The organism is Bartonella sp. JB63 (assembly GCF_002022665.1).
In the GTDB taxonomy this organism is placed as follows: Bacteria; Pseudomonadota; Alphaproteobacteria; order Rhizobiales; family Rhizobiaceae; genus Bartonella.
The window spans coordinates 634,387-692,057 of the sequence record NZ_CP019788.1 but is presented as its reverse complement, the minus strand read 5'-3'; the positions used below and the strand labels follow the sequence as shown (position 1 = coordinate 692,057).

The following is a 57,671-nucleotide window of genomic DNA, read 5'->3' as shown; positions in this document are numbered from 1 at the left end:
TAATCATCTTGTACTCTTTTTAGATATCAGTCATAAAATAACAAAGATAGTATTTGAGAAAATAAATAAGAACTCTAAAATTTAGGATAGAAAAACCTTGAAACCTAACATTAAAATTAATAGGGATAGATTATATCCCAAAATAATAACAATATCGCAAGCAAAAGCTTTTTCTGTTCACTTGTTAACAGCCTCAGGCTCATTTTTGGCATTTCTTTCTTTAATATCTGCATCTGAAGAAGAATGGGTTTCTATGTTTTTTTGGCTCGGACTTGCTCTTTTTGTTGATGGAATTGATGGGCCAATTGCACGTAAATTGGATATAAAATATGTACTTCCGACATGGTCTGGTGAAATACTAGATAATATTATTGATTATGTAACTTATGTTTTAGTTCCAGCCTTTGCGTTTTATCAAAGCGGTTTTATGGATCCTAAGTTATCATTTATATTAAGCGCTATTATTGTCATTTCATCAACTATCTATTACGCGGATACTGGAATGAAAACTGAGGAAAATTTTTTTAAAGGATTTCCTGTAGTTTGGAATATGATGGTTTTTATGCTCTTTGTGGTAAGACCAGCGGAGTGGATTGCTTTTATTATTATTTCTCTATCAGCAATTATGTCTTTTTTACCCATTTATTTTATACATCCAATAAGAGTTGTTCGATTACGTATGCTCAATTTTTCAATCTTTCTTATATGGTGCTGTTTTGGTATAACTTCATTATTTTTTTATCAGCTAAATGTTCCAAATTGGATTAAAATTGGAATTTCAATTACTGGTTTTTACATTTATTGTATTGGTATTGTTATGCAATTTTTTCCAAAATTAGGGGCAAAAAATAATAAAAAGTAACAAAATTATTAAAAATTAAAATTTTCTATGCGAATGCTTTTTTAATATATTAAAAAGTTCCATAATATATATTATGCGATTATTATATGAAACATCTACACTTAGTTATCTAGCAATACATCTGTCTCAAAGATAAGTCCTTGATAAGCTGGTTCAACATGTGCTGGAACATAATTTACAACATTATTATAATCAAGTGAACTATCCATATGCGTTAATATAGCCCGTTTTGGCTTTAAATATTCTATCCAATACAATGCTTGATCAACTGAAAAATGACTTGGATGAGGTTTAAATTGAAGAGAATCAATAATTAAAACATCTAAATTCATAAGATCTGATAGTGTTTTTTCAGGAAATCCACTAACATCTGTGCAATAAGCAACATTGCCAATACGAAAACCTAAAGAACGAGTAGCACCATGTAACTGTAAATGTGTCTTAAAAGTAATAGCTCCACCCTGCCCTTCGACTTCAAACTTACTCTTCTCATCTATAAGATTTTTTTTTAAAATAGGTAAGTAATGTGATCCCTTTTGTATTTGAAAACAATAACCAAAAGCTTTATTAAGTTGTTTTAGTGTAAAAGAATCTGCATAAATATCTATTAAACATTTTTGTGCAAGAGCGTAGCTGCGTAAATCATTAATACCGTGAGTATGATCTGCATGAAAATGCGTGTAAATAGCAGCATTGAGGTGACTAACACCCGCATTAATCATTTGTGAACGAAAATCTGGACCGGTATCAATAATAACTGTCGTTTTCATTCCTGATTTATGAATTCGTTCAACTAATAAAGAAGTTCTATAGCGTCTATTTTTAGGATTATTTGGATCACAAACTCCCCAATCACCATTAGGACGAGGCACTCCTGGTGATGAACCACAACCCAGTATTGTAAAACGGTATCGATCAGACATTTTTTATTCTATTTCATTTTACTAAACAAACGAAAAGCATTCTGTGTTGTTATTTGTGCTATTTCTTCAGTGCTTAAATTGATAATTTTAGCAAGAGCAGTGGCTATATGACACAAAAAAGATGGTTCATTTGTTTTGCCACGATAAGGAACAGGCGCTAAAAACGGAGCATCTGTTTCAATCAATAAACGCTTATGAGGAATAGTCTTTGCTATTGCATGAATTTCATGAGTATTTTTGAAAGTGAGAATACCTGAAAAAGATATATGACCGCCAAGCTCAATACCTGCATGAGCAAGTTGCATGCCAGATGAATAACAATGAAGAATAAATGGAAAATATTTTTCTTTTATTTTCTCACGCAATATTTGTTCCATATCTAGATCAGCACTGCGTGAATGAATTACAAGAGGCAATTGTGTTTCTTGAGAAGCGATAATATGTTCTATAAAATTTTTCTTTTGCTCTTGAGGTGAAGAATAATTGTAATGATAATCAAGTCCGGATTCACCAAATGCAACGATTTTAGGGTGCCTTGATAAATGAATAAGATCGTCAGCTTTAACATTTTTTTCTTCATTTACATAATTAGGATGAGTTCCAACAGAACAAAAGACTTGATCATAAGTCTTTGTAATTTCTAAAAGCCTATCCAACTTATGAACATGCGTTGAAATTGTTATCATGCGTTCAACGTTAGCAGCTAGAGCTCGTTGAATAATTCCATTCAAATCTTGAAAATCCTCAAAATTAAGATGACAGTGTGTATCAATTAACATCATTAATATCAGCTTTCTTTAGGAATATAACGAGGAAAAATTGGTACTGGTGATGGAAGCTCTGTATCTTCTTTAATTTTTAAATCACTGATATGGTGTAACAATCGATTTTCTTCAGCAATTGCAAGACTATCAAGAAGTTTAGTTGCTGCTTGTGGAATGAAAGGTAGAAGCATGATTCCTATTCGCCGCAAAATCTCTAAAGTTATATAAAGAACCGTGAAAAATCTTTCTGGATTATTTTTACGCAAATTCCAAGGTTCTTCATTAGCAAAATAACGATTGGCCTCTGCTACAACTGAAAAAATAGCTGAAAGTGCTAAATGAGGAGCCTGACGTGACATAGTTTGGCGTGCAATTTCAAGTGCTTGAAGAGATTGCTTTAGTAGTTGTTCATCTTGAACTAGAAATACAGCTGGTGTGGGAATTTTTCCATTACAATTTTTTTCAATCATAGATAATGAACGTTGAGCTAAATTGCCAAGATCATTCGCAAGATCAGCGTTGATACGATTTACAAAACTATCATGATTATAATTACCATCCTGTCCAAATGGTACTTCACGAAGAAAAAAATAACGTACTTGGTCAAGACCATACCGATCAACCATTTCAAAAGGATCAACTACATTTCCAACAGACTTCGACATTTTAGCACCGCGGTTAAGCAAAAAACCATGTGCAAAAATACGTTTAGGTAACTCAATTCCAACAGACATTAAAAATGCTGGCCAATAAACTGTATGGAAACGAATAATATCTTTACCAATAACATGAATATCTACAGGCCAAAAATTACGTTTTTTTGAGGTTTTGTCAAAAAAATCAATTGCAGTAAGATAATTTGTAAGTGCATCGACCCAGACGTACATTACATGTTTTGGATTTCCTGGAACACGAACTCCCCAATCAAAGGTTGTTCGTGAAATGGAAAGGTCTTTCAGGCCTGATTTGATAAAACTTATAATTTCATTACGTCGTTCATTAGGCCCAATAGAATCAGGGAATTTTTCATAATGTTGAAGAAGTGCTTTTTCATAACGTGAAAGTCTAAAAAAATAACTTTCTTCTTCATTCCATTCAACCGGAGAGCCTAACTCTTTTTCACGACGGATTCCTTCTTCATCAATTTCGGTATCTTTCTCTTCATAATAAGCTTCTTGACGAAGTGAATACCAACCAGCATAACGGCCAAGGTAGATATCATCTTTGGCTTCCATTTTTTTCCAAAGCTCTTGACAAGCTTGATGATGTCTTTCTTCTGTTGTGCGGATAAAATCATTATTAGAACAATTAAGCATTTTCATCATTTTCTGAAAAACAGCACTGTTGCGATCTGCAAGTTGCTGAGGTGTTATGTTTAACATTTGCGCTGTTTGTTGCATTTTTAGACCATGTTCATCTGTACCAGATAGAAAAAATACATCCTTACCTTCGGCTCTTTGAAAACGAGCCAAAGCATCGCTTACAATTGCATTATAGGCATGTCCAATATGCGGAATACCATTAGGATAAAAAATTGGAGTTGTTATATAATATATATCGCGCATAATTATGCCCATTTTAAAATGTAATCAAGGATACGATGACATAACGTTTGTTCATAACATTGTCACGGAAAAAGCTTATTTTCATGAATAATCTTATGAGTTTTAAAAAGAAGATTAATAATAAATTGCTTTTTATCAAGATTAAATGATTGCACTTCTAGTATTTCGTGAAAAATATTTTGCCACGTTTGCGCATATTTTTTTGATAAAAGCAGAGCCCCTTCTTTTACCAACATGATAGCTCTTTTTTGAATTCTATCAAGAATTTCATCACAAAATTGTTGAAATTGTATATCCGCATCAGATGATGAAATTGCTTGAGCAAGATTATGCACAATAATCGGATCGCAAATAGATTGCTCCAAAAGTTTATTAATAGTTTGTACAATTTCAAGTCCGCCACGACAAAGAAGTAATGCTGCTTTTCGAAGACTACCTTGAGATTTTTGAATGATTGTTTCAATATTTTGCGGGTCAATTAATACCTGATTGGAAAAAACTTGTGAGATAGCTTTTTTCATTTCATCATCATTTAAAGGTCTTAGAGAGATTTTTTGGCAACGTGAACGAATTGTTGGAAGTAACTTTCCTAAAGAATGAGAAATAATAATGAATAAAGTTTTTGTTGGAGGCTCTTCAAGTGTTTTAAGAATTGCATTTGTAGCATTTCTATTCATATTATCTGCGGAATCAATAATAATAATGCGCCACAAGCCATCTTGAGATGTCTGATTTAAAAAATGCTTGATATCGCTGATATCATCAACTGTTATATTTGTTTTGAACTTTTTTGTTGTTGCATCAAAACGATTTGAGATATGCCTAATACTAGGGTGACTACCCTGTTTAATTTGACGCCATATAATTGAATTTTGTTTTGGTTGTAAAAATTCATATTTTTGAGAGTTTAAAATATTCCAAGCAAGGTGAAATGCTAGTGTTGCCTTTCCTATTCCACGTTCTCCTTCAAATAATAGTGCATGAGGTAATCGCTCTTTTCTAAGCATTTGCGTTAAAAAATAACGAGTTTCCTCGTGACCAATGAGGATATTATTCTGTGAAGGTGATAAAATGCCGTCAATATCATCATATTGACGTAAAGAATTTACATCATTCATGGAGAAGCCAATATTACCCGATTACAAATGTCTTTTATTTGATCTGCAATTACTTCGACTGCACATGTTCCATCAATAACTTGAAATCTATGTGGTTCATGTTTTGCTAATTCAAGAAAAGCTTGACGTCTCTGTTCCTGGATATCCAGATCATCTTTTTCAAAATAATCAATTTTCTTTAGGTTTTTTCTTCGTAAATTTACACGCTCTATCCCAAATTTTGCAGGTATATCTAATAAAAACGTTAGATCAGGTTTTACTCCTTTTGTGCCAATATATTCTAAAATAGAAAGAGTATGTGTATCGACTTTATTATTTAGTCCTTGATAAACACGTGTAGAATCAATAAATCTGTCACATAAAACAATCTTTCCAACTTGCAAAGAAGGCTTGATAATTTCAGCAACATGATCGGCTCGTGCTGCTGTAAATAAAACCGTTTCAGTAAGTGGCCCATATTGTGCTACGCTACCTGATAATAAAATATAGCGTATTGCTTCTCCACCTGCTGTTGCTCCAGGTTCTCGTGTTGTAATAACATCATAGCCTTTGCTACCTAAATGTTGGGCAAGCAAAGAGATTTGGGTTGTTTTTCCTGCACCTTCTCCTCCTTCAAATGTAATAAAATAGCCTGACATGTACGAACCTTTGTCTAAATCTTTTAATTCCTTATTTTTGTACACATTTGCATTATAGATATTTCCATAAATATTTTCGTAATCTTCCGATTGTTACTTCATAAAGTGCATCTTTTACTTTTACAAAAAAATTTCCTTCTTGAACGTTTGCTCCAGCCCAAATTGATTTTTCAACAAGAAATTGTTTATCTGCAAAAATTTGAATAATACCAATTTTTTGCCCTATAGTGACAGGAGCTTTTAATGGACCATGATATCGAATTATTACTTTAACATCATTAAGAGTTTTTTTATTTGAAAGCATAAAATTTATTGGTTCATTAACAACAAGTGGGACAGAATTTCTTTCTCCACCATAAACAGAAGCATAACCAACAATCTCTTCTTTTGTAAAAACTGTTTTAAGATCAAAGTTTGTTAAACTCCATTGAAGAATTTGTTTTAATTCTTTTGTACGCTCTTTGTTATTTTGCAAACCACTAACTGCAAGAAAAAGGCGTTGCTGATTTTTGTAAGCAGAAATAACAGCTGAAAAGCCTGTTTCTTCACTATAGCCGAAACCTAATCCCTCTATTTTTACATCAGTTACTTCAGAAATAAGAGGATTTTTATTATATTGAGTAATTTTATTCCAGGTAAAGAGAGGTTCACTATAAAGTGCATAATAATCAGGATATTCATGAGCAATATGGCGAGCTAATGTGATTATATCACGTAATGTTATAAATTGCCCTTCTTCAGGAAACCCTGTTGAATTGACAAAATTACTGTTTAATAATCCAAGCTTTTTAGCTCTTTTATTCATCAATTTTGCAAAATTAGCTTCATTACCAGCTATTCCTTCAGCTAAAGTAATAGCAGCATCATTTCCATTGACAATAACGAGTCCGCGCAAAAGATCAAAAACACTAATTTCTGTTTTTTCCTTTGTAAACATGGTTGTTGTACCAGAAGGTGCTCCCCCTTTTCGCCAAGCATTTTCACTGACTTTAAATTTTTGTTCTTTATTTAAAAATCCTTTTTTAAGTTGATGAAAGACTGTTTCAGCTGTCATCAATTTCGTTAATGAAGCAGGAAAAAAAACAACATCACTCTGTTTTTCAAAGAGTATTGTGCTTGTATTATCATCGAATATCAGTAATTGTGATGCAGATGTTTGAAAGTTTTTTGTTTGCCCCTGTTCATTGAATATCAATATCCAAATTAAGGAAAATAAGACTCTCAATAAATGATTCATGCTGATTTTCCCTCTCTTTAAGAATCAACATAGAGGGATTTATTATACAAGAAAAGATTTATTCTTTTTAATAAAAGGGTTTTAAATTATAAGATAGCTTAATGTCATTTGGCTTATTGGGCCTACTTTTAATAGAAGCCATTTGATAAAATGATGCAGGTTTCTCAATCAAAACTGGACCAATTTGCGGCAATTGTATCAAAGTAGTCTTATTTGGCTGTTTTTGATTATTCGTATTATAATTATTTGTATTAAGGGCGAAAAATGCATTGTCTTTTTTTACTTCTGTTGTATCTGATAATGCCATCATCATGGATGGACTATAATTTCCAGGTTTATAAGAAGCCATTAAATATTCGCCATCATAATTATTAATAGGCGCTTCAGCAACATATTCTACTTTAACATCTGCTATGCCTTGATTTAAATAACCAAGCATTGTTGCAGCTTGTTTTGATAAATCAATAATTCTATTATTTATATAAGGACCACGATCATTCACTCTAACAATAATAGAAGAACCATTTTTTAAATTGGTGACACGAGCATAACTAGGTAACGGCAAAGTAGGATGAGCTGCAGTTAAAAGATTCATATTATAGACTTCACCATTTGCAGTTAAACGTCCATGAAAATATGAACCGTACCACGATGCTTGTCCAATACGCTGATAGGTTGGATCAGCTTTTGGATAGTAACACTTTCCTTTTATTTGGTAAGGTTTACCGATAACAATTCGTTTTGCAACTCTGTTTTTTGATTTGTTCTGCTCATTTAAAATTCTTTCAGGTACAGAAACGGCTTTAGCTTTTACCACTCTTTTGAAGACCTTATCATTATCAACACTTGTTGTATCAAAATTTTTTACTGAAAATTGTGTTATTTGATTTGCGCAAGCTGTCAATAATTGAGTTGCAGCTATTATAAAAATAAATTGAGACGTTAATTTAGTAATAAAGGCAAACTTTTCTTTAATATCTAAAAGCATTGATTAACCCGCTTATTTCGATTTACATTGTATACACAAATAAAACTGTATTCCTACATATGATTAAAGGAATTAATGCTACTGAAATCCTTATCCATGAGGAAATATATGTATTATTAAAATTTACTTTTAATCAAGAGGTTAATAAAAAATTAAAGAATATTTTTTATATTATTATAAAAAATAAATCAAATTTAGTAAAATTAATACTTTAAAAATAAAAATTTACTAACTTTATTACAGTAGAATATTATAATATAATATGTATATATTTTATGTGAATAACTTATAAACAGCTCTTAATTAAAATAGTATGACAGACATATTTAACGAATCAACTCAGGGATTTTCCACTAATTTTATATATGGAGAACGTTGAAAATAATCACTGGTGAGCGCGCAGGGATTCGAACCCTGGACCTACTGATTAAAAGTCAGTTGCTCTACCGGCTGAGCTACGCGCTCTCAAATAAGCTAATCTTGCTTACGGAAAGTAAATGGAACATACGATTGACTTTTCATTTGGTCAACACTTTATTAAAAAAAATACTATTTTCCAATTTTATTTATTAAAATTTTATTTACTTCGCTTACTTAATTATGATTGCGCATTACAACGTTTTCTCATTCCTTTCGTGTGTAGAAGAGAAATTATAATCTTACATTAGAGAAGCATAAGTTTTTATACTATATAGATAGTGAAAATTTATCGATATTAAAAACAGAATAATTGTTTGATATTTTATGGTATTTTTTTGCACTTTATGTTATGTGTGCTAACAGAGTAATTATAAAAAAATCCAAATTACTTCGTAAAAACTCTATTGCATATGTAGTATGTATAAAGATAAAAGCATTCAGATATTTAATTTTCTTTTTTTCCTTAATTAGATCTTCATAAAAAATTTACAGGAATTATTATGGTAGTGCCTTGTATTAGTTTTGTTTCTCTCGGTTGCCCAAAAGCACTTGTAGATTCTGAGCGCATTATTACACACCTTCGTTCTGAAGGTTATGAGATCTCAAATAAACATCAAGGAGCTGATTTAGTTATTATTAATACTTGTGGTTTTCTTAATTCTGCTCGAAATGAATCATTAGCCAATATTGATGAGGCTCTCAAAAATAATGGAAAAGTTATTGTAACTGGATGTTTAGGTGCTGAGCCTAATGTTATTCTTCAAGCACATCCTAATGTATTAGCAATTACTGGGCCACAGGATTATGAAAGCGTTATAAAAGCCGTTCATGCAGCAGTGCCTCCAATTCATGATCCTTTTATAGATTTAGTTCCTCCGGAAGGTATTCGTTTAACACCTCGCCATTACGCTTATTTAAAAATTTCTGAAGGATGTTCCAATCGATGTAGCTTTTGTATCATCCCTACTCTGCGTGGTAATCTGATTTCACAGCCTATAGGCGATGTTCTTCGCGAAGCAGAAAAACTTGTACAAGCAGGTGTAAAAGAAATTTTGGTTATTTCACAAGATACCGCTGCATATGGGATCGATATTAAATACGCTGAAAGCATTTGGAAAAATCGTGTTATTAAAACAAAGTTTTTAGATCTTTGTCGCGAACTAGGAGAGATGGGAATTTGGGTGCGAATGCATTATGTATATCCCTATCCTCATATTGATGAAGCTATTGAGTTGATGGCTGCAGGAAAAATTCTTCCTTATCTAGATATTCCTTTTCAGCATGCATCACCAACAGTTTTACGTAATATGAAACGTCCTGCTCATATCGAGAAAACAAGCCGTAAAATTGAACAATGGAGAAAAATTTGTCCAGATCTTACTTTGCGTTCAACATTTATTGTTGGTTTTCCAGGAGAAACCAACGAAGATTTTAATATGCTTCTTGAATGGTTGGAAGAAGTAAAAATTGAACGCGCTGGCTGCTTTAAATATGAGGCAGTAAAAGGTGCTGTAGCAAATGAGCTTGGATTAGAAAATGTTCCAGAAGAAGTGAAAGAGAGACGCTGGCATCGCTTTATGACAAAACAACAAAAAATTTCTTCACATCTTTTAAAGAAAAAGATTGGAAAAAGACTTCAAATTCTTATTGATGAAACGCAAGGTAAAACCGCTAAAGGTCGTAGTAAATATGATTCTCCGGAAATAGATGGTGTTGTGCATATATCATCTCGGAAATTACTTCGTGTAGGTGAATTTGTTACCGTTAAAATTGAGCAATCAGATGCTTATGACCTTTATGGTACTGTAGTTTAAAAATATTAAAAAATTGAATTTATTTTATTACCTTATAATTATAGTAAATTCTTAAAAGAGAAAAGTTTTTTATCAAGCAAATGACTCGGACGGACATTTGTCAAGGCGCGAATCATAGTATCTTTACGTCCTGGCATTTTTCTTTCAATATCATTGAGCATTTTTTTCATTGCATTACGCTGTAGGCCATCTTGACTCCTACAAAGATTACAAGGAACGATAGGGAATTGCATTGCTTGAGAAAATTTTTCTATATCTTCTTCAGCAGCATAGATTAGAGGACGCAAAACGAACAGATCTCCCTCATCATTTATTAGTTTTCCAGGCATAGCTGCTAATCGGCCTCCATGGAACAGATTCATAAAAAATGTTTCTAAGACATCATCACGGTGATGTCCAAGCACCAAAGCAGAACACTCCTCTTCACGTGCAATACGGTATAGATGTCCACGTCGTAACCGAGAACAAAGTGAGCAATATGTTTGTGTTTGTGCTAATTTATCTGAAACAATTGAATAAGTATCTTGATACTCAATGCGGTATGGAATCTGATGATAATTTAAAAAATCAGGAAGAATATGCTTTGGAAAACCTGGCTGACCTTGATCGAGATTACAAGCTAAAATGTCGACAGGTAGAAAACCACGCCATTTTAAATCAAGCAGAAGTGCCAATAAGCCGTAAGAGTCTTTCCCACCTGATAAAGCAATAAGCCATTTTTTCCCCGAAGAGAGCATAGAAAAATCATCTAATGCTTGCCTTATATGGCGCAAAAGCCGTTTGCGTAATTTATTAAATTGTACATTTGAAGGAGCAAGCCGGAACATCGGATGACAATCATCAGTCTTTTTTTCCAAAGGATCGCTTGTATCCATATTCTTTTCCATTACGCAAAATTTGATTAAAATTTTATTTATAATATCATAACTTTTTATATTACAACGGCTTAATTCTGTACTAGTAAATCATAATGCAGTAGCAATAGGCATAACATAGCCTAAATCTATATTAATTAATTTGCACGTTTGAATTATATAAGCAAAAACCGCTAAAAAACTCATCGCTATAGAAAATAGCAATAGATACCTTTAACTTCATCATCAAAGGTATTGCTAATGTTAATAAATACAAAAATTATCTCTAATAAATAAGCGAAAATTAAAACAATGATTTGTGATTATGCCTAACGAGAGTAAAATTCAACAACTAAATTGGGTTCCATATGAACAGCATAAGGAACATCTGCAAAAGCAGGTATGCGGGTAAAGGTTGCTTTCATTGTATTATGATCTATATCAATATACTCAGGTACATCACGCTCAGCTAATTGTATAGACTCTAAAACCAAAACAAGTTGCTTTGATTTTTCACGGATCTCAATCACATCACCTGGTTTACAACGATATGATTGAATATTTGTCCGTCGACCATTTACATTAACGTGACCATGGTTAATAAATTGACGAGAAGCAAAAATAGTAGGCACAAACTTTGCACGATAAACAATGGCATCTAAACGCGATTCCAAAAGACCAATAAGATTTTCACCTGTATCGCCATGACGACGAGCAGCCTCTTCATAAGTTTTACGGAATTGCTTTTCTGAAATATCACCGTAAAATCCTTTTAGCTTTTGCTTAGCGCGCAATTGAACTCCGTAATCGGAGAGTTTTCCTTTGCGACGTTGACCGTGCTGCCCAGGACCATATTCACGACGATTAACTGGAGATTTTGGGCGACCCCAAATATTTTCCCCCATACGGCGGTCAATTTTGTGCTTTGTTGATTCACGTTTACTCATCGCATTTCCTTTAAATAAAAAAATAAAACCAAAAATCAAATCTTAAGGAAACGCGCCCTCCTCTGTTTTCAAAAAACTGACAGGACAATCTGCGCTAATTGCAAAATCACCCACGGGACACGTCAATTAATGATCTATCTTACAAAAAATCTGCTGTGACTTCTAATTATCTTAGAATTTAAAGTCAACTCCTTTCATTATATTTAACTGAAACTTTTGCAACAAATACTCAGTTGAAGAACTTATATTTTGTGAAGTAAACAATGTAAAATCTTTATGTTTTTTCATATTTTTGTTTTGTATTTTGATTGGTAATAAGGATCTTATGCGTTTAGCTACAGCTTTTGCCGGATCAATCCAATCAACTGGCCATAGAGCTTGTTCACGAAATAAATTGATCAAAAAAGGATAATGTGTGCAGGCTAAGACAATAATATCAGTTAATTTGCCATTTTTTTCAATAAAGCATGGCAAAATTTCGTGGCGTAATTCTTCGTGATTGATAGGATATCCACGTAAATAATTTTCAGCAAATTCTGCAAGCTTTTCACTTCCGACAAGTTGCACATGACATTGACCAGCAAAAGAATTGATTAATTCATGCGTGTATGTACGTTTAACTGTACCAGGAGTTGCTAATACTGAAATCATACCAGATTTTGTTTGTTCAGCTGCCAATTTGATTGCAGGTACAGTTCCTACAAAACGAATATTGGGAAATTTTTGTCGTAAATCTTCTATCATTAATGTAGAAGCTGTATTGCAAGCAATTACGCATAAAGCAGGATTATAAAGTTCTAGAAGATATGCAAAAATCTTTAAAATACGGTGTCTTAAAATTTCTTCTTCCCAGATGCCATAAGGAAATCCTGCATCATCAGCAACGTAGATAAATTGGTATTCCGGGACAAAACGGCGTACTTCTCTCAATACTGTTAGTCCGCCAATACCACTATCAAAAAAAAGAAGAGGTTGTTCACTCATTAGTTATTCACATTTTTTTTAATTTCTTGCGATTATCCCCTTTCGGGGCTCCACTACCTCTTGGAAATTTAGGCAAAAAATGATCTAGTGAAGATATAACTCCTCGTAGGAGCTGAATTTCAGATTCACTAAAATTTGCGCGCGTAAAAACAGAGCGTATATTTGTAACCATTACTTCTTTACGCTCTTGAGGTCTAAAATATCCACGAACATCCAGAGCATCTTCTAAATGCGATAAAAAACCATGGAGTGTCGCTTTATCAGCTGGTTTTAGCTTTACTGCACGAAAAGCTGTATCATTCAAATTTTCCAAACCTGATTTCATCCATTCGTAAGCTATCAACAAAACTGCTTGTGCTATATTAAGTGATGCGAAAGCAGGATTAACTGGAAAAGTAATAATTTCATTAGCAAGGCTAATTTCATCATTTTTCAATCCCCACTTTTCTCTTCCAAATAAAATACCTGTCTTATGACCAATATTCTCATAATAACGCAAAAAATTTGCTGCTTCTACAGCACTTTTAACAGTTTTAAAACCGCATCTCTCACGCGCTGTCGTAGCATAAACATAATTTAAATCTGAAATTGCATCACGTAATGTATCAAAAATTAGTGTATCATTAATGACATGATTTGCTTTGCTAGCAGTAGCCTTAACTTTTTCATTTGGAAATATTTCTCGTGGTTTTACAAGCCGAAGCTTTGATAAACCAAAGTTAGCCATCGCTCTTGCTACCATACCAATATTTTCTGATAATTGTGGTTCAACTAAAACAATAATTGGACCATTCGTTACATTTCGACACTTCCTATTTGTTCCAGCCATTCACTTCACCAATTTCTATAAATTATACCCTCATTTTTAATTTTTTGAATGCAATTTTAAAAGTAAGTATTTTATGAAATAACTTTGATTGAGGGTAGCTGTAACTAATTTATTTTTGCAATTGATTCTATTTTATTAATTGGATAATCTACATAAACTTTTGAAGGAAAATGACTTAAATTTATAACAATAATATTTTAATTACAAAGACGTTATAAAGTGCTGAGATAATATTATTATGATCTGAGTTGAATTATAATCTCATGCAATTTAATAAGATTGTATGTTCTTTGTTTCTAAACTTCATCCTGCAAAACTTATTTGCCGTTATAAACGCTTCCTTGCTGATGTCAAAAAGAATGATCAACACATCTTTACAGTTTCCGTTCATAATACTGGTTTGATGCTTGGATTAACAGCTTCTGATTCTAATGTTTGGCTTTCATATAATGATGATCCAAAACGGAAATATCCGTATCAATTAGAAATTGTTGAAGCAGATAACACTTTAGTTGGTATTAATACAACCTTAGCAAACAAACTCGCTTTAGAAGCAGTTCAAGATGGGATATTGCCGGAATTTAGTGAATATAAAACAATTTTGAGTGAGCAAAGCTATGGGCAATCACGTATTGATTTTCTCTTACGCAATAGTGATTTTTCTGAATGTTATTTAGAAGTAAAAAATGTCCATTTCGTTCGCCAAAAGGGATTAGCAGAATTTCTAGATACCATAACAAAACGTGGTGCACTTCATCTTGAAGAGATCATAAAAATTGTGCAACAAGGAAGACGAGCTGCAATGTTATACGTAATTCAACGAGAAGACTGTTTAGCTTTTACAATTTGCCATGACCTTGATCCCATTTATGGGTGTAAATTTGATCTAGCATTAAAATCAGGGGTAGAATTTTATGCTATAAAATGTCACGTAAGTGTCGAGGGTATTTTTCCGATTCACCAAGTAAAGGTAGAAAATAGCAAAAAAAATGGTTAGTTATATTGAATATAATAAAGCTCCCTTAAAATTTAATGGACAAATTCGTATTTTTGATGATTACGCTTTTTCTCAAATGCGTAAAGTGGGTCGTATTGCAGCAGAGTGTCTCGATGCACTTACCGACATTATTAAACCTGGTATTACAACACAAGAAATTGATAATTTTGTTTTTGTTTTTGGAGCTAAGCGAGGTGCTTTGCCAGCTGATCTGAATTATCATGGATATAGCCATTCATGCTGTACATCTATTAATCATGTTGTTTGTCATGGCATACCAAATGAAAGACCTTTGCAAGAAGGCGATATTGTCAATGTTGACGTAACATTTATTCTTAATGGTTGGCATGGAGATTCAAGTCGTATGTATCCCATTGGAAAAATTAAGCGTGCTGCAGAGCGTTTATTACAAATAACTCATGAAAGCCTCATGAGAGGAATTGCTGCAGTAAAACCCGGAGCAACTACAGGCGATATTGGCGCTGCTATTCAGCATTATGCAGAATCTGAACGCTGTTCAGTTGTAAGAGATTTTTGCGGACATGGAATTGGTCAGCTTTTTCATGATGCACCAAATATTTTACATTATGGAAAACCAGGCGAAGGCGAAGAACTTAAACAAGGTATGATGTTTACTATTGAGCCTATGATTAATCTTGGTAAACCACAAATTAAGATTTTATCTGATGGTTGGACTGCTGTTACTCGTGATCGTTCTCTTACAGCACAATACGAACATACAATTGGTGTAACAAATGAAGGATGCGAAATATTTACTCAATCTCCTAAAAACATTTTTTATACTTTAAATTCAAATGCTTAAATAAATGTAGAAATATTATGGCAAAAAAAACCAATAAAAATGGAAGCGCCAAAAACAGTCACTTTGAACTAACATCAAATGTTCCATCTCATCTAGCACCACAAATGCCACAAGCGAACAATAAAAAACTTAGTAAAAATTCAAAGGTAAATGAATATTATCAAGGACATCGTGAGCGTCTTCGTAAACGCTATTTAAAGACGAAAGGTAATGCTATTGAAGATTATGAGTATCTTGAATTATTGCTTTCTCGTACTATTCTTCGAGCAGATATAAAACCAATAGCTAAAAACTTATTAGCGAGTTTTGGTTCATTAGCTGATGTATTGAAAGCTGATATTCATCGGCTTCAAGAAATTGAAGGATGTGGTCCGGCTACTGCTATCGATCTGAAAATTATTTCAGATGTAGCAGGACGTCTTGCTCGTGCACAATTGTATAAACGTGATATTTTTTCATCATGGGATAAAGTATTAGCTTATTGCAAAGCTGTGATGGCTCATGAAACGCGTGAGCAATTTCGTGTGTTATTTCTCGATAAAAGAAACGGCTTGATTTCTGATGAAGTACAACAAACTGGAACTGTTGATCATACTCCTGTTTATCCTCGTGAAGTCATTTCTCGAGCTTTGGAATTATCTGCATCAGGATTGATCTTAATTCATAACCACCCTTCAGGTAATGCTTCACCTTCTAAAGCAGATATATCAATGACATATAGATTAAAAGATGCTGCAAACGCATTAGAAATCACTATTCATGATCACATTATTATTGCACGTAATAATTATACAAGTTTTAAAGAATTAAAGCTTATATAAAAATTCACTAAAGAGAAATTTCATTTAATTACAATCATGTGTCAGTTTTCTAAGTCGATACCTAATATAGCCATGGAAAAATTATAAGATATTTCATTCTCTTCTTCATCGCGATAAATAATGCCTAAAAACTCATCTCCGATATAAACTTCACAAGAATCATCTTTTTAGGTCGTGCCTTTATTTTTAAGGATGAATTTTGAAACTTTTTTTTAAAATAACTATCGAGTTTTTTTATTTCGTTAACATTCACTACGCTCTCCTGTATTTTAAGATGACCAGATAATAACCTATTGATCAATAAGCTGTTCTTAAGACCATTGTAAAGATAGAAGATTTAGTTTAAATTCTCAATCAATAATCCATATAATAAGAAAGATTACCTTTTATAAACTCCACTAAATGATATTTACACAAAATTTGTAATATTAAAACTTGTTCGACAAACACATAGCAGAAACACTTCATCAGATGCATAAATAAAAATTCGGTACTCATTATATCTTTCAGAGCTGTTATGATATACATATTATGTATTTCATTTAATACACCATTAATTGTTATTTACTTTTTATAAAATCTTAGAGGAAATTTTTGTTTGGATTTTTACTAATTTTGATATCAAAAAAACTAAAAAACAGGAGATTTATGGTAAATATATAATTCATTCAATGAATTAGTATAATTGATATCTTATAGTTAAGATTATTAATTCATTATTAAATGCGATATTATTAATTTTAAATTATTATAATTATTTTATAAATCTCATAATTGCGATTATTGCAATTTTTTTATAAAAACCAGTATATTGTATTTTTGTAAAAAGTGAGCAATTGAATTATGCATTAAAACTATGAGATTTTGATAAAGATTTAAAAAAAAAATAAAAATACATAATTATATTGTTTTTTTGTAGTTTCTTCTTTTATCAATCTATCATTATATTAGCTGAAATTTCTCGTTTCTTATCGATTGTACACTATTTGATGATAAAAAATTGCATTAAATGCGTAATATATAAACATAAAAAAACATATAATTATAGGGAACAAGATCCATGTTTGCTTTTAAGTCTGAATTTTTACATATTTTAAGCGAACGGGGATTCATTCATCAAATTTCAGATAAAAAAGGTTTAGATAACCTTTTTTCAAAGGAGACTATAACTGCTTATATTGGGTTTGACCCTACAGCTTCTAGCCTACATGCTGGAAGTCTTCTTCAAATTATGATGCTTTATTGGTTGCAAAAAACTGGTCATCGTCCTATTGTATTAATGGGTGGTGGAACAGGCTTAATTGGTGATCCATCCTTTAAAGATGAAGCTCGATGTCTTTTAACATACAATGATATTGCTGAAAATATCACGAGCATTAAAAAAATATTTGCCAATTACTTGACATTCGGTGATAAAAAAACTGATGCATGTATTGTAAATAATGCTGAATGGCTATGCCGTTTAAATTATCTAGAATTCTTGCGTGATGTAGGGAAATATTTTTCAGTTAATCGCATGTTATCATTTGATTCTGTTCGACTTAGACTCGAACGTGAACATTCTTTATCATTCCTTGAATTCAATTATATGATTCTGCAAGCTTATGATTTTGTAGAGCTTAATAAACGTTACAGCTTACTGGTACAAATGGGTGGTTCTGATCAATGGGGTAATATTGTAAATGGTATTGAATTAGGTCACCGCTTAGGAACACCACAATTATACGGTTTAACTTCACCATTGCTTACAACTTCTTCTGGCGCAAAAATGGGTAAGTCACTAAGTGGTGCTGTATGGCTCAACGTAGATATGCTTTCTCCTTATCAGTTTTGGCAATATTGGCGTAATACAGAAGATCTTGATGTTACACGATTTTTAAAGCTTTATACGACATTACCAATGACAGAGATTTCCAAACTTTCTGCATTACAAAGCACTGAAATTAACGAAGCAAAAAAGATTCTTGCAACAGAAGTTACAGCAATGTTACATGGTCGTGCTCTCGCAAATGAAGCATTAGAAACTGCGCGTAAAACTTTTGAAGAAAAAACATTTGGAGAAAATCTTCCAAGCATTAAAATCAATGCTACAGAATTAAAAGTAGGTATTGGATTGCTTACTCTTTTAGTACAGGCAGGACTTGCTAAATCAAATAGTGAAGCACGTCGGTATGTTCAAGGTAGCGGTGTACGTGTAAATGATCAAATTATTGAAGATGAGACGCATCTTATTGTTGAAAAAGATGTCAATCGAAATGAAGTAATTAAGCTGTCTTTTGGTAAGAAAAAACATGTTTTAGTTAAGCCAATTTAATCATTTATAATTGCTTAGTTATTTAAATAGTTTCTTGGATTGATAAATAAAAAAACTTATATTTGGTACTGAATCTATGCAATTCATTTCTAATTATACTGGTACACCAATATTATAATAGGAAAAAGCTTTTTGAATAATTTGTTATATAGTTGAATAATTATTTTTGCTATATATTCGTATTTATTATGGAATGATTTTATATAACAAAGAGAGATAACGTAATGACAAGACTAATGAAGGGTGATATCGCTCCTAATTTTAATTTGCCACGTGATGGTGGAGGTCAATTATGTCTTTCTGATTTTAAAGGAAAACCAGTTGTCTTATATTTTTATCCAAAGGATGATACAAGTGGATGCACAAATGAAGCCATTAATTTTACTCGATTGAAAGAAAAATTTGATGAAATTGGGGTCACTATTATTGGTATGTCTCCAGATAATATTGCTAAACATGATAAGTTCAAAATAAAACACAAACTTGATATTATCCTTGTTTCAGATGAAGAAAAAACTACACTTGATGCTTACGGAGTTTGGGTTGAAAAAAGCATGTATGGACGTAAATACATGGGTGTCGAACGGAGCACTTTTTTAATTGATGCAACTGGAAAAATTGCTGAAGAATGGCGTAAAGTTAGCGTATCTGGACACGCTGAAAATGTTTTAACAGCTGCATACTCCATGTGTTCTGTGCAGTAATGCTATATAATCAATTAATATCTTCAAGCGCTTGTTTTCCGTGAACACGTTGGGCAAGTGCTGCTTCTATAAATGTATCTAGATCACCATTTAGTACAGTTTGTGGATCAGTATTTTCAATTCCTGTACGCAAATCTTTGACAAGTTGATACGGTTGAAGAACATAAGATCTAATTTGATGTCCCCAACCAATTTCTGTTTTAGAAGCCTCAACCGCATTAGTTTCTTCTTCTCTTTTTTTTAATTCCTCTTCATAAAGGCGTGCACGCAACATCGACCAAGCTGTTGCTCGATTTTTATGTTGAGAGCGCTCTGTTTGACATTGAACAACAATACCAGTTTTTATATGCGTAATACGTACTGCAGAATCTGTTGTATTAACATGTTGTCCTCCAGCGCCTGATGCACGATATGTATCAATACGAACATCCGCCTCTGATAGATTAACTTCAATATTTTCATCAACAACCGGATATACCCAAATGCTTGCAAAAGAGGTATGTCGTCTTGCATTTGAGTCATATGGCGAAATACGAACTAAACGATGAACACCCGATTCTGTCTTTAGCAGACCATAAGCATTATGCCCTTTTACAAGAATAGTAGCTGATTTGATACCTGTTTCTTCACCATCATGAGTTTCTAGTATTTCAACTTTCATTTTATGTTGTTCAGCCCAACGAGTATACATACGCAAAAGCATAGAAGCCCAATCTTGACTTTCTGTTCCTCCTGCTCCAGCATGAATTTCTAAATAAGTATCATTTGAATCTGCTTCTCCTGAAAGAAGCATCTCAATTTGTCGCTTATATATATCGCTTTTAAGTTGAAGTATTGTATTTTCAGCTTCAGTAATAATTCCCACATCATTTTCTTCTTCACCCATTGCTATTAGTTCGATACATTCTTCAAGTGTTTGTGTAAATAACTGAGTGCTATTCATCGAATCTTCAAGATTTTGACGTTCACGCATCAAATTTTGCGCTTTTTGTGCATTATTCCAAAGCAATGGATCTTCTACTTTTTGATTAAGATATTCAAGTCGTTTTAGTGACTGGTCCCAGTTAAAGATGCCTCCTTAGTAAACTAATTGCTTGCTGAATTTCATCGACTAATGTTTCTATTTCTGCTCGCATAATTTAATACCTTAGCCATTATTTAAAATTATAATTTTTTAGATTTTTCTACTCTAATAATTTTGTAAAGTTATTTATTCCATCTCAATTATGAATAACAAGGGCAAATATTATTTCACATCTATCTAACCTATTAAAAAATTACTTTCCAATTAATATAATCCACCGCCACCATCTTGAAGAGCTTTATTCACTTGTGGAGAAGTGGTAACTGTTGGGACCCCTTCTTGAAAAAAGTCTGTTCCACCAATCACTTGATATATATCAGCAGGGCCAGTTCCTGGTTTAAATGCTTCTATGATAACGTCATCATCTTCTGTTTGAGCGAGCATACCTGTTTTGCGATTAATTGGCATTAAAATCATATCTTCTGGCACTTTAAACGGTACATCTGGTTTGTCTTTCAAAGCAGCTTGTATAAACTCACCAAAAATTGGTACCCCTAATGAACTTCCTGTTCCGTTATATCCCAATGAAGCTGGTTGATCATACCCCATGAAAACACCGACCACGAGATCAGGTGTAAATCCTATGAACCATATATCTTTAGAATTATTGGTTGTACCTGTTTTACCAGCGATATGTCGATTAAGATAACGTAAACGTGCGGCTGTACCACGTTGAACAGCTCCTTCCATCATAGATGTAATTTGATAAGCTGTCATAGAGTCAAGAACTTGATCTCGTTCATCAATTAGTGTTGGTTCGCTTTGATTGTTCCACGATTGAACATTACAATTTTCACATAGACGATTATCATGACGGTAAATAGTTCTTCCGTAACGATCTTGAATTCGATCTATGAGAGAAGGTTTAATAGAACGTCCACCATTAGCAATAACTGAATAAGCTGTTACCATCCGTAAAAGTGTTGTTTCTCCAGCTCCTAAAGCCATGGGAAGGTAAGGTTGCAATTTATCTGTAAGACCGAAACGTTCTGCATATTCAGAAACAAGAGGCATGCCCATATCATTGGCAAGTCGTACAGTCATAAGGTTACGAGAATACTCAATTCCATAACGTAATGTAGAAGGTCCTGCAAATGTACCACCATAATTTTTAGGTCGCCAGATTTGCCCATTAGTTTGACGCACCTCAACAGGACCATCTAAAATTACTGATGCTGGTGTATATCCATTATCAAGTGCTGCAGCATAAACAAAGGGCTTAAAAGCAGAACCTGTTTGGCGATAAGCTTGCGTTGCACGATTAAATTGAGATTCAGAAAAGGAAAATCCTCCTACCATTGCAAGAACACGTCCTGTATGAGGTTCCATAGCAACAATAGCCCCTTCAATTTTTGGGATTTGTTGTAAACGGTAAATATCATTACTATTTGATATTTTTTCAACAAAAATAACATCTCCAACATGCAAGACATTCGATAAGTTATGAGCAGTTTTCCGATGACCATTTTTGTCAATAGCACTCAGTGCCCATTTTGATTCAGACTCGGATAATAAAGCAATTTCTTTTTTTTGTGATAGTAAAACTGAATTTTGACGCTGTGGTTGCAAACCAATCTTTATTGTATTTCCCGCAGTAGAAAGAACAACTGCTAAACGCCATTCAGGTAAATCGCTTAGAGCAGTAATTCCTTTGAGCGCAGTATTCCAATCATCTTGAATATTGATATGTTTATAAGCTCCACGCCATCCTTGCAAATGATCAAATTTAATTAAGCCATTTCTCAAAGAACGCTGCGCAATAAGCTGCAAATTCGGATCAAGTGTTGTGCGAACTGAAAGCCCACCTTCATAAAGGGTTGTAGCTCCATAGTGATTTATTAGATAACGGCGTATTTCTTCAGTAAAATAATCAGCAGCAAAAACATAGTTTTCACGACCACGTATTATTGTTCCCAAAGGCTTTTTTTTAGCTTGCTCACCTTGTTCTGGTGTTACATATCCATTTAAAATCATCCTATCTATAACCCAATTTCTCCGATCAATAGCACGTTGTGTATGCTTAAATGGATCATAATTTGCTGGACCTTTAGGAAGAGCAGCTAAATAGGCACATTCTTCTAAAGAAAGTTCACTCACAGACTTATTGAAATAAGCCAGTGAAGCTGCTGCAATGCCATAAGTAGAACGACCAAGGTAAATTTCGTTGAGATAAAGCTCAAGAATATGATCTTTTGAATAAGTTTTCTCAATACGCATTGCTAAGATAGCTTCTTTTAGTTTACGTTCAAGTGTTGCATCTGAACTTAAAAGAAAGTTTTTGGCGACCTGCTGTGTAATTGTTGAAGCTCCCTCTGGACGTTGGCCAGAACCAATGTTCATAATATTTTTGATTAGAGCCCTAGAGAGCCCTTGAGGATCTAAACCGAAATGATGGTAAAAATTCTTATCTTCAGCTGAAATAAAAGCTTCTTTAAGAATTTTCGGTATTGATTTGATTGATAAATAAAGACGATGTTTTGTAGCAAATTCTGCCATAAGATGACCATTTGCAGCATGAACACGTGTCATCACAGGTGGCTCATATAGTGAAAGAACCTCATAATCAGGAATCGCTTTAGCTTGACTAGGAGTCATTATAGCAAACATCATTATTCCACAAAGCGCAATAGCTTTAAGAAAACTGAGAAAATATCTAAAAAAAATCATCATTGAAATAGGTATCACTTTCTTTAGAATTAGATCAGAAGAAACATATTTTATTTGTTGCTGATAGGATGTAATTTTCACTGAATTGAGACAAATACAAGATTATTATTTATTTTTCATACTAAGATTAATATCGTTTACTCTAATTTCCCCATATATTTAAAGCGATTGCATAATTTTCTGTTGCTCTGCTGCAAATTGGCGAATGGAATCAGCAATAGCAACAATCATTCGTTTTCTCCATTGAGGATCATTTAATAATTGTTCATCCTCTTTATTAGATAAATAGCCTATTTCTATCAAAACAGAAGGAATATTTGAAGCTTTTAAAACTAGAAAATCAGCATATCGATGAGGTTTATTTATTAAATTGATTTTATTCTTTGATAAGTTCAAAATAACACGATCAGCGAAATTAATCGAGAACATTTGAGTTTCACGTCGAATAAGATCAATTAAAATATCTGTAACTTCTGGTATTTCTTCTGCTGTTAATCCATCAAGAAGATCTACTTTGTTTTCATGATCAGCTAAAGATTTTGCAATCGCATCAGATGCTTTATCAGAAAGAGTATATACTGTAGCTCCGCGCAAAGAATGAATATTAATACTATCTGCATGAATAGAGATAAAAAGATCAGCATCAAAATCTTGTGTTTTTTTGACTCTTTCGCCTAATTTTAAAAATTCGTCAGCATCACGTGTTAAAAAGACATGAATATTAGAGTCTTTTTCTAATTCATCCCGTAATGCACGAGCAAAAGTAAGTGTTATATTTTTTTCTAAAATTCCAGTAATACCTCGTGCACCACTATCACTTCCACCATGACCAGGATCAAGAACAACACGAAAATGACTCTTTGTATTTGTTTGTTTTGTTATATCATGATGGATTTGTTGTTGATTTTTCAATATTTCATTAAAATCTTTCTGTGAGTTTTGAGTAATATCAATTAATATTTGCCATAAGCCATTGTCTAATTTTTTCACTCTACTATTTTTTATGGCAAAAGTGGTTTTACTCGTAAAAATAATGCGCGAAGCTCGCATATCAGAAGAATCATAATGCACATCCAATAGCATATCTGATAACATATTTTGGTTATTTGGAAATTTATTCTGCATTGAAAAATCAACCATCGGTAAATTAATAACTAAACGTGTAGGTGTATCTAAAATCTTTAAGTGAAAATTGGGTTCAGCATTAAAAACTGCAATAATACGTGTGGATGAGTTATCACTAATGGTTCTTAAATTAATAAGTTTTAATGTATTAGCAGCTTGAATATGAACCTGAAACATTAAAAAAAGTAATGAATAGCATGCAAAATGTAAAAAAACATTCCTATAATCAGTTTTCGACTTTTTGCTAAAGAATCGTTTAATCATTAGTTTCTTATTTGTTATTACTTTCAAAGTATACGTTATGTTTTTCAATTAGATGCTGAATTTTTTAGCCATAAATATCAAAAAAAATCAAATTAATGCATTGATTATATTGTTGTCTTTTCTAAGATTTATATTATTACTTGCCAAAAGCATAATATCAACATAAAAGAATACCTTAAGATTCTTAGGCGATATAATCATCTAATATTGACAAATTTATTGATAATTCGTGTTAAGTTGTCTTTAAAAGGTTTATCGCATACTATGCATTTAGGCTTTTTATTAAGCGAAAAGTCTTTATTCCTCAATAAGTAGGATTGCGTTATTTAAGATTCATTGGTTCGGTTATCTGAACTATTTTCGAAATTGTTTTGCCGGAGACTTCAAAATATGAGTCACATAAAACAGACAGAAAAAATAGTAATAAGTGCTATAATGTGTTTGTGCATAAGGATCTGTTCTGTTACATCGGCCTCCTTTTTTTATGGCAGACAGCTCTTTATTTTTGCAAATAGTTTTACTGTTGGTTTGAATAAAGTTATGCATGTTGCCTTCAGGATTTTAACTTATGTCAAACAAAATGCTTATCGATGCCTCTCATCCAGAGGAAACACGTGTTGTTGTCGTTCACGATAATAAAATTGAAGAACTTGACTTTGAGTCAGAACATAAAAAACAACTTAAAGGGAATATTTATCTAGCACGTGTTTCGCGTATAGAACCATCACTTCAAGCTGCTTTTGTTGAATATGGTGGTAACCGTCATGGTTTTTTAACCTTTGCAGAAATTCATCCTGATTATTATCAAATTCCTATTGCCGATCGTCTTGCTCTTCTTGAAGAAGAGAAGGCTGCTATTAATGAAAGCTATGATGATGATCCCATTGAAGAAACAACACAAAACAAAAAACGCTTAAAGACAACAAAAAAAGATAAAAGCAATAGTGTTATGGCAACGGATATTGAAATTGATATCATATCTGAAGAAATTATAGCTGATGATACCGAAGAAATACTTGATTTTTCTAATGATTGCATTGAAATGGTTGGGTCAGAAGATGCACTTGAAGAATTACCTACCTATCGCCGTAAACAGGGACGTCAATATAAAATTCAAGAGGTAATTAAACGTCGTCAAATTTTATTAATCCAAGTCATTAAAGAAGAACGTGGTAATAAAGGTGCAGCACTTACGACTTATTTGTCATTAGCTGGTCGCTATTCTGTTTTAATGCCTAACACAGCTCGAGGGGGTGGTATTTCACGGAAGATCACTAATATACAAGATCGCAAACGTCTTAAAGAAATTGTAAAAGAATTAGCAGTTCCAAAAGGTATGGGAGTTATTTTGCGAACAGCTGGAGCGAATAGAACAAAAGCTGAAATTAAACGTGATTATGAATACCTCATGCGGTTATGGGATACTATTCGCACCTTGACACTTGAATCAACAGCGCCATGTCTAATTCATGAAGAAAGTAACCTTATAAAGCGTTCTATTCGCGATCTTTATAGTAAAGATATTAATGAAATTCTTGTTGCAGGTGATCAAGGATACCGTGAAGCTAAAGACTTTATGCGCATGCTTATGCCAAGTCATGCAAAAGTTGTTCAACCCTATCGTAATCCTATTCCTATTTTTGCACATAATGATATCGAGACTCAGCTTGATAAAATTTTGCATCCACAGGTTAGTTTGAAATCTGGAGGCTATCTTGTAATTAATCAAACAGAAGCACTCGTCGCTATTGATGTAAACTCTGGTCGTTCTACTAAAGAACATTCTGTTGAAAAAACAGCATTACAAACCAATCTTGAAGCTGCAGAAGAAATAGCGCGTCAATTACGTTTACGTGATCTCTCAGGTTTAATTGTGATTGATTTTATTGATATGCTAGAAACCCGTAATATTAAGCTTGTAGAAAAAAAATTGAAAGATTGTTTAAAGAACGATCGCGCTCGTATTCAGGTTGGTCATATTTCACATTTTGGCCTTATGGAAATGAGTCGTCAACGTATTCGTGTATCTGTTCTAGAAAGCACTACACAACCTTGCCCGCATTGCGCTGGAACTGGAAGTATACGCTCTGAATCATCGATCGCTTTACATGTTGTGCGTTCTATTGAAGAGTATCTTCTCCGAAACTCACAGTATAATATTATTGTACGCACACCCGTAGAGACAGCACTCTATGTGCTAAATCATAAACGCAATATTCTTGTTAATTTAGAGATGCGTTTTGGGCTTAATATTAATATTGAAGCAGACAATAATATTGGAACGCAGCATTTTGCTATTTCTAAAGGCTCAATAGCAAAGGGAAAATCTTTTTCTTCGGCAGTTATCGAGGATAATGATAAAAAAGAAATTGAAAATGCTGTCTCAATTACAAGCAAAACTAATGAAAATACAACATCAGTTGAAAATAAAAAACGACGTCAGCGTAAAAAAAACCAAATTGAATCTAATAACGATAGCATTCTTTCTAATGTTCATAAAAATGACACTCAAAATGATGATGCCCGTCGTCGTGGACGTCGTCGTGGACGCGGCGGAGGTTGGCGTAATCAGAATAATAATTATCAGTTTCCTATTCCTTATGCAGAACCTGTTGGAGATTTCGCCAAGCAAGCTTTAGAAGAAATTAAAGCAGAATATCGCCAGTATAATATTCCAGCAGCTGAGCCCGTTGGATTTAATAAAGATACCCGTTATAAGAGGCACTTAATCAGCACACAGCAGAAAGCTCATATTGCTATCAAATCTACAAAGCATAATGTGAAGTCTTCAGATTCTGTAAAAAATAAATGGAATCTTGCAAAGGACAAAAATATAATAACATTAAAACAAGAAGAATTTGTTGAAGAAAAATTAGTCACCAAATTTAATCAGCAGTCTAAAATAAAAGAAATAAATGAATTCACAAATGAAGTGAATGAAAAAATTTCTATAAATACAAAAAAATCAAAGCTAAGGGCACGAAGAAAAGCAGAGACTGAGAAATCTGTTCAAACGACTAAAATAACAGAACAAGAACCTGTAATCAAAAAAATTGTTGAACAAATTCCTCCTACAGTTATAACAGCACCTACTGAGCCTGTTGTGACCTCATCAGGGGTAGAAACTGAAACTGATAAAAAAACTGAGCGTGTTGGTTGGTGGAAACGCAAAGGTTTTTTCTCAAAAAATAAGTAATGAAAAACCGCTATGGAGATATTCTATAGCGGTTTAAATGAACAAATATCAAAAGATACCTTTAAAAAGCTTTTCAAACTTTTTCTTTAATTTATTATTTGTTTTGCCTTTTCTTGTTCAGCTCTCATACGATCTTCAATCTCTTTTTGCTTTGACTGAATGGCTTGCTGCAATTTTGTTTGTTCTTGTTGGAAAGCCTTTTCATCTATACCAGGACCTGTATATGCATTGGTAAATCCTTTAAGAGAAAATTCTATAGGATTGGCTGTACCGCGGAAATTAACAGTTGTTATAACCATTTTTGAGCCAGCTTTCATAGCAGAAATTAGTTTATCATCTAAAACATCATTGGCAATACAGCTCGTTCCATTACAAATAACATAAGGAATTTTTTTAGAGAAATCATTCCCAATTTGAATATGAACACCTTCTGGTAATAAACGTCCCGTAGGCACTTGAAGACCTATGCGTTTTTCATTTTGTTTGCCCTTTATTTCGACTAAATTAATAGCTGTCAAAGGCTGACCGGTCTGTGATACAATAGTGTTCATGGTATTACAAATATCAACATCATGCTGTTTATTGCAAACTTTATACCATCCTTGAGATAAACTCTGTGCATTTGTTGGAGTATGGATGGAAAGAAAAGAAGCAATAGCTCCAGCTAATAATGAAATAGAAAAGTAAATATTTTTATGCGACATGATTAAGTTAATCCTTTCAATACGCTTTTAGAATAATTTCCTAAATATAATAACTTCCAGATAGAACATTAAACATAATTTTCAATTAAGTATAATTAAATTATAGAATGGTATTTTTTATTTTTCTTACTTTAACATAAAGAAAAAAGTAAAATCTAGAAAAAGAAATCTCATTGAATAAATAATTTACTCTTTTAATATATTATGTATAGAATATTTTTTATCTTATTAGCTTTTTTTTAATTCATTCATAAAATATCCTAATCTATGAGGTAGAATTCAAAGAATCAATTTTATATCATTATGAAATAAAACACTATGTTATGCCATAGCTTTTGTTATTGTAAATTTTTTCCGGCTTTAATAATTCTTCTTTATTGTTATAGTGCTATAGCAAATGGTATTGCCATGCACGGAACACCGAAATTATCAAATAATTTTGACTATTTTCCTTATGCTGATCCTAATGCAAACAAAAAAGGAAAAATTACCTATGGAGTTGTTGGGACATTTAATGGATTAAACCCATTTGTTATCCGTAGCTTTCGAACAACTGCGCGAGGTCTTTTAGCTGATGAACAATTTTCTGGTCTTGTTTATGAAACAATGATGGTACGTTCTCGGGATGAAGCTTTTACGCTATACAGTCTTCTTGCAGAAAAAGTTGAATTAAATGATGAACGTACTGAAATTACTTTTTTTCTTAATCCGAAAGCTCGTTTTTCAGATGGAAAGTTTATAACAGTTGAAGATGTTTTATTCACAGTCAAACTGCTTAAAGATAAAGGAAGACCACCTTTTGACAGATATATGAAACGCATAGCGTCTATTGAAAAAATTGGTTCTCATGGTATTAAAATGCGTTTTCCACACTCAAAAGATCGTGAATTTCCGCTTCTTTTAGCAAGTGTAATGCCAGTATTACCAAAACATGCTATTAATGTTGATGATTTTGAGAAAAACGGCTTAGTTAAAATTCCAGGAAGTGGTCCCTATATTATTGAGCATGTTGATCCAGGAGAACGGATCATCTATAAGCGTAATCCCGATTATTGGGGTAAGAATCTTGCTGTTAATAGGGGCTTAAATAATTTTGATACTATTCAAATAGAGTATTTTCGCAATGATACTGCTCACTTTGAAGCTTTTAAAAAAGGTTTAGTTGATATTTTCATTGAAACCAATCCAAATCGCTGGCGGCTTTCTTATAATTTTCCAGCCGTTCGCGAAGGGCGAGTTATAAAAGAAATTTTTTCGAAAGGTACACCTGCCGATCTCATTGGTTTTGTTTTTAATACACGTCGTTCTATTTTTAAAGATAGAAAAGTACGCCAAGCACTTTCAATGCTTTTTGATTTTGGGTGGATTAATCATCACCTTTTTAATGATATATATACTAGAACAGAGGGTTATTGGGATGGATCTGTTCTTTCATCTATTGGAAAACCAGCAAGTGAAAAAGAAAAAGAACTCTTGGCGCCTTATCTTGATGCTGTTCTGCCTGAAGTAATGAATGGACATTGGCGTATTCCTAAAACAGATGGATCAGGTATGGAGCGTGAATCTGCTCAAAAGGCTTGGAAGCTTCTACAAGAAGCAGGCTTTACTAGAAAAAACAATAAGGCTATCACTCCTGATGGTTTGCCTTTTAAATTTGAAATTATGACTCAAGCATTTGAAGAAGAAAAAGTTGCTCTTGCATTTCAGAGCACTTTATCACGTCTTGGTATTGATGTTGAGATAAGAACTGTTGATGATAGTCAATATCAAAATCGCTTAGGAATATTTAATTATGATATGATCATTGGTAAATTAAAAAATTCTCTGTCACCTGGTAATGAACAAATAAATCGTTGGGCTTCTGTTTCTCGAAATTTGAAAGGCAGTTTTAATTTTGCAGGAGCATCTGATCCCGCTGTAGATGCTATGATAACAGCAATACTTGATGCACGCTCAGATACCGAGTTCATTGCAGCAGTGCGCGCATTGGATAGAATTCTAATTTCTGGCAGTTATTATATACCGCTTTATCATTTACCTAAACAGTGGATAGCAAGATGGTCATATTTAAAACATCCTGCGTATACATCGTTATATGGTTTTCGTCTTCAAACTTGGTGGTGTGAGTAAAAAAATAATGAAAAAACAGCCTTCTGAAGGTTATTTCAAATCTTTTTTATTGAAAAAAATTTTTAATATATTTAATATAAAAGTATATACATGAGAGGAAAGACTAAATTACATTTGAATAAGAAAATACTTCATTCCGTGTGTTTAGATTAAACTTGTTTCAATTTGGTTTTATTGATATTCTCTTACTTAAGACTTTTTTGCGATAAAACGTTTTTCTAATAGTGAAGATATAATTTTAATTCGTTCCAAGACTCATCTTGTTGGTCCACAAGTTTCTCTATTTTAGTGGAGTTTTTTTCTCAAGAAAATATAAACATAAGAGTTTTTAGATTCTTCTTCACTAAACATTTCTTTCTAGGATTTCTTTTTCTGTATAAAATATTAAAATCTCTGATAATGTAGATTTAGAATAATTATACTTTACTCCAAATATTAAATTAAGTAACAAAAGAGCTTATAATTAGCAATTTTTTTATGCTAATTTTTAATTTTAAAAGTTACTAAACAGTATGTTCTGTTACCATTTCTGTAAGTTGTGTCATAATAGTTACTGCACCAATAAGTCTTTCATTTATTGTAGTCCAATCACGAATAAGGACAATGCTTTGATCGGGTCGAATTTTTGCCATAGAGCCTTGTTTTTCAACCCATTGAATAAGAGCAATACCATTTTCAAAGTAATTATTGCGAAACTGTATAACAATCCCTTTTGGTCCAGCATCTAATTTTTCCACATGTGCTTTTCGACATAATATTTTGATATAAAAGACTTTAAGTAAGTGTTGAACTTCGAGTGGTAAGGGACCAAAGCGGTCAATTAATTCAGCTCCAAATTCATCAATTTGTTCTAGCTTATTAAGCTCTGTCAAACGACGATAGAGCGCCATACGTAATGATAAATCAGGGACAAAACTTTCTGGTATGATCACTGTTGTACCAAGAGAAATTTGAGGTGACCACTGATTATCGATTTTATGTTCACCATCTTTTAATTCAGTAACAGCTTCTTCAAGCATTTTTTGATAGAGTTCAAATCCAACTTCTTTAATGTGTCCTGATTGTTCTTCACCCAATAAATTTCCTGAACCTCGAATATCCATATCATGACTAGCTAGTTGAAAACCTGCACCTAATGTATCAAGAGATTGCAAAACTTTAAGACGACGATCTGCTGCAGGAATTAAAACTTTACCAGAAGGAAAAGTAAAAAGCGCATAAGCGCGTTGTTTTGAACGCCCTACTCTACCACGTAACTGATATAGCGCAGAAAGGCCAAACATTTCAGCACGATGCACAATTAATGTATTAGCTGTCGGGATATCAAGACCTGATTCAATGATAGTGGTTGAAAGTAATACATCAAATTGTCCATCATAAAATGCATTCATAATATCATCAAGTTGTCCAGCTGGCATTTGTCCATGTGCTATAACAAATTTAAGTTCAGGCACATGTGTTTTGAGATATTCTTCTACATAAGAAAGATCAGAAATACGAGGACAAACATAAAAACTTTGTCCACCTCGATAATATTCGCGCAATAATGTTTCGCGTATAACCATTACATCAAAAGGCGAGATAAAAGTACGTACAGCCATTCTATCAATAGGTGGAGTCGTGATTAATGAAAGTTCACGTAGTCCTGATAAAGCAAGGCTTAAAGTTCTTGGTATAGGAGTAGCTGAAAGTGTAAGAACATGAATATCACCTTTTAGCCCTTTTAGACGCTCTTTATGTTTTACTCCAAAGTGCTGTTCTTCATCAATGATAAGAAGCCCTAACCGTGAAAAATTGACTGAGTCATTGAGTAATGCATGCGTTCCAATAACAATGTCAATCGTACCTTTTGAAATACCTTTTTTAACTTGTGCTAATTCTTTCGCTTTTACAAGCCTTGACAAATGAGCAATCTTAACTGGCAACCCTTGAAAACGCGCCATAAAGGTCTTGTGATGTTGTCGTGAAAGCAAAGTTGTAGGCACAACAACAGCAACTTGATAACCATTTAATGCTGCAACAAAAGCACTTCGAATAGCAACTTCTGTTTTACCAAAGCCAACATCACCGCATATTAAACGATCCATTGGTTTTCCTGATGCTAAATCATCTAAAACAGCATCAATTGCATCTATTTGATCATTCGTTTCTTCATAAGGAAAACATGCAACAAATTCATCAAAAAGGCCTACTGGCGGGATTAAAACAGGTGCAGAACGTGTAGTGCGTTCTGCAGCTATACAGATTAGTTGATTAGCAATTTTCAACAAATGCTTTTTAAGACGTGCTTTACGTGTTTGCCAACCAACACTCCCTAATTTATCCAACGTTACATTCGTATTTTCTGATCCATAACGGGATAGAAGTTCAATATTTTCAACGGGTAAAAATAGCCGATCGCTTCCAGCATAGTTGATTTCTAAACAATCACGTAAAATTCCAGTTGTCGTGATAGTTTTAAGACCAATAAACTGTCCAATACCATGATCAATATGTACAACGAGATCACCAGAATTTAATGAAGCAATTTCAGAAATAAAGTTGGCATTATTCTTGCGCCTTTTTGACGATCTTATTAGTCGATCACCAAGGATATCTTGTTCTGCTATAATAACAAAATCTTCAATTTCAAAACCATGCTCTATCATTAGAACAGCAGCTAAGATACGATCACGTGGTGTTATTTTTACAATCTGTAAGGACTTTGCAATTTCTACTTTTTGTAACCCGTGTTCATCAAGAACTTGCAGCAAGCGATCCATAGATCCTTCACTCCAAAAAGCCAAAAGTACTTTTTTACCAGCAGATCGCAATGAGGCAATATAATCAACCACACTTGAAAAAACATTTTTATCTGGAGTATTACGTTCTTTTATAAAATTATAGCCTTGTGTGGTATTCGCATGAATAATTGTTTGTTCAACTGTTTGTGAAATATTAAAAGGTGTAAAATCAATACGCTGACCAGACTGTTCTATAAATGTTAAAACTTGTTCTGGTGTCCAATAAAGAAGATTAGGCTCTATTGGATGGTAAGAAACATTATTTTCTTGATTACTTTTGCGTTCTCTGCGAGCACTATAATAATCTTTGATAAGACGATAACGTTCAATAAGAACTTCTTCTATGAGATTCTCAAAAACAACAGGTAAATTACCACAGTGATCAAAAAAGCTATTAAGATTTTCATAAAAAAATGGGAGCCAATGCTCCATACCTGAAAAACGCCTCCCTTGGGAAACAGATTCATAAAGCATGTCATCTTTTTTAGGTACACCAAAAGCACGAATATAATTGCTTTTAAATCGGCTGATGAGTTCAGGAGTGAGAGTAATTTCACTTATTGGTTGCAAAAATAATTCTGTTTTGTTCGCTATTGTTCTTTGTGTAGCTGAATCAAACACGCGAATTGTCTCTAAGGTATGGCCAAAAAAATCAAGACGTAAAGGCTCTATATAACTGGGAGGAAAAATATCAATAATTCCTCCTCTTACAGCATATTCACCAATATCACGTACAGTTGCGACTTGTTCAAAACCATTACGTTCTAAATATTGAATCAAATGTGTTATATCCATGCATTGACCAACACGTGCATGGATAATTTGATCATCAATCATTGTACAAGGTGGCAGTTTTTGAATAATTGTATTCGCTGTTGTTAATATAATTGCAGATCGTGGATTTTTACGCAGATCTGACATATAAGCCAAAGCTGAAAGCCGACGCGCAGTAATAGCTAACCCAGGTGATACGCGATCATAAGGTAAACAATCCCATGCAGGAAATTGAAGAACAGGTAACTTAGGTTCAATAAAATTTAAAACTTGCTGTAAATAAGCTATTTTCGTTCCATCACGGACAACGTAAACAAGCGGTTTATTTTGAGCAATTTCTGCACTTAATTTAGTTAGTGCAAAAGCTTCAAATCCATCAACAACACCATCAAAAATCATATAACCATGCGTATTTTTTGGAATAATAATTTTTTTTAATATAGTCATTTTGATTAATTAAAATTCATACGAGAACGATAATTTATAATGTCGCGAAAAAGTGGACTATCTACCTCATGTGGTACAGAAATCTCCCCTGTAATCCATGTTAATAAATCACGATCTTCAAAAGACATAATATATTCAAGTTCAGAAACTTTCTGATCATTCATTCTAGCAATATGTGCATCAACATATTGACCCAAAATCAAGTCCATTTCACGAATACCTCGATGCCATGCGCGAAAAATCAATCTGCGACGACGTAAATCCAATTGATTTTCATCAATGGCCAAATTTGTCATAAAGATCTCCTTAAATAATTGAAAATAAACATATATTATAGCTTTACTTTTTTAGACTAAATTTTGTATCTCAGTATTAAGGAAGTTCAATAATTTTTTTTTCTTTAAGTGTAATTCGACGATGCATCTGCTTGGCCAGACCGTGATTATGTGTAGCGATAAGAGCAGCAAGACCAGATTGGCGAACAAGTACTGATAAAGCTTGAAATACATAAGCTGAAGTTACAGGATCAAGATTTCCTGTAGGCTCATCAGCTAAAAGTACAGAAGGTGCATTTGCTACAGCACGTGCAATTGCAACACGTTGTTGCTCACCTCCTGATAATTCTGACGGACGGTGTTTAGCACGATGAGCAACGCGAAGATAGGTTAATAATTTGAGGGCACGATCTCCCGCAACTGATTTTTTGAATCCTGCGATCATTTGAGGAATCATAACATTTTCTAAAGCCGTAAATTCTGGAAGCAAATGATGAAATTGATAAACAAAACCAATATCATTTCGCCTGATTACCGTCCGCTCATTATCGGAACATCGTGCACAAGAGACACCGTGTAATAAAATATCACCAGATGTTGGTTTTTCTAATAATCCAGCGATGTGAAGAAGTGTTGATTTTCCAGAACCAGAGGGTGCTACAAGTGCTACAAGTTCTCCACGTTTTAAAACAAAATTAACTTTGTCTAAAATAACTAAAGGTTTATCATTATCAAAAAAATGTCTTTCAATTTCGACAAGTTCTAAGACAATAGACATTATTCATACCTCAAAGCTTGTACAGGATCTAATTTAGCAGCACGCCATGCCGGAATAAGTGTCGCAAGAAAAGATAAAAATAAAGCCATCATAACAACCATAGCGGTTTGCCCCCATTCAATCCGTGCTGGCAATTTTGCTAAAAAATAAAGCTGAGGATTAAAAACATCGACATTAAACAGCCAAGATATAAAATTCTGAACATGATTAATATTTATAATAACTATAATTCCTAAAATCAAACCCAATATTGTTCCAACAAGTCCAATTACCATACCTGTGGTAATAAATATATGCATAATCGCACTTTGATTTGCTCCCATTGTACGCAGAATTGCAATATCATGGCTTTTGTCTTTTACAAGCATTATCAATCCTGAAATAATATTCAAAGCAGCAACCAGGATAATAAGAGAGAGAATGGAAAACATAACATTTCGTTCAATTTGTAGGGCTGAAAAAAAAGCTTGATTCTTCATACGCCAATCAATTAAACTTAGCTGATGATTAACTTTTTTTTCTATCATTGGCTTTATTTGATCAATGGCATCAGGATCATTAAGAAATAATTCTAAAGATTGGATTTTTTCCTCTAAATTAAAAAAAATCTGTGCTTCATGAAGAGGCATAAAAACAAATATTGAATCATATTCTGACATACCAACTTCAAAGATAGCGCTTACTTTATAAGCTTTGATACGTGGCGTAACTCCAAAGGGTGTGTCATCACCATTTGGTGTAATGATGCGAAGATCACTTCCGATTGTGAGACCCAATTTTTCCGCCAAACCACTTCCAATTATAACACCTTCTTCTTTATCAAACTGAGCTAGTGTACCTGAGATAATATTTTGAGCTACCGTTTTAAGCTTTTCCAAATCCTTTTGACGTACACCACGAACTAAAGCTCCAGTTCCTCCTTCAACATTACCCTGGACAAGAACCTGTCCTTCAATAATAGGTAAAACAAATTTTATACCCCTAATAGATTCCAGAGGAGAAATAAGAGTATTATAATCAGTAAAATTGGAATCAATTGTTTGCACAACAAGGTGCCCATTCATTCCTAAAATACGATTAAGAAGCTCTGTTCGAAAACCATTCATGACTGCCATCACAACAACTAAAGCAAAAACTCCTAACATAATTCCAATTAAAGAAATAATTGAAATAATAGATGTAAACATATGTTTTTTATTAGGAATCATATAGCGGAAAGCGATCATCAATTCATAAGATGAAAATCCTTTATTTCCAAAAACACTCATAATGTTGCCTATCAAATTATAGAAAAAATCGGTTGAGTGCAGCTTCAACAGTTAAAACTTCTCTAGCACCTGTTTTTCGGTCTTTAATTTCAACTTCGTTTTGTGCAAAACTTTTAGGACCAATAATTATTTGCATTGGAAGACCAATTAAATCCATTGTTGCAAATTTTGATCCAGGACGCTCATTTGTGTCATCTAATAATAGATCAAAACCGCCATTTGTAAGTTGCTGATAAAGGGTTTCACATATATAATTACATTTTTCATTATTTGGTTTCATATTAATGATACCAAAGTCAAACGGTGTAATTGTTTTTGGCCAAATAATACCATGTTCATCATGGGAAGATTCAATAACTGCTGCCACAAGACGCGAAGGTCCAATTCCATAAGATCCCATAGAGACCAAATGCTCTTTTCCATCTTGTCCCATAACTTTTGCTCCCATTGGAGCAGAATATTTAGTACCAAAGTGAAAAATATGCCCTACCTCAATACCGCGCGCCGCAAGCTTATTAATGGTAGGAATTTTATTCCACTCCTCTTCATTGTGCATTTCTTCTGTTGCAGCGTATAGAGATGTCCATTGTTTAGCAATGTCAGCCAAAATGTCCTTATCAGTAAAATCAATTGAAGCAGGAGGAACAGTAAATTCAAGAAATCGTTTGTCACAAAATATAGAACTTTCACCTGTTTCAGCTAAAATAATAAATTCATGACTAAGCTCACCACCAATTGGACCTGTATCAGCACGCATAGGGATTGCTTTCAAGCCAATGCGAGAAAAGGTACGTAAATAAGCAACAAACATACGATTATAGGATATTTTCGCACTCTCATAATCAAGGTCAAAAGAATAAGCATCTTTCATCAAAAATTCGCGTGCGCGCATCACACCAAAACGTGGGCGAATTTCATCACGAAATTTCCATTGAATATGATAAAGATTAAGTGGAAGATCTTTATAAGAACGAACATATGAACGGAAAATATCTGTTACCATCTCTTCATTAGTTGGACCATAGAGTAAATCACGGTTTTGACGATCTCTAATGCGCAACATTTCAAGACCATAATCATTATAACGGGTACTTTCACGCCAAAGATCAGCAGATTGAATCGTTGGCATCAATATTTCTAAAGCACCAGCTCGTTCTTGCTCTTCACGAATAATCTTACAAATTTTGTCAAGAACTTTTTTTCCTAATGGTAACCAAGAATAAATTCCTGATGTTTGTTGACGCACCATACCAGCGCGCAACATAAATCGATGTGAAACAACTTCTGCTTCTTTAGGATTCTCTTTTAAAATAGGAAGAAAATATTGAGAAAGACGCATTAAAACTATTAACTCCTATGCTTATCAAATTGCAGCAATTTAAAAATTATATTTATAGATACATTCTGATTGCGTTTACATAAAAAGTGTAGATTAATATTTATTGTGATAAGCTAACTGAATAATTTTATCTTCTTTTTATTTTAAAAATAAGTGTATCTTAAAATGTTTTTATTTTGATCGATGTAAAAAAACTACACAGATAGGCTTTTTTCCCCAAATCTTGTTAACAGATGCTCTTACTGCACGCCTTGCTGCTTCTCGGATAAGTTCATTATCTTTTCTCTTATTACATGGAATACCATTAATGGCATTTTCGATAACGTTTAAAAGAATGCCTTCTAACGGTTTTCCTGTCCTGTCACTTTTAGGAAGACCAAATGTGATAAGTCCAATATCATCAATTAAATCATGCTTACTATTCATATGAAGAGAAACAGCAATATGACCAACATAGCTTAGTTTGTAACGCTCACGAATACCTAATTCGTCCTCATTACCAAGGAGAAAACCATCCTTATAGATACGACCAACAAAGACTTGATCAGTAACTTTTGCTGGTTCTGGTGCAAGACGAAATATATCACCATTTTTAATCTTAGCGACAGTCTTTATGCCAAATTGATGTGCTAAAGCTGCTTGAGCCATAAGATGTATTGCTTCACCATGTACAGGAACAAGTATCCGTGGTCTTGTCCAATCATACATTTGCAAAAGTTCTGAACGACAGGGATGGCCTGAAACATGAACAAGAGTATCACGATTCGTAATAATATTAATACCCTGATCAATAAAACGATTTTGTATATCAATAATAGCTCTTTCATTGCCTGGAATATTACGTGATGAATAAATAACTGTATCACCAGGAGAGAGAAAAATATTTCTCATTTCATTTCGCGAGAGTTTTGCTAATGCAGCACGTGGTTCACCTTGACTACCAGTTGCCACCAAAACAATATCTTTTCTTGGAATATGGCTATAATCTTCTTCTGTTATAAATGGTGCTAAACCATCCATATAACCAAGTTCTTGAGCTACCATAACACTACGCTTTAAAGAACGACCTACTAATAGAACTTGACGTCCAACAGATACAGCAGCAAGAACAATTGAACGTATACGGCCAATATTAGAGGCAAAAGTTGTAATAGCAACTCGACCTTTAGCTTGCAAAATAATTTCAGAAAGACTTTCTTGAACTTGTTGTTCTGATGGCGACATACCATCCTGAAGTGCATTAGTGGAATCACACAATAAAGCTAATACACCTTTGTTTCCTAAATCACGAAACCGTTTTTCATTTGTTACAGCTCTAAGTGAAGGTGTATGATCTATTTTCCAATCTCCGGTATGAATTACCTTTCCTAAAGGTGTTGTGATGGCTAAAGAAACAGCTTCTGGAATTGAATGATTGACAGCAATTGCTTCAATTGAAAATGATCCAATCTGAAAGCAATCGCCAGAGTGAAAAATATTGACTGGAATTTCATAAAGTTCAGAATCTAATTGCCTTTTACTCTCTAATAATTCAGCTGTAAAACGAGTGCAATAAAGTGGAATTTTAAGCTTTGGCCATAAATCAAAAACAGCACCATAATGATCTTCATGAGCGTGGGTTAAAATAAGACCACATATATTATGTCTTTCATTTTCTAAGAAACGAATATCCGGCAAAATAAGATCCACTCCCGGTAATTCAGGACCGGGAAAACTAACTCCCATATCAACAAGTAACCATTCACGGCAATCTTTAGGACCAAATCCATAGGCAGCTAGATTCATTCCTATTTCTCCAACTCCTCCTAACGGTAGAAAAACCAATTCGTTCTTGTTGACAGCAGTCATAAATGTCTCCTAAATCATTAAGATAACTCATGCTGAAATAAAACTTTATAAGTCAATTACAACCGGCATTAGCAGAAAAAGTTAAACCAAAATGGACATCTCCAGATGTTATGATTGCTTGCTGACCATTTTTTTGTTTTACAATACAGTTAAAATTACAATCAAGACCATCAAAAATACCTTCAATGATCTTTTCATCGTTAATTATTTTAATATGTTGTCCAAGATGAGAACAATATAAAAGCCATTTTTTACGAATTATGTCACATCCATTGGATTGTTTCCAAATAAGATAATTTTCAGCAAAATATTGTGTTAGAACCATAAATAATTGTTTTTTATCAATATTCAAATCAATATTCTTTATACTTGAAGTTGGATATGGTGCATTTTCATAATGGTGTTCTACATTTATGCCAATACCAATAACCAATGCATATTTTTGTGAAGTCAATTTAAAAAGCTCAAGTAAAATCCCACAGCTCTTAGCTCCTTTAAGCAAAACATCATTTGGCCATTTCAAACTAACAATGTTATTAGTTTGTTTTTCATTTTTTATAAATTGCTTGATAGCCTCTACCACACTTACACCAGCAACAAAACTAAGTTGAGCAGCAGTCTGATCAATAATATCATCAATTAATAAAAGGCTAGAATAAAGATTTCCTCTTGGACTACTCCATATTCTTCCTCTTCTGGCTCTTCCCTGTGTTTGCTCATTCGAAACAATCCAAAGATAACCATGATGACCAGCATATGCTTTTCGCTGTGCAACAAGATTTGTTGAGTCAACACTTTTATATGATTCAATATCATATCCTTGTTTTTGTGCAAAATCTGATAACACATAAACCATATCTACTAAAATAATGCTGTGGCAGCTTGTTCTGCTAATTTAGAAAGCCAAATTCCAAAAAATATGTAAAATAAAATAAACAATGCAGAAAGACTAAGACAAAATTTAAGTTCACCGGATAAAAAAACAAAGCTAGATTTTGCATCATCAAACCACATGATTTTGATAATACGTAAATAATAAAAAGCACCAACCACAGAAGCTAATACACCAACCACAGCAAGTGGAGTAAGACCTGCATGAACAGCTGCAGAGAATGTATACCACTTACCAAAAAAACCTGCCATAGGTGGTATACTTGCTAAAGAAAAAAGCTGGATTGTCATAATAATAGCCATAAATGGATTGTTTTTTGCTAACCCTGCCAGGTCATAAATGTTTTCAACATTTCTGTCATGCAATCGCATACCGAGAATAAAAGCAAATGAACCAATTATCATACCAAGATAAATGGTCATATAAATGATAACACCTTTTACTCCAAGCATATTTCCAGCGGCTAACCCAACAAGTGCATACCCCATATGACTAATTGATGAATAAGCCATTAGACGCTTAATATTACTTTGACCAATTGCGGCAAATGCACCCAATATCATTGATGCAATCGCTATAAATACTATAATTTGCTGCCATGCAGGCATAAGATTATCAGAGTTATTAAGCGGAATAAAAGCAACAACAATTATACGGATAATTAATGCTATTGCAGCAACTTTGGGAGCACCAGCGAAAAAAGCTGTAATAGGCGTTGGAGCACCTTCGTAAACATCAGGAGTCCACATATGAAATGGAACAGCAGAAATTTTGAATGCCAAACCAGCTAAAATAAATACAATTCCAAAAATAATACCTAACTGTAAGGTTTTACCTTTCAAGGCTAATGCAATTTCGTGGAAACCAATTTGACCGGTAAAGCCATAAAGCAATGAAATACCATAAAGAAGTAATCCTGAAGATAATGCACCTAAAACAAAATATTTTAATCCGGCTTCAGAGGATTTTACATTGTTACGATTAATTGCAGCTAAGACATACAAAGATAAAGATTGTAGCTCTAAGCCCATATAAAGAGATAGCATATTACCTGCTGAAATCATGAACATCATGCCAAGGGTTGCAAATAGAACTAATACTGGAAATTCAAATATATCAAATTTTTCAGTACAGGTAAAAGAAACAGACATAATGAGAGCAAATAACGCACCGATAAGCATTAAGATTTTCATATAACGGCTAAAAGAATCAATAATGAGTGCATCTATATAAAAAATACCACTTTTCGGAAAGACTATTATGACAACAATAGTTGCAATAAGAAGAGCGATTGCTAAGCCCGTAACAGTTAAATATGAATGCACGCCCGAATAAACACCTATTAAAAGCAGTATCATCCCTCCCAATGCAATTAAAATCTCAGGGAAAATTAACACTAATTGAGCTATTATTTCAGTTTGCATGAGCGTTCATCTTTTATTTAGTGCAGCTGGTTGATCAAGGCTTTTACCGCAGACGTTGTTGTTTTAAAAATCGGTGTCGGATAAACACCAAAAAATATTGTAAGAATAACCATCGGATAAAGGGTGAATTTTTCTCTTGGCGATAGATCAAGAAGAACTTTCAAATTTTCTTTATTTAAAGAACCGAAAATAATACGCTGATAAAGATAAAGTGCATAAGCCGCGGATAAAATAACCCCAGTTGTAGCAAGAACAGCAACAAATTTATTAATTTGGAAAACACCTATTAGAGTTAAAAATTCACCTATAAATCCTGAACTTCCAGGTAAACCAATATTTGCCATAGTAAAAATCAAGAAAACAACAGCATATTTCGGCATGTTATTTACTAAACCACCAAATGCGGAAATTTCACGCGTATGCAGACGATTATAAATCACTCCAACACAAAAAAATAAAGCTGCTGAAACAATTCCATGTGATAGCATCTGATAAATAGCACCTTGAATACCTTGTTCATTAGCAGAAAAAATACCCATCGTTACGTATCCCATATGCGCCACTGATGAATAAGCGATAAGTTTCTTTATGTCATTTTGAACAAGTGCAACTAACGATGCATAAATAATCGCAATAAGTGATAACATGAAAACTAAAGGAGAAAAATCAGCTGAAGCAATAGGAAACATTGGTAACGAAAAACGAATAAAGCCATAACCACCCAATTTAAGTAATACACCAGCTAAAATAACAGAGCCTGCTGTTGGTGCTTCCACATGGGCATCAGGTAGCCATGTGTGAAGTGGCCACATTGGCATTTTAACCGCAAAAGAAGCAAAAAATGCAAGCCATAACCATATCTGAATATGTGTAGTAAACTGGTGGGTCAACAAAATCGGTATATCAAGTGTACCTGCTTCCCAATACATAACCATAATAGCGACCAGCATAAGTACTGAACCAAGTAAAGTATATAGGAAAAATTTCATACTTGCATAGACACGGCGTGATCCACCCCAAACACCAATAATAATAAACATTGGAATAAGGCTACCTTCAAAAAAGATATAAAATAAAATCGCATCAAGAGCACAAAAAACTCCAATAATTGCAACTTCTAGAAGAAGAAAAGCAATCATGTAATCTTTTAATCTATCTTGAATAGTATCCCAACTTGCTAAAATACAGAAAGGCAACAAAAAAGCTGAAAGAACAACAAAAAGTACAGAAATACCATCAATACCCATGTGGTAACTAATATCGCCGCCTAACCAATGGAATTTTTCAATCATTTGAAAATCAGAGTTTGTATTATCAAAGCCTGCCCAAATAACTAAAGAAATAACAAAAACAAATACAGTCGTAAAAAACGCCACATTGCGTATATTACATTTTGCTGCATCACTATCGTCCTTGATTAATAAAATCAGAAATACACCAACAAGCGGCAAGAATGTAACAGTAGAAAGAATAGGCCAGTCTGTCATCACTTCAAGCTCCCGATCATCATCCATGTAATCAGTGCTGCTATACCAATCAGCATTGCAAATGCATAATGATAAAGATAACCTGTTTGCATTCGAACGACTTTATTGGTTATATCAATAATACGCGCCGCAATACCATTTGGACCTAAACCATCAATAATTCTATTGTCACCTATTTTCCAAAAAAAGTTACCAATTCCCAAAGCAGAACGAACAAACAAAACATTATAAACTTCATCAAAATACCATTTATTATAAAGAAATCTGTATAATATAGGTAACAATTCAGAAATTTTTTTAGGAACTGAAGGAACTAAAATATAAAATAAATAAGCTAAAATGAATCCAAGAATCATAGCTGTAAATGGTGACCACTTTACCCAATTAGGTACATTGTGTGCTTCATGAAGAATATGATTGTCACTTCCTGTAAATAAAGCATCCTTCCAAAAAGAATCATAAAAGTCACCAAAAAAATAAGGTTGGAAAATCAAACCAGAAAACAATGCTCCAATAGATAAAACAAACAGTGGAGCCAACATAATCAGACTCGATTCATGCACATGATGCATAACATCAACAGTTGCTCGCATCTTGCCATGAAATGTCATAAATAAAAGTCGCCAAGAATAAAAACTCGTTAATAAAGCAGATAAAACAAGAAGCCAAAAAGCATATTTTGAAGCAATACTATGCGCTGCAAAAGCAGATTCTATAATAGCGTCTTTTGAAAAAAAGCCTGCAGTACCAAAAATAGTTCCAGGAATTCCAAAACCTGTTAATGCAATGGTTCCTATAAACATCATCCAATAAGTTATTTTTATATGTTTATATAATCCACCCATTTTTCGCATATCTTGCTCATCAGATACGGCATGAATTACAGAACCCGCGCCGAGAAATAATAAGGCTTTAAAGAAAGCATGCGTAAAAAGATGGAAAATAGCTGCTCCATAGGCTCCAACCCCTAATCCAACAAACATATAACCAAGCTGCGAACAGGTAGAATAAGCAATAACGCGCTTGATATCATTTTGTACAAGTCCCACAGTTGCAGCAAAAAACGCTGTTGTTGCTCCAATAACAATGATGACTGTTAAAGCATTCGGAGAAAGTTCAAAAATTGGTGACATACGAGCGATCATAAAAACACCAGCTGTTACCATTGTTGCTGCATGAATGAGAGCAGATACTGGAGTTGGTCCCTCCATTGCATCAGGAAGCCATGTGTGTAAAAGAAATTGTGCTGATTTACCCATAGCACCAACAAATAAGAGAAGGCACGTAACAGTAATTACTGTTTGTCCACCAAAATAACCCTCTAAAAATGTCATACCTTTTATAAAATTACTGTCTGCAGCTTTTGTAAAAATATTTAAAAAATTAACTGATTGAAACAGAACAAAAATATTTAAAATTCCTAAAAGAAAACCAAAATCTCCAATACGATTAACCACAAAAGCTTTCATTGCTGCTTTATTAGCAGAAGCTCGCTGAAACCAAAAACCAATCAGCAAATATGATGTGAGCCCAACACCTTCCCACCCAAAAAACATTTGAATTAAATTATTGGCTGTCACCAACATAAGCATCATAAATGTAAATAAAGACAGATAAGAAAAAAAACGAGGTCTTGAGGGATCATGATGCATATAACCAATTGAATAAATATGAACTAATGCTGAAACACTATTTACCACAACAAGCATGACAGCTGTCAAAGTATCAATATGCAAAGACCAATTGAATGCTAGTTCACCAATAATTATCCATTGCAATAATGGTACATCAACCGTTGAAGCATTACCAAAAATAATACTCAAAAAAGCTATCCATGATAATCCAGCAACAATTACCATAAAGCTAGATGTTATAAGCTCACTGACACGAGGAGCTAAAGTTTTTACGCCTATTGCAGTAATTAAAAAGCCTAAAAGCGGAAGAAAGACGATTATATAATACATCACTTATCAGCCTTTCATCATATTAACATCTTCAACCGCAATGGAACCACGATTACGAAAAAACACAACAAGAATTGCTAAACCAATTGCAGCTTCAGCAGCAGCTACTGTCAAAATAAATAAAGAAAATACCTGTCCAACTAAATCATGAAGAAACGCTGAAAATGCAACAAAATTCAGATTGACTGAGAGTAATATAAGCTCAATCGACATAAGAATAACAATTACATTCTTTCTATTTAAAAAAATACCAAGAATACCAATTGTAAATGTCAATGCAGAAACAGTGAGATAATGAGCAATATCAATGTACATAATAATCTTTCCGCTAAATACCTTTACCTGATTTAACTTTTTTGATTTCAATTGCATTTTCTACTGTTCTAGCAACTTGAACTGCAACCGACTGTCGTTTAATGCTTGATCTGTGACGGAGCGTTAAAATGATAGCGCCAATCATCGCAACCAATAAAATCACCCCTGAAATTTGGAAATAGAAGACATAATCTGTATAGAGAATATCTCCTAGTGCTTGTGTGTTTGTCCTCTGTGTTAACTCTGGTGTTGGTTGTGTAACATGAATTCCCGAAACTAAAGAAAAACGGTTATTAATAAAAACAAAAATAAGCTCTATAGCTATAATAATGCCAATAAAAGCACCAATGGGAGCATATTTAAGTGCACCACTTTTAAATTCAGTAAAATCAATATCAAGCATCATAACTACAAATAAAAATAAGACTGCTACAGCACCAACATAGACAATCAATAATATAAGTCCTAAAAATTCTGCTCCTGCGAGTAAAAATAAAGCTGCAGCATTAAAAAATGCCAATATTAAAAATAATACTGAATGAACAGGATTACGCGCAGAAATAACAATAACTGCGCTTATAAGCATAATAAAAGCAAAAATATAGAAAAATGCCACCGCTAGGCCTGTTAGCATGGGCTTCCCCTCAATTAATTAAACAATTGGTATGAAAACTCATACCAGATTACCACTTATTGGATACATTATCCGACTTCTCCATTTAATAATAGATCTTTAACGATAAGGTGCATCTATTAATATATTACGAGCAATTTCTCGCTCCCAACGATCTCCATTATTTAAAAGTCTTTCTTTATCATAATAAAGTTCTTCACGCATTTCTGTTGCAAATTCAAAATTCGGTCCTTCTACAATAGCATCAACTGGACAAGCTTCTTGACAAAAACCACAATAGATACATTTAACCATATCAATATCATAACGAATAGTTCTACGTGTGCCATCATTAAGTCGAGGTCCTGCTTCAATTGTAATAGCCTGTGCAGGACAAATTGCTTCACATAATTTACATGCAATACAACGTTCTTCGCCATTCGGATAACGACGCAAAGCGTGCTCACCACGAAAACGTGAAGAAACAAAACCTTTTTCATAGGGATAGTTAATTGTAGGTTTTGGAGAAAAAAACTGACGCATTGCCAAACAAAAGGCACTTATGAATTCTAATAATAGGAGTGATTTTACTGCTTGAATAAGACTTGACATATAAAACTTCCTCTAAGCTAAACCAGTATATTGCAAAACAGCAGCAGTCATTACAACCATTGCCAATGAAATAGGAAGAAATACTTTCCAACCAAGACGCATTAACTGATCATAGCGATAACGGGGTACAAATGCTTTAACCATAGCAAATCCAAAAAATACAAAGCAAACTTTTAGAACAAACCAAATAACACCAGGAACACAATTAAGCCACCAAATATTAAAAGGAGGCAACCAACCACCTAAGAACAAAATAGTCGTCAATGCACACATTAAAACAATAGCAACATATTCACCAAGAAAAAAGAGCATATAAGGGGTTGAAGAATATTCAACCATGTGCCCAGCAACAAGCTCAGATTCTGCTTCAACTAAATCAAAAGGGGGACGGTTTGTCTCTGCCAGTGCAGAAATAAAAAATATAATAAACATTGGAAAAAGAACTAACCAATTCCAATCAAGAAAACTACTGAATGGCAAACCAATACTCTTTCCAAAACCATTATTTTGTTCAAGAACAATTGTTGTAAGATCTAGTGAACCACTTACTAAAACAACTGTAACAAGAACAAGACCAATCGAAACTTCATAAGAAACCATTTGTGCTGCTGAACGAAGAGCTCCTAAAAAAGGATATTTTGAATTTGATGCCCATCCTCCCATAATAACACCATAAACTTCAAGAGATGAAATAGCCAGTATATACAACAAACCAACATTAATACTTCCTATTTCCCAACCTTTATTAACCGGAACAACTGCCCATGTAGATAATGCAAGCGCTGCTGAAACGAAAGGAGCAAGAAGAAAAACACCTTTATTAGCACTTGCAGGGATAATAGGCTCCTTAACAGCAAATTTAATTAAATCTGCAAAAGACTGTAACAATCCCCACGGACCAACAACGTTTGGCCCACGTCGTAACTGCACAGCTGCCCAAATTTTCCTATCAGCATAAAGGAAATAAGCAATCAAAATCAAAAGAACAACTAAAAGAAGAAGTGTTTTTCCTACTATAATCAATAATGGTAATAGCCAGATCATAAAGAAATCGTACATAACTGTTCCTTTTTCCCTCTCTGTCCTTACTTCATAGCTTCTGTAGAATGACTTTTCGCAAGAGATGAACATTCTGCCATAACTGCAGAAGCACGTGCTATTGGATTTGTCAAATAAAAATCTTTAATCATAGAAGTAAATTTTTGTGGATTCAGAACAATCATTTGTGAACCGAGAGTTTTAAGATCACTTATACATGAAGGTAATATATCATCAATAGCACAAAGATGTGGAAAATCATTAAATAAATTTTGTCTCAATTGAGATAATGAATCAAAAGGGAGTTTTTTATTTAAAACGTCTGATAAAGCACGTAAAATAGCCCAATCTTCCTTTGCTTCACCTGGAGCAAAACCAGCTCGATTTGTCATTTGAACACGACCTTCTGTATTAACATAAAGCCCTGATTTTTCAGTATAAGCAGATGCTGGTAAAATCACATCAGAAGCATGCGCACCATTGTCACCATGGCTACCAATATAAATGATAAAGGCTTTGTTATTGGTTAATTCTACTTCATCAGCACCAAGCAAAAATAAAACCTCACAAGTTTTAACAATATTTTTAATTCCTAATTTGGAAGTGAAACCAATATCTAGTCCCCCAACAACCGATGCAGCATTATGAAGAATACCAAATCCATTCCATTTTTCACTAAGAGCACCAACAAGATCAGCTAGTTTTGCAAGATTCTTTAAAACAGATAAACCTTCCTGCCCTGAAACAGCACCTTCCCCAATAAGAATAAGCGGCCTCTCAGCTTTTTTCAGTACATCAAAAAATACATTCTCTCCACTGATAAGGGTATTTAATGCATCAGTACCAGATCCAAGATAAGAATATGGATAGCGCAAATCGACCTGCTCTCCGATTAACGCAATTGGGATTTTTCCTACTCGTTGCCGTTTTAAAATACGTGCATTTAAAACCGCAGCTTCAGCACGTGGATTAGATCCTACAATTAACAATGCATCAGCACATTCGATTCCTACGATAGTGGGATTAAAAATATAACTCGAACGTCCTAGTTCAGGGGATAAAACCATACCCCTTTGACGACAATCAAATACTTTCGAACCTAATGAAAGCAATAATGATTTAAGTGCATACATTTCTTCAACAGATGCAAGATCCCCAGCAATTGCTCCAATTTTTTTTGCTGGGGTTTCAGATATAACTATTTTAATTTTTTCAAAAGCTTCTGACCAACTTACAGGCTGAAGTTTTCCATCTTTTCGAACATAAGGTTTATCAAGTCTTTGAGTGCGCAATCCATCCCAAATAAAACGCGTCTTATCAGAAATCCATTCTTCATTTATATCTTTGTTGATGCGTGGCACAATTCGCATAACTTCACGCCCGCGGCTATCAATGCGAATGGCACTACCAAGAGCATCCATTACGTCAATCGACTCTGTTTTAATCAATTCCCATGGACGAGCACGAAACGCATAAGGTCTTGAAGTTAAAGCACCTACTGGACAAAGATCAATAATATTGCCCTGCAATTCCGATGTCATAGCTTTTTCAAGATATGTTGTAATTTCAGCATCTTCACCGCGGCCAATTAAGCCAATATCAGAAACACCTGCAATCTCTGTTGTAAAACGAACACAACGTGTACAATGAATGCATCGTGTCATAACAGTTTTTACAAGTGGCCCAATATATTTATCTTCAACAGCACGTTTATCTTCTGTATAACGAGAACAGTTACGACCATAAAACATTGCTTGATCTTGAAGGTCACACTCACCACCTTGATCACATACAGGACAATCTAATGGATGGTTAATGAGAAGAAATTCCATAACACCTTCACGCGCTTTTTTAACCATCTCCGTATTGATAAATATTTCAGGTATTTCACCATTTGGTCCTGATCGTAAATCACGAACTCCCATAGCACAAGAAGCTTGTGGTTTTGAAGCTCCACCTTTGATCTCAACTAAACACATACGACAATTTCCGGCAATTGATAGAGCTTCATGAAAGCAAAAACGTGGCACCTCAGCACCTGCAGCTTCAGCGGCTTGAAGCAATGTGTAGTAGTCAGGAACTTCGATTTCTTTACCATCAACTTTAATACTTATCATTACAATCCAGCCCGCAAATAAACTAATTAATTTTTTAAAACGAAACTCTTTATTTTAATGTTTTCAAAGCAATATTTTTGCTTTGAACTGCACTTCGCGTATAATCATCAATTCTTCGTTCAATTTCTGAACGAAAATTACGAATTAACCCTTGTATAGGCCACGCCGCAGCATCTCCAAGCGCACAAATAGTATGCCCTTCAACTTGCTTGGAAACTTCAAATAGAAGATCAATTTCGCGTTTTTGTGCTCTTCCTTCAACCATACGTCCTAAAAGACGCATCATCCATCCGGTGCCCTCACGACACGGTGTACATTGACCACAACTTTCATGTTTAAAAAAAACTGCTATACGCCAAATTGCCTTAATTATATCGGTTGATTTATCCATGACAATCGCGCCACCTGTACCAAAAGAAGACCCAACATCTCGCATCCCATCGAAGTCCATAATGGCATCTATCATATCTTCTCCACGAACAATCGGACAAGAAGCTCCCCCTGGAATAACTGCTAAAAGATTACTCCATCCACCACGAATACCACCTGTATGTTTTTCAATCAATTCACGAAAAGAAACACCTAAAGCTTCTTCAAATGTACAAGGCGCATTAACGTGTCCAGAAATCATAAACAATTTTGTCCCCACATTGTTTGCACGACCAATCGATGAAAACCACGAGGCACCTCGACGTAAAATCGTAGGAACAACTGCGATAGACTCTACATTGTTAACGGTTGTTGGACAACCATAAACTCCCATATTTGCAGGAAATGGAGGTTTAAGTCGAGGTTGACCTTTTTTCCCCTCAAGGCTTTCAAGAAGAGCTGTCTCCTCACCACAAATGTAAGCGCCAGCACCATGGTGAACTATAATATCACAAACATGACTATATTTAGTCTTTTTGCCAAGCAAATCTGCTTCATAACACTCATCAATTGCAGCCTGAAGCGCTTCACGCTCACGAATATATTCACCACGGACATAAATAAAAGCAACATTTGCTCCCATTGCAAAAGTAGCAATGACACATCCTTCAATTAGAGTATGGGGATCATGTCTTAAAATATCACGGTCTTTACATGTTCCTGGTTCTGACTCATCTGCATTTACAACCAAATAATGAGGTCGGCCATCACTTTGTTTCGGCATAAAAGACCATTTCATGCCAGTAGGAAAACCAGCACCACCACGACCACGTAAACCTGATGCCTTCATTTCATCAATAATCCAATCACGGCCTTTTTCAATAATCGCTTTGGTACCATCCCAGTGTCCCCGCAACATCGCAGCTTTCAAAGATTTGTCTTTAAAACCGTAAATATTGGTGAAAATGCGATCCTTATCAGCCAGCATACTCGACCTTTTTTTCTATAATTGAATGCATTTTTAGCATTTTCTTAATTCAATTCTTCACTAATTTTTTAAAACTTCTATTTTATATTAAGATATTTTTAAAAATCGATAAGCAATTAATATTTCCTAATTTAACTTAAAGAAATATTTATCCAATTTCCATTCCTTCATTACTCTTTTTCTTTGAAGACTTGAATGATTTTATTTTCATCCACATCACTTAAAGAAGTTAAGCCACTGATAGGCTCTGATGATTTACGATTATTTTGTGGTCCTACAGCTATATCAGAACCTTTACCCGCCTCAAATGCATCAATAATTTCTTCAAGACGTTCAGCTGTAAGATCCTCATAAGTATCTTTAAAAATCATAACCATTGGAGCATTAACACAAGCACCAAGACATTCTACTTCTTCCCATGATAATGTTCCATCTTGATTAGTAATAAAAGGCTTATAATGAATTTTTTTCTGACAAACTTTGATCAATTCTTCAGAACCACGTAGCATGCAAGGGGTAGTACCACAAACTTGAATATGTGCCTTTGTCCCAACTGGCTTAAGTTGAAATTGAGTATAAAAAGTTGCAACTTCTAAAACACGAATATAAGCCATAGAAAGTAACTCAGCGATATGTTCAATCGCAGCACGCGTTACCCAACCTTCCTGCTCTTGAGCACGCATTAACAAGGGAATGACAGCAGATTGTTCACGCCCTATAGGGTATTTTTTTATGGTATTTCGCACCCACGCCTGATTCTCTTTTGTAAAAGAAAACTCTGCTGGTTGGTAGATATCATCTGCAAGACGGCGTACAGACATTAACGATCAATCTCCCCAAAAACAATATCAATCGAACCCAAGATAGCTGTTGCATCTGCTAACATATGACCTCGTGTCAGAAAATCCATGGCTTGAAGATGAGCAAAACCAGGAGCACGTAATTTAACACGATAAGGCTTATTTGTTCCATCAGAAACCAGATAAACGCCAAATTCACCTTTTGGAGCTTCTACGGCAACATAAATTTCTCCAGGAGGAGTATGAAAACCTTCCGTATAAAGCTTAAAATGATGAATAAGTGCTTCCATTGAACTTTTCATTTCACTGCGTTTTGGTGGTACAATTTTACGATCTAAACTTGAGACTGGACCATTCCTTTCAGAATCAAGCAAACGGTTTACACATTGTCGCATGATTTTTGTTGACTGGCGCATTTCTTCCATACGAATGAGGTAACGATCATAACAATCACTATTTTTACCTACAGGGATATCAAACTCCATTTCATCATAACATTCATAAGGTTGACTTTTGCGTAAATCCCATGGAACACCAGCTCCACGTATCATTACTCCAGAAAAAGCACGAGCCCAAGCTTCATTAATACTCACCACACCAATATCTACATTCCGTTGTTTAAAAATCCGATTAGGTGTTATAAGTGCGTCAAGTTTATCAAGGGCAATAAGAAATGGGTCAATAAAATTACCAATATCTTCAATTAAAGATTCTGGCAAATCTCGATGCACACCACCAGGACGAAAATAATTTGCATGAAGACGTGCACCACACGCACGTTCATAAAAAATCATCAATTTTTCACGTTGTTCAAAACCCCAAAGTGGCGGTGTTAAAGCACCAATATCCATCGCTTGTGTTGTTACGTTAAGCAAATGATTGAGAATACGCCCAATTTCAGAAAATAGAACGCGAATCAATTGCCCTCGCTTGGGAACCTCAACTCCCAATAATTTTTCAATAGCAAGTACAAAAGCATGCTCCTGATTCATAGGAGCAACATAATCTAAACGATCAAGATAGGGGCCTGCCTGAAGATAAGTTTTTGTTTCCATTAACTTTTCTGTACCACGGTGTAGCAATCCAATATGTGGATCCACACGCTCAACAACCTCACCATCCAACTCTAAAACCATACGCAAAACACCATGCGCAGCAGGATGCTGTGGACCAAAGTTAATATTAAAATTTCGGACATTGACCTCAGCCACTATCAACCCCTTATTTTTTCAATGCGATCTTAAAAATTGAACACCAACAATATTCTGTTATTATAATGGAAAACACAAAATAACCCCTCATTATGTGTAAATAATTTATGTCGAATATACAAACCTTATATACACTACCCCTATTGAAAACGCTCAGTTATTTTACAATAAGTTACAATTTTAATCGCATCTTTAATTCTTAATATTATTTTTTGTCTCCTGACTTTCATTATATGGCAAAACATATTGATTACCTTCCCAAGGTGAAAGAAAATCAAAGCTACGCATTTCTTGCCTTAAAATAACAGGTTCATAAATGACCCGTTTGACTTCATTATCATAACGACACTCAACAAATCCTGTTACAGGAAAATCTTTGCGCAAAGGATGTCCTTCAAACCCATAATCCGTCAAAATGCGTCGCAGATCTGGATGTCCTGAAAATAAAATGCCATACATATCGTAGGCTTCACGCTCATACCATTCCGCTCCTGGATAAACCGAGCAAGCAGAAGCAACAGCAGTATTTTCATCAGTACGAACTTTAATACGTAAACGCAAATTATGCCGCGGAGATAATAACTGATAAGATACATCAAAACGTTTTTCACGAGAAGGATAATCTACACCACTAATATCTGTAATATTGATAAATTGACAACGAGAGTCATCACGAACAAACATTAAAACATCAATAATTGCGTCAAGGCGCGATATAATCGTCAATTCCCCAAACGCAAAGACACTTTCTTCTATCTTATCTCCTAATTTATCTTTCAAATAATTAGAAAGCTCAATTAATACCTCACTCATTATCATAAAGCTCCTATCGCTCTATAGAGCCAGTACGGCGGATTTTTTTCTGCAATAACAAGATACCATACAACAACGCTTCTGCTGTAGGAGGACATCCTGGAACATAAATATCCACTGGGACTATACGATCACATCCACGCACAACCGAATAAGAATAATGATAATACCCACCACCATTTGCACAGGACCCCATAGAAATCACATAACGCGGTTCAGGCATTTGATCATAAACTTTACGTAAAGCAGGCGCCATTTTATTTGTTAGAGTGCCGGCAACTACCATAACATCAGATTGACGTGGTGAAGCGCGTGGTGCATATCCAAAACGTTCGTTATCATAATGAGGCATTGAGCATTGCATCATCTCGACTGCACAACAGGCTAAACCAAAACTCATCCACATCAATGAACCGGTACGTGCCCAAGTTATTAAAGCATCTGCCGAAGTTACCAAAAAGCCTTTATCCCCTAATTCAGTATTAATATCACTGAAAAATTTATCATTAGAGCCTACTAACTCACCTGTATTTGGATCAATGATCCTTTTTGGTTTCGGAGCAACAACGGTTGAATTATTAAACCCTAATTCCATTCAAGAGCTCCCTTCTTCCATTCATATATAAATCCAATCGTCAAGATCGTTAAAAACATAATCATTGACCAAAAACCAAATATACCTATTGAGGCAAATGAAACAGCCCAAGGAAAAAGAAAAGCAACCTCAAGATCAAAAATAATAAATAAAATAGAAACTAGATAAAATCGAACATCAAACTTCATTCGAGCATCATCAAAAGAGTTAAATCCACATTCATAAGCTGATAACTTTTCAGGATCAGGTGCACGATAAGCGACAATATAAGGTATGATTAAAAGAACAGCAGCAATAATTGCCGAAACAGTAATAAAAATTAATATCGGTAAATAAGAGTTCAATAAATCAGTCATAATCCTTTTCCGCTTTAATGAAGTTTTGAATTAACGTAATCATCTATTATTGTCTAGATTAACACACAATATTACAATAATTATCACGCTAATTCCGCTCGTACAACTTAAAGGGTATGCCGTGCAGTATTCATCTCGTTTCTATAGGTATCGCAGAGAAAAGAAAGACGCAAGCCTTTATTCTCATAAAACTATATGAAAAAAGAAAAAAATCAAATATCATCTTCTATAGAAGACCCTTAATATTATATATTACAATTCAGGATTTTTTAAAGAAAAAAGCGTACAGTATAAAGATAGAAAATTAAAGAATACTTTGAAATGGCGCGAGTGACGGGGTTCGAACCCGCGACCTCCGGCGTGACAGGCCAGCACTCTAACCAACTGAGCTACACCCGCGCACTTCTTGCAACCAATCAACATTGGTATGGATGGTCGTGTAGGATGTTCATTCGTTCCTGTCAAGAAGAATGAAACGTTTTTTTAAAAAAAATCAAATAAACAATGAAAAAATTAAAAACGCTTCTATTCTCTGAAAAACATTAACAAATAACATCTTTTATTCTTGCATTTAAAAATTTTTTTCCTTAAATAGAGTGCTTATCCAAGTGTAAATTATTACATTGGGCGATTAGCTCAGCTGGTAGAGCGCCTCGTTTACACCGAGGATGTCGGGAGTTCGAGTCTCTCATTGCCCACCATGTGCCTTTATTTTTTATATAAATTACTGATTTTATTTATCTTTTTAAGGTATACTTATAAGATTCAAACGTAGCTTTAAAAAGAGAGATTGATGCATTAATTCATGACCATATATAAAAAAATACTTAAAAATCGACATGAAATTAGAAGTTAAATATTCAAAGCTATAAATTTTGAATAAGAATCAGAAGCTATTAAATTAATTATAATTTAGTTATATAATATGTTTAGTTTCACATCATAGTAAATATAGCAATTTTATAGTAAATATAGCAATTTTAATAATCGATTCAAATTTCAGTTATTAGTAAATATTAAAATTCATTCATTTTTTAAAAAAATGTATAATTTAGCCTTTCTACTAAAAAAATTATTGGAAAATAAATAAACTAATTCATCAATATAAATAATCAGCTAATTTACAAAGTCTAAAATACTTTGTCATATAATGAGATACGCCCTATATGGGTAAATAAGTTTTTGGAGATATTTTATGTTAGACGTATTAACCACACTACAAACTGTAGCTATCTATCCTATATTAAAGCGATTTTTTATTATCATTTTTTTAGTGTTTTTAAGTGGATGTGGATTTAACACAATACCAACGAATGAAGAAAAGGTGCATGCAGCATGGAGTGAAGTTCTAAATCAATATCAACGTCGTGCAGATCTTGTTCCCAATCTTGTAGAAACTGTTAAAGGTTATGCATCACACGAGAAAACTGTACTTGCTGATGTTATCGACGCACGTGCAAAAGCAACGCAAACAACCATCAATACTGATATGTTAAATAATCCAGATGTTATGCAACGATATCTCAGCAATCAAGCAAATTTATCAAGTGCACTTTCACGCCTTATGGCTATTGTTGAAAATTATCCTAATCTTAAAGCAAATCAGAATTTTTTAGCTCTCCAATCACAATTAGAGGGAACTGAAAATCGTATTTCTGTTGTTCGCCGTGACTATATTGAAGCAGTACGGGTATATAACACTGCACTCAAAACAATGCCAACAATGATTTGGGCGAAGTTATGGTTTCGCGATGCAAAATCTATGCAAACATTTACTATTGATAGTAATTCTC

General features: G+C 33.8%; 45 protein-coding genes, 3 tRNA genes and 2 pseudogenes (1 of these 50 running past the window's edge). 11 read left to right on the top strand and 39 right to left on the bottom strand.

Features of this window, described 5'->3' with window-relative positions; all coding sequences use genetic code 11:
- The first annotated feature begins 97 nt into the window (after window positions 1-97).
- Window positions 98-862 carry a phosphatidylcholine synthase gene (gene pcsA / locus BJB63x_RS02980; protein ID WP_078718949.1) on the top strand — a complete coding sequence of 255 codons (765 nt, stop codon included), beginning with the start codon at window positions 98-100 and terminating at the stop codon, window positions 860-862.
- Between the two features lie 101 nt (window positions 863-963).
- On the opposite strand, the gene BJB63x_RS02975 is transcribed toward pcsA, so the two are convergent.
- The 8 genes from BJB63x_RS02975 to BJB63x_RS02935 form a co-directional block, all read right to left on the bottom strand.
- Complete coding sequence (locus BJB63x_RS02975; protein WP_078718948.1) at window positions 964-1,785, bottom strand: MBL fold metallo-hydrolase; 822 nt, start codon at window positions 1,783-1,785, stop codon at window positions 964-966.
- A gap of 8 nt (window positions 1,786-1,793) precedes the next feature.
- The gene (locus BJB63x_RS02970; protein WP_078719528.1) at window positions 1,794-2,564 is read right to left on the bottom strand and encodes a TatD family hydrolase; all 771 of its coding nucleotides are present in this window, start codon (window positions 2,562-2,564) and stop codon (window positions 1,794-1,796) included.
- Window positions 2,565-2,572: 8 nt separating this feature from the next.
- Complete coding sequence (gene metG, locus BJB63x_RS02965) at window positions 2,573-4,114, bottom strand: methionine--tRNA ligase (RefSeq protein ID WP_153300749.1); 1,542 nt, start codon at window positions 4,112-4,114, stop codon at window positions 2,573-2,575.
- Window positions 4,115-4,176: 62 nt separating this feature from the next.
- Window positions 4,177-5,232, bottom strand: coding sequence for a DNA polymerase III subunit delta' (locus BJB63x_RS02960; protein ID WP_078718947.1), 1,056 nt, complete (start codon window positions 5,230-5,232; stop codon window positions 4,177-4,179).
- Window positions 5,229-5,870, bottom strand: coding sequence for a dTMP kinase (tmk, locus tag BJB63x_RS02955; protein ID WP_078718946.1), 642 nt, complete (start codon window positions 5,868-5,870; stop codon window positions 5,229-5,231). Before tmk ends, BJB63x_RS02960 begins: the two co-directional genes overlap by 4 nt.
- Before the next feature lie 52 nt (window positions 5,871-5,922).
- Window positions 5,923-7,107 carry a D-alanyl-D-alanine carboxypeptidase family protein gene (locus tag BJB63x_RS02950; protein ID WP_078718945.1) on the bottom strand — a complete coding sequence of 395 codons (1,185 nt, stop codon included), beginning with the start codon at window positions 7,105-7,107 and terminating at the stop codon, window positions 5,923-5,925.
- A 67-nt stretch (window positions 7,108-7,174) separates the two neighbouring features.
- Window positions 7,175-8,095, bottom strand: a complete 921-nt coding sequence (locus BJB63x_RS02945; RefSeq protein ID WP_078718944.1) for a septal ring lytic transglycosylase RlpA family protein — start codon at window positions 8,093-8,095, stop codon at window positions 7,175-7,177.
- A 389-nt stretch (window positions 8,096-8,484) separates the two neighbouring features.
- Window positions 8,485-8,560, bottom strand: a tRNA-Lys gene (locus BJB63x_RS02935).
- Window positions 8,561-9,015: 455 nt separating this feature from the next.
- On the opposite strand from BJB63x_RS02935, the gene rimO reads away from it, so the two are divergent.
- The gene (gene rimO / locus BJB63x_RS02930; protein WP_078718942.1) at window positions 9,016-10,329 is read left to right on the top strand and encodes a 30S ribosomal protein S12 methylthiotransferase RimO; all 1,314 of its coding nucleotides are present in this window, start codon (window positions 9,016-9,018) and stop codon (window positions 10,327-10,329) included.
- A 38-nt stretch (window positions 10,330-10,367) separates the two neighbouring features.
- Here rimO and ttcA read toward each other — a convergent pair whose 3' ends face one another.
- The 4 genes from ttcA to BJB63x_RS02910 all read right to left on the bottom strand — a co-directional run bounded on the left by ttcA (window position 10,368) and on the right by BJB63x_RS02910 (window position 13,943).
- Window positions 10,368-11,204: a tRNA 2-thiocytidine(32) synthetase TtcA gene (gene ttcA / locus BJB63x_RS02925; RefSeq protein WP_442855949.1), complete on the bottom strand. Its 837-nt coding sequence runs from the start codon at window positions 11,202-11,204 to the stop codon at window positions 10,368-10,370.
- A gap of 308 nt (window positions 11,205-11,512) precedes the next feature.
- A complete protein-coding gene (gene rpsD, locus BJB63x_RS02920) occupies window positions 11,513-12,130 on the bottom strand; it encodes a 30S ribosomal protein S4 (protein ID WP_078719527.1) in 618 nt (205 codons plus the stop codon).
- Between the two features lie 171 nt (window positions 12,131-12,301).
- Complete coding sequence (gene murI / locus BJB63x_RS02915) at window positions 12,302-13,114, bottom strand: glutamate racemase (RefSeq protein WP_078718940.1); 813 nt, start codon at window positions 13,112-13,114, stop codon at window positions 12,302-12,304.
- Window positions 13,115-13,121: 7 nt separating this feature from the next.
- Window positions 13,122-13,943 (bottom strand): RNA methyltransferase, encoded by an 822-nt coding sequence (locus BJB63x_RS02910; protein WP_078718939.1) that lies wholly within the window; start codon window positions 13,941-13,943, stop codon window positions 13,122-13,124.
- A gap of 283 nt (window positions 13,944-14,226) precedes the next feature.
- Here BJB63x_RS02910 and sfsA point away from each other — a divergent pair, with 283 nt between their 5' ends.
- Genes sfsA through radC form a run of 3 tightly spaced genes read left to right on the top strand, consistent with a single transcriptional unit; the run spans window position 14,227 to window position 16,584 of the window.
- Window positions 14,227-14,940: a DNA/RNA nuclease SfsA gene (gene sfsA / locus BJB63x_RS02905; protein WP_078718938.1), complete on the top strand. Its 714-nt coding sequence runs from the start codon at window positions 14,227-14,229 to the stop codon at window positions 14,938-14,940.
- On the top strand, window positions 14,933-15,763 hold the full coding sequence (gene map, locus BJB63x_RS02900; RefSeq protein WP_078718937.1) for a type I methionyl aminopeptidase: 831 nt from the start codon (window positions 14,933-14,935) through the stop codon (window positions 15,761-15,763). Before sfsA ends, map begins: the two co-directional genes overlap by 8 nt.
- Window positions 15,764-15,780: 17 nt before the next feature.
- A complete protein-coding gene (gene radC / locus BJB63x_RS02895; RefSeq protein WP_078718936.1) occupies window positions 15,781-16,584 on the top strand; it encodes a RadC family protein in 804 nt (267 codons plus the stop codon).
- A 41-nt stretch (window positions 16,585-16,625) separates the two neighbouring features.
- Here radC and BJB63x_RS02890 read toward each other — a convergent pair.
- A pseudogene (locus tag BJB63x_RS02890) lies at window positions 16,626-16,837 on the bottom strand (DUF3126 family protein).
- Window positions 16,838-17,644: 807 nt separating this feature from the next.
- On the opposite strand from BJB63x_RS02890, the gene tyrS reads away from it, so the two are divergent.
- Both tyrS and BJB63x_RS02880 read left to right on the top strand, forming a co-directional pair.
- Window positions 17,645-18,898, top strand: coding sequence for a tyrosine--tRNA ligase (tyrS, locus tag BJB63x_RS02885; RefSeq protein ID WP_078718934.1), 1,254 nt, complete (start codon window positions 17,645-17,647; stop codon window positions 18,896-18,898).
- A 224-nt stretch (window positions 18,899-19,122) separates the two neighbouring features.
- Window positions 19,123-19,602 (top strand): peroxiredoxin, encoded by a 480-nt coding sequence (locus BJB63x_RS02880; protein WP_078718933.1) that lies wholly within the window; start codon window positions 19,123-19,125, stop codon window positions 19,600-19,602.
- Between the two features lie 10 nt (window positions 19,603-19,612).
- On the opposite strand, the gene prfB is transcribed toward BJB63x_RS02880, so the two are convergent.
- From prfB to BJB63x_RS02865, 3 genes are all read right to left on the bottom strand, one after another.
- Window positions 19,613-20,738, bottom strand: a protein-coding gene (gene prfB, locus BJB63x_RS02875) for a peptide chain release factor 2 (protein ID WP_153300747.1) whose coding sequence is annotated in 2 segments (ribosomal slippage) — window positions 19,613-20,668 and window positions 20,670-20,738 — 1,125 coding nt in all. Because the reading frame shifts where the segments join, the coding sequence is not laid out codon by codon here.
- Window positions 20,739-20,890: 152 nt separating this feature from the next.
- The gene (locus BJB63x_RS02870) at window positions 20,891-23,356 is read right to left on the bottom strand and encodes a penicillin-binding protein 1A (protein ID WP_078718931.1); all 2,466 of its coding nucleotides are present in this window, start codon (window positions 23,354-23,356) and stop codon (window positions 20,891-20,893) included.
- Window positions 23,357-23,512: 156 nt separating this feature from the next.
- Window positions 23,513-24,742: an N-acetylmuramoyl-L-alanine amidase family protein gene (locus tag BJB63x_RS02865; protein ID WP_078718930.1), complete on the bottom strand. Its 1,230-nt coding sequence runs from the start codon at window positions 24,740-24,742 to the stop codon at window positions 23,513-23,515.
- 568 nt (window positions 24,743-25,310) lie between these two features.
- Between BJB63x_RS02865 and BJB63x_RS02860 the strand changes: the two are divergent.
- Window positions 25,311-27,399, top strand: a pseudogene (locus BJB63x_RS02860) (Rne/Rng family ribonuclease); the annotation flags it as partial.
- A gap of 625 nt (window positions 27,400-28,024) precedes the next feature.
- Here the strand turns inward: BJB63x_RS02860 and BJB63x_RS02855 are convergent.
- On the bottom strand, window positions 28,025-28,642 hold the full coding sequence (locus BJB63x_RS02855) for an invasion associated locus B family protein (RefSeq protein ID WP_078718929.1): 618 nt from the start codon (window positions 28,640-28,642) through the stop codon (window positions 28,025-28,027).
- Window positions 28,643-29,050: 408 nt separating this feature from the next.
- Here BJB63x_RS02855 and BJB63x_RS02850 point away from each other — a divergent pair, with 408 nt between their 5' ends.
- Complete coding sequence (locus BJB63x_RS02850) at window positions 29,051-30,772, top strand: extracellular solute-binding protein (protein WP_236823881.1); 1,722 nt, start codon at window positions 29,051-29,053, stop codon at window positions 30,770-30,772.
- A gap of 503 nt (window positions 30,773-31,275) precedes the next feature.
- On the opposite strand, the gene mfd is transcribed toward BJB63x_RS02850, so the two are convergent.
- The 22 genes from mfd to BJB63x_RS02740 all read right to left on the bottom strand — a co-directional run bounded on the left by mfd (window position 31,276) and on the right by BJB63x_RS02740 (window position 56,277).
- Window positions 31,276-34,776 (bottom strand): transcription-repair coupling factor, encoded by a 3,501-nt coding sequence (gene mfd, locus BJB63x_RS02845; protein ID WP_078719635.1) that lies wholly within the window; start codon window positions 34,774-34,776, stop codon window positions 31,276-31,278.
- Between the two features lie 5 nt (window positions 34,777-34,781).
- Window positions 34,782-35,072: an FAD assembly factor SdhE gene (locus BJB63x_RS02840; RefSeq protein ID WP_078718926.1), complete on the bottom strand. Its 291-nt coding sequence runs from the start codon at window positions 35,070-35,072 to the stop codon at window positions 34,782-34,784.
- 76 nt (window positions 35,073-35,148) lie between these two features.
- Window positions 35,149-35,829 carry an ABC transporter ATP-binding protein gene (locus BJB63x_RS02835; RefSeq protein WP_078718925.1) on the bottom strand — a complete coding sequence of 227 codons (681 nt, stop codon included), beginning with the start codon at window positions 35,827-35,829 and terminating at the stop codon, window positions 35,149-35,151.
- A complete protein-coding gene (locus tag BJB63x_RS02830; protein WP_078718924.1) occupies window positions 35,829-37,097 on the bottom strand; it encodes a lipoprotein-releasing ABC transporter permease subunit in 1,269 nt (422 codons plus the stop codon). The genes BJB63x_RS02835 and BJB63x_RS02830 overlap by 1 nt, the downstream gene beginning before the upstream one ends.
- A gap of 16 nt (window positions 37,098-37,113) precedes the next feature.
- Complete coding sequence (proS, locus tag BJB63x_RS02825; RefSeq protein ID WP_078718923.1) at window positions 37,114-38,436, bottom strand: proline--tRNA ligase; 1,323 nt, start codon at window positions 38,434-38,436, stop codon at window positions 37,114-37,116.
- A 171-nt stretch (window positions 38,437-38,607) separates the two neighbouring features.
- Complete coding sequence (locus tag BJB63x_RS02820; RefSeq protein WP_078718922.1) at window positions 38,608-40,284, bottom strand: ribonuclease J; 1,677 nt, start codon at window positions 40,282-40,284, stop codon at window positions 38,608-38,610.
- 52 nt (window positions 40,285-40,336) lie between these two features.
- Window positions 40,337-41,140, bottom strand: a complete 804-nt coding sequence (locus BJB63x_RS02815) for a biotin--[acetyl-CoA-carboxylase] ligase (RefSeq protein WP_078718921.1) — start codon at window positions 41,138-41,140, stop codon at window positions 40,337-40,339.
- A 5-nt stretch (window positions 41,141-41,145) separates the two neighbouring features.
- Window positions 41,146-42,600 (bottom strand): NADH-quinone oxidoreductase subunit NuoN, encoded by a 1,455-nt coding sequence (gene nuoN, locus BJB63x_RS02810; RefSeq protein ID WP_078718920.1) that lies wholly within the window; start codon window positions 42,598-42,600, stop codon window positions 41,146-41,148.
- A 17-nt stretch (window positions 42,601-42,617) separates the two neighbouring features.
- Window positions 42,618-44,087: an NADH-quinone oxidoreductase subunit M gene (locus BJB63x_RS02805; RefSeq protein ID WP_078719526.1), complete on the bottom strand. Its 1,470-nt coding sequence runs from the start codon at window positions 44,085-44,087 to the stop codon at window positions 42,618-42,620.
- Entirely contained in the window at window positions 44,087-46,051 is a 1,965-nt protein-coding gene (gene nuoL, locus BJB63x_RS02800; RefSeq protein WP_078718919.1) for an NADH-quinone oxidoreductase subunit L, read from the bottom strand. The genes BJB63x_RS02805 and nuoL overlap by 1 nt, the downstream gene beginning before the upstream one ends.
- Window positions 46,052-46,057: 6 nt before the next feature.
- Window positions 46,058-46,366, bottom strand: a complete 309-nt coding sequence (nuoK, locus tag BJB63x_RS02795) for an NADH-quinone oxidoreductase subunit NuoK (RefSeq protein ID WP_078718918.1) — start codon at window positions 46,364-46,366, stop codon at window positions 46,058-46,060.
- A 13-nt stretch (window positions 46,367-46,379) separates the two neighbouring features.
- Window positions 46,380-47,000: an NADH-quinone oxidoreductase subunit J gene (locus tag BJB63x_RS02790; protein WP_078718917.1), complete on the bottom strand. Its 621-nt coding sequence runs from the start codon at window positions 46,998-47,000 to the stop codon at window positions 46,380-46,382.
- Window positions 47,001-47,099: 99 nt separating this feature from the next.
- Complete coding sequence (gene nuoI / locus BJB63x_RS02785; protein ID WP_078718916.1) at window positions 47,100-47,591, bottom strand: NADH-quinone oxidoreductase subunit NuoI; 492 nt, start codon at window positions 47,589-47,591, stop codon at window positions 47,100-47,102.
- A 12-nt stretch (window positions 47,592-47,603) separates the two neighbouring features.
- Window positions 47,604-48,650 carry an NADH-quinone oxidoreductase subunit NuoH gene (nuoH, locus tag BJB63x_RS02780; RefSeq protein ID WP_078718915.1) on the bottom strand — a complete coding sequence of 349 codons (1,047 nt, stop codon included), beginning with the start codon at window positions 48,648-48,650 and terminating at the stop codon, window positions 47,604-47,606.
- 26 nt (window positions 48,651-48,676) lie between these two features.
- Window positions 48,677-50,746 carry an NADH-quinone oxidoreductase subunit NuoG gene (gene nuoG, locus BJB63x_RS02775; protein WP_078718914.1) on the bottom strand — a complete coding sequence of 690 codons (2,070 nt, stop codon included), beginning with the start codon at window positions 50,744-50,746 and terminating at the stop codon, window positions 48,677-48,679.
- 49 nt (window positions 50,747-50,795) lie between these two features.
- Window positions 50,796-52,103 (bottom strand): NADH-quinone oxidoreductase subunit NuoF, encoded by a 1,308-nt coding sequence (gene nuoF, locus BJB63x_RS02770; protein WP_078718913.1) that lies wholly within the window; start codon window positions 52,101-52,103, stop codon window positions 50,796-50,798.
- Between the two features lie 170 nt (window positions 52,104-52,273).
- Window positions 52,274-52,924: an NADH-quinone oxidoreductase subunit NuoE gene (gene nuoE, locus BJB63x_RS02765; protein ID WP_078718912.1), complete on the bottom strand. Its 651-nt coding sequence runs from the start codon at window positions 52,922-52,924 to the stop codon at window positions 52,274-52,276.
- On the bottom strand, window positions 52,924-54,114 hold the full coding sequence (locus BJB63x_RS02760; RefSeq protein WP_078718911.1) for an NADH-quinone oxidoreductase subunit D: 1,191 nt from the start codon (window positions 54,112-54,114) through the stop codon (window positions 52,924-52,926). Before BJB63x_RS02760 ends, nuoE begins: the two co-directional genes overlap by 1 nt.
- Window positions 54,115-54,306: 192 nt before the next feature.
- A complete protein-coding gene (locus BJB63x_RS02755) occupies window positions 54,307-54,927 on the bottom strand; it encodes an NADH-quinone oxidoreductase subunit C (protein ID WP_078718910.1) in 621 nt (206 codons plus the stop codon).
- A gap of 13 nt (window positions 54,928-54,940) precedes the next feature.
- Complete coding sequence (locus BJB63x_RS02750; protein WP_078718909.1) at window positions 54,941-55,522, bottom strand: NuoB/complex I 20 kDa subunit family protein; 582 nt, start codon at window positions 55,520-55,522, stop codon at window positions 54,941-54,943.
- A complete protein-coding gene (locus BJB63x_RS02745) occupies window positions 55,513-55,878 on the bottom strand; it encodes an NADH-quinone oxidoreductase subunit A (protein WP_078718908.1) in 366 nt (121 codons plus the stop codon). The genes BJB63x_RS02750 and BJB63x_RS02745 overlap by 10 nt, the downstream gene beginning before the upstream one ends.
- A gap of 322 nt (window positions 55,879-56,200) precedes the next feature.
- Window positions 56,201-56,277: transfer RNA gene (locus BJB63x_RS02740), tRNA-Asp, on the bottom strand.
- 226 nt (window positions 56,278-56,503) lie between these two features.
- On the opposite strand from BJB63x_RS02740, the gene BJB63x_RS02735 reads away from it, so the two are divergent.
- Window positions 56,504-56,579 (top strand) — tRNA-Val (locus BJB63x_RS02735).
- A 494-nt stretch (window positions 56,580-57,073) separates the two neighbouring features.
- Window positions 57,074-57,671, top strand: partial view of a LemA family protein gene (locus BJB63x_RS02730; protein ID WP_078718907.1) — the 5' portion only. Its footprint extends 29 nt past the window's final position; only the first 598 of its 627 coding nucleotides appear in the window; it begins with the start codon at window positions 57,074-57,076; its stop codon lies off the right edge, out of view.

Excerpts from the sequence above, each read along its gene's own strand:
- BJB63x_RS02975 (WP_078718948.1), bottom strand. The coding sequence starts at position 1,785 with ATGTCTGATCGATACCGTTTTACAATACTGGGTTGTGGTTCATCACCA.
- BJB63x_RS02970 (WP_078719528.1), bottom strand. The coding sequence starts at position 2,564 with ATGTTAATTGATACACACTGTCATCTTAATTTTGAGGATTTTCAAGAT.
- metG (WP_153300749.1), bottom strand. The coding sequence starts at position 4,114 with ATGCGCGATATATATTATATAACAACTCCAATTTTTTATCCTAATGGT.
- BJB63x_RS02960 (WP_078718947.1), bottom strand. The coding sequence starts at position 5,232 with ATGAATGATGTAAATTCTTTACGTCAATATGATGATATTGACGGCATT.
- tmk (WP_078718946.1), bottom strand. The coding sequence starts at position 5,870 with ATGTCAGGCTATTTTATTACATTTGAAGGAGGAGAAGGTGCAGGAAAA.
- BJB63x_RS02950 (WP_078718945.1), bottom strand. The coding sequence starts at position 7,107 with ATGAATCATTTATTGAGAGTCTTATTTTCCTTAATTTGGATATTGATA.
- BJB63x_RS02945 (WP_078718944.1), bottom strand. The coding sequence starts at position 8,095 with ATGCTTTTAGATATTAAAGAAAAGTTTGCCTTTATTACTAAATTAACG.
- rimO (WP_078718942.1), top strand. The coding sequence starts at position 9,016 with ATGGTAGTGCCTTGTATTAGTTTTGTTTCTCTCGGTTGCCCAAAAGCA.
- ttcA (WP_442855949.1), bottom strand. The coding sequence starts at position 11,204 with ATGGATACAAGCGATCCTTTGGAAAAAAAGACTGATGATTGTCATCCG.
- rpsD (WP_078719527.1), bottom strand. The coding sequence starts at position 12,130 with ATGAGTAAACGTGAATCAACAAAGCACAAAATTGACCGCCGTATGGGG.
- murI (WP_078718940.1), bottom strand. The coding sequence starts at position 13,114 with ATGAGTGAACAACCTCTTCTTTTTTTTGATAGTGGTATTGGCGGACTA.
- BJB63x_RS02910 (WP_078718939.1), bottom strand. The coding sequence starts at position 13,943 with ATGGCTGGAACAAATAGGAAGTGTCGAAATGTAACGAATGGTCCAATT.
- sfsA (WP_078718938.1), top strand. The coding sequence starts at position 14,227 with ATGTTCTTTGTTTCTAAACTTCATCCTGCAAAACTTATTTGCCGTTAT.
- map (WP_078718937.1), top strand. The coding sequence starts at position 14,933 with ATGGTTAGTTATATTGAATATAATAAAGCTCCCTTAAAATTTAATGGA.
- radC (WP_078718936.1), top strand. The coding sequence starts at position 15,781 with ATGGCAAAAAAAACCAATAAAAATGGAAGCGCCAAAAACAGTCACTTT.
- tyrS (WP_078718934.1), top strand. The coding sequence starts at position 17,645 with ATGTTTGCTTTTAAGTCTGAATTTTTACATATTTTAAGCGAACGGGGA.
- BJB63x_RS02880 (WP_078718933.1), top strand. The coding sequence starts at position 19,123 with ATGACAAGACTAATGAAGGGTGATATCGCTCCTAATTTTAATTTGCCA.
- BJB63x_RS02870 (WP_078718931.1), bottom strand. The coding sequence starts at position 23,356 with ATGATGATTTTTTTTAGATATTTTCTCAGTTTTCTTAAAGCTATTGCG.
- BJB63x_RS02865 (WP_078718930.1), bottom strand. The coding sequence starts at position 24,742 with ATGATTAAACGATTCTTTAGCAAAAAGTCGAAAACTGATTATAGGAAT.
- BJB63x_RS02855 (WP_078718929.1), bottom strand. The coding sequence starts at position 28,642 with ATGTCGCATAAAAATATTTACTTTTCTATTTCATTATTAGCTGGAGCT.
- BJB63x_RS02850 (WP_236823881.1), top strand. The coding sequence starts at position 29,051 with ATGCACGGAACACCGAAATTATCAAATAATTTTGACTATTTTCCTTAT.
- mfd (WP_078719635.1), bottom strand. The coding sequence starts at position 34,776 with ATGACTATATTAAAAAAAATTATTATTCCAAAAAATACGCATGGTTAT.
- BJB63x_RS02840 (WP_078718926.1), bottom strand. The coding sequence starts at position 35,072 with ATGACAAATTTGGCCATTGATGAAAATCAATTGGATTTACGTCGTCGC.
- BJB63x_RS02835 (WP_078718925.1), bottom strand. The coding sequence starts at position 35,829 with ATGTCTATTGTCTTAGAACTTGTCGAAATTGAAAGACATTTTTTTGAT.
- BJB63x_RS02830 (WP_078718924.1), bottom strand. The coding sequence starts at position 37,097 with ATGAGTGTTTTTGGAAATAAAGGATTTTCATCTTATGAATTGATGATC.
- proS (WP_078718923.1), bottom strand. The coding sequence starts at position 38,436 with ATGCGTCTTTCTCAATATTTTCTTCCTATTTTAAAAGAGAATCCTAAA.
- BJB63x_RS02820 (WP_078718922.1), bottom strand. The coding sequence starts at position 40,284 with ATGACTGCTGTCAACAAGAACGAATTGGTTTTTCTACCGTTAGGAGGA.
- BJB63x_RS02815 (WP_078718921.1), bottom strand. The coding sequence starts at position 41,140 with ATGGTTTATGTGTTATCAGATTTTGCACAAAAACAAGGATATGATATT.
- nuoN (WP_078718920.1), bottom strand. The coding sequence starts at position 42,600 with ATGCAAACTGAAATAATAGCTCAATTAGTGTTAATTTTCCCTGAGATT.
- BJB63x_RS02805 (WP_078719526.1), bottom strand. The coding sequence starts at position 44,087 with ATGACAGACTGGCCTATTCTTTCTACTGTTACATTCTTGCCGCTTGTT.
- nuoL (WP_078718919.1), bottom strand. The coding sequence starts at position 46,051 with ATGTATTATATAATCGTCTTTCTTCCGCTTTTAGGCTTTTTAATTACT.
- nuoK (WP_078718918.1), bottom strand. The coding sequence starts at position 46,366 with ATGTACATTGATATTGCTCATTATCTCACTGTTTCTGCATTGACATTT.
- BJB63x_RS02790 (WP_078718917.1), bottom strand. The coding sequence starts at position 47,000 with ATGCTAACAGGCCTAGCGGTGGCATTTTTCTATATTTTTGCTTTTATT.
- nuoI (WP_078718916.1), bottom strand. The coding sequence starts at position 47,591 with ATGTCAAGTCTTATTCAAGCAGTAAAATCACTCCTATTATTAGAATTC.
- nuoH (WP_078718915.1), bottom strand. The coding sequence starts at position 48,650 with ATGTACGATTTCTTTATGATCTGGCTATTACCATTATTGATTATAGTA.
- nuoG (WP_078718914.1), bottom strand. The coding sequence starts at position 50,746 with ATGATAAGTATTAAAGTTGATGGTAAAGAAATCGAAGTTCCTGACTAC.
- nuoF (WP_078718913.1), bottom strand. The coding sequence starts at position 52,103 with ATGCTGGCTGATAAGGATCGCATTTTCACCAATATTTACGGTTTTAAA.
- nuoE (WP_078718912.1), bottom strand. The coding sequence starts at position 52,924 with ATGTCTGTACGCCGTCTTGCAGATGATATCTACCAACCAGCAGAGTTT.
- BJB63x_RS02755 (WP_078718910.1), bottom strand. The coding sequence starts at position 54,927 with ATGAGTGAGGTATTAATTGAGCTTTCTAATTATTTGAAAGATAAATTA.
- BJB63x_RS02750 (WP_078718909.1), bottom strand. The coding sequence starts at position 55,522 with ATGGAATTAGGGTTTAATAATTCAACCGTTGTTGCTCCGAAACCAAAA.
- BJB63x_RS02745 (WP_078718908.1), bottom strand. The coding sequence starts at position 55,878 with ATGACTGATTTATTGAACTCTTATTTACCGATATTAATTTTTATTACT.